Here is a 44,817-nt window from a genome sequence, read left to right as displayed (position 1 = left end):
GAGCCGCTCGTTGTCCTTGATCGAGGCGCGCAGCGCCTCGACGATCCGCTCCGGCGGGGTAGTCATGCTGTCCTCTTCCTCAGACGCCTGCGGGGTCCACCGAGGTGCCCAGCGCCAGTTCGACCAGGTCCGTGATGTCCATGCCGTCGATCTCGGCCGCTCGGGCCTCCTCGGCGGCCTGCTCCTCGGCGGTGCCGCCGTCGGTGTCGCCGTCGGCCTCCGCCTCGGGCAGCAGCAGCGCCCGCATCCGCTCGGCCAGCGCGCCGGCCGTCGGGTAGTCGAAGACCGCCGTCGCGGGCAGCCGCAGACCGGAGGCCTGGTAGAGCCGGTTGCGCAGCTCCACGGCCGTCACCGAGTCGAACCCGAGCTTGCTGAACGGGAGTTCGGGGTCGACCTGCTCGGCCGAGGAGTGCCCGAGCACCCCGGCGATCTGGGCCCGGACCAGGTCGAGCGCGGCACGGCGGCGGTCGGCCCCGGAGAGCGCGGCCAGCCGTTCGGCCAGCCGGCCGCCGTCCTCCCCGGTACGGGACCGGGCGGCGCGCCGCGCGGCCGGCCGGACCAGCGCGCGCAGCAGGTGCGGCACCGGGGTCCGCCCGCGCAGCACCGCGAGGTCGAGCGCGGCCGGCACCACCAGTGGGGCGGGGACGGCCAGCGCCTCGTCGAACAGGGCGAGCCCGTCCCGCTCGGACAGCGGCACCGTGCCGCCCCGGCTCATCCGCTCCAGCTCGGCCTCGCCCAGGTGGCCGGTCATGCCGCTGGGCTGCGCCCACAGGCCCCAGGCCAGCGACTGCGCGGGCCGCCCGGCCGCCCGGCGGCGGGCCGCGAGCGAGTCCAGGTAGGCGTTGGCGGCGGCGTAGTTGCCCTGGCCGGGGCTGCTGAAGGTGGCGGCGGCGGAGGAGAACAGGACGAAGGCGGCCAGGTCCAGCTCCGCGGTCAGCTCGTCCAGGTGCGCGGCGGCGTCGAGCTTGGGCCGCAGCACCCGGGCGAGGGCCTCGGGCGTCAGGGTCTCGACCACGGCGTCGTCGAGGACGCCGGCGGTGTGGATGACGGCGGTGAGGGGGTGGTCGGTGGGGATGTCGGCGAGCAGCGCTGAGAGTTGGTGGCGGTCGGCGGTGTCGCAGGCGGTGACGGTGACGGTGGCGCCGAGGGCGGTGAGTTCGGTGGTGAGCTCGGCGGCGCCGGGGGCGTCGGGGCCGCTGCGGCTGGTGAGCAGCAGGTGGCGGGCGCCGTGGTCGGTGACGAGGTGGCGGGCGAGCAGGGCGCCGAGGGTGCCGGTGCCGCCGGTGACCAGCACCGTCCCGGCCGGGTCGAGCGGACGGAGGTCGGCGGTCGGGGTGGCCCGGACCAGCCGGGGGGCGAACAACTCGCCGCCACGGACGGCCAGTTGCGGCTCACCGCAGGCCAGCGCGGCGGGCAGGACGGCGGCCGCGTCGGCGGTGCCGTCGAGGTCGACCAGGACGAACCGGTCGGGGTGCTCCGCCTGCGCGGAGCGGAGCAGGCCCCAGAGCGGGGCGTGGACCAGGCCGGGCACCGGGTCGCCTGGGGCGGCGGCGACCGCGCCCCCGGTCAGCACGGCCAGCCGCGTCCCGGCGAACCGCTCGTCGGCGAGGAACTCCTGGAGCAGGCCGAGGACTTCACCGGTCACCCGGTGGGCGTCCGCCGGGGACCCGCCGTCGGCCGGCGGCGCGGGCAGGAGCAGGACCTCCGGTCCGCCGGCGGCCCCGGCCAGGGAGTCCAGGCGGTCGAGTCCGGCCAGGCCGTCCAGCCGGAGCCCGGGGACGGCCCGGTCGTCGCCGAGCACCGCCCAGCGCTCCGCCCGCCCGCCGTCGCCCGGCGCGACCCGGGCCCACTCGACCCGGAAGAGCGCGTCCCGCTGCCCGCGCCGGGCTGCCCGCAGCTGACCGGCGGAGATCGTCCGGACGGCCAGCGAGGCCACCGAGGCGACGGGGGCGCCGGTCTCGTCGAACAGGGCCAGCGACACCGAGTCCGGCCCGGTGGGGGAGACCGTCACCCGCAGCGCCGTGGCGCCGGTGCCGTGCAGGCGGACGCCGCTCCAGGCGAACGGCAGGCCGTTGCCCTCGGCCGCGCCCTCCCGGCGGGCCAGCCCCATGCCGTGCAGGGCGGCGTCCATCAGCGCGGGGTGCAGGCCGAAGCGGTCCGCGTCGGCGTGCGCCTGCCGCGGCAGCCGGACCTCGGTGTGCACCTGCTCGCCGAGCCGCCAGGCCCGGGTCAGGCCCCGGAACACCGGGCCGTAGCCGTAACCGGCCTGCTCCAGGCGGTCGTAGAAGCCGTCCAGGTCGACGGAGGCGGCGCCGGCCGGCGGCCAGGGCCCGCTCTCGGCGGGGGCCTGGGCGTCGTCGGCGGCGAGCAGACCGCCGGCGTGCCGGGTCCACGGCTCGCCGTGCGGGGCGTCCTGGGGGCGGCCGTAGACGGCCACCGGCCGCAGGCCGGACTCGTCGGCCGCGCCGACCACGGCCTGCAGGACGACGGCGCCGCGCTCGGGGAGGATCAGCGGGACCTCGATGGCCAGGTCCTCGACCAGGCCGCAGCCGACCTCGTCACCGGCGCGGACGGCCAGCTCCACGAAGGCCGTACCGGGCAGCAGGACGGTGCCGGAGACGGCGTGGTCGGCCAGCCACGGGTGACCGCGCAGCGACAGCAGGCCGGTGAGCACCACCCCGTCGCCCTCGGCCAGCGGCAGGGCCGCGCCGAGCAGCGGGTGGTCGGTGGCGCCGAGGCCGGCCGCGGTGACGTCCCCGGTGCCGGAGGAGGGCTCCAGCCAGTAGCGCTCGTGCTGGAAGGGGTAGGTGGGCAGGTCGACCGGGCGGGCGCCGGCCGAGCGGCCGGAGAGGTCCACCGCCACGCCGCGCACCCAGAGTTCGGCGGCGGAGGCCAGGAAGCGGGCGAGCCCGCCCTGGTCGCGGCGGAGCGTGCCGCAGGCGACGGTGGGGGCGGTCGCCTCGTCCAGGGTCTCCTGGAGTCCGGGGGTGAGGACGGGGTGGGGGCTGATCTCGACGAAGGTGGTGAAGCCCTCGGCGAGCAGGGCGCGGACGGCGGCCTCCAGCTGCACCGGGTGGCGCAGGTTGCGGTACCAGTACGCGGCGTCGAAGGCGGCGGTGTCGGTCCAGCGGCTGTCCAGGGTGGACCAGAACGGGACCTTCGGGGGCCGGGGGCGCAGGTCGGCCAGGGCGGTGAGCAGGTCGTCCTGGATCCGCTCGACGTGGGCGGAGTGGGAGGCGTAGTCGACGGGGATGCGGCGGGCGCGGATGCCGTCGGTGGTGAGGCGTTCGACGAGTTCGTCGAGGGCGTCGGCGTCTCCGGCGACGACGGTGGAGCTGGGGCCGTTGACGGCGGCGATCGAGATGCGGTCGTGCCAGGGGGTGAGGTCGATGTCCTCGGCCGGGAGGGCGATGGAGACCATGCCGCCGTTTCCGGCGATGGCGGTGATGGCCTGGGAGCGGAGGGCGACCGTGCGGGCGCCGTCCTGGAGGGTGAGGGCGCCGGCGACGGTGGCGGCGGCGATCTCGCCCTGGGAGTGGCCGATGACGGCGTCGGGGTGGACGCCGTACGCCTGCCAGAGCGCGGCGAGGGAGACCATGACGGCCCACAGGGCGGGCTGGACGACGTCGACCCGGTCGTAGCCGGGGGCGCCCTCGGCGCCGCGCAGGACGTCGATGAGGTTCCAGTCGGTGAACTCGGCGAGGGCGTCGGCACATTCGGTGATGCGATCGGCGAACACCGGCTCGCTGTCGAGGAGTTCGACGGCCATCCCGACCCACTGCGAGCCCTGGCCGGGGAACACGAAGACCGTGCGCCCGGTGACGTCCGCCGTACCCGAGGCGAAGTCCCCGAGGGCGTCGTGGAGTTCGGCGGTGGTGGCGCCGACCACCGCCGCGCGGTGGGCGAAGTCGGAGCGGGACGAGGCCAGCGAGGAGGCGAGGTCGGCGGGGACGAGCGCCGGGTCGGCGGCGAGCAGCTCGCGCAGCCGCGCGCCCTGGTCCCGGAGCGCGGCCGGGCTCTTGGCGGAGAACGCCAGCGGAACCGGGCCGGTCGGCGCGCTCGACGGCTCAGGAGCCTCGTCCGACGGGGCCTCGACCGGTGGGGCCTGCTCCAGTACGACGTGGGCGTTGGTGCCGCTGACGCCGAAGGAGGAGACGCCGGCCCGGCGCGGGCGGCCGGTCTCCGGCCAGGCGCGCGCCTCGGTGAGCAGGTCGACCGACCCGGCCGTCCAGTCCACGTGCGGGGTCGGCTGGTCCACGTGCAGGGTGCGGGGCAGCACGCCGTGCTGCATGGCCAGCACCGTCTTGATCACCCCGGCCACGCCCGCGGCGCACTGGGTGTGGCCGATGTTGGACTTCACCGAGCCCAGCAGCAGCGGGAGTTCGCGCTCCTGGCCGTAGGTGGCCAGCAGTGCCTGGGCCTCGATCGGGTCGCCGAGGGTGGTGCCGGTGCCGTGCGCCTCCACCACGTCGACCTCGGCCGCCGCCAGCCGGGCGTCGGCCAGCGCGTGCCGGATCACCCGCTGCTGGGAGGGGCCGTTGGGGGCGGTCAGGCCGTTGCTGGCGCCGTCCTGGTTGACGGCGCTGCCGCGGATCACGCCGAGCACCCGGTGCCCGTTGCGGCGCGCGTCGGAGAGCCGCTCCAGCATCAGCATGCCGACGCCCTCGCTCCACGCGGTGCCGTCGGCGGCGCCCGCGAAGGCCTTGCAGCGGCCGTCCGGGGCCAGCCCCTTCTGCTGGCTGAACAGCACGAACATGCCGGGGTTGGACATCACCGTCACGCCGCCGGCCAGCGCGGTGGTGCACTCGCCCTGGCGCAGCGAGCGGGCGGCCCAGTGCAGCGCGACCAGCGAGGAGGAGCAGGCGGTGTCGACCGAGACCGCCGGGCCCTCCAGGCCGAAGTGGTAGGCGATCCGGCCGGAGGTGACGCTGGAGGTGGTGCCGGTGCCCAGGTACAGGTCCACGCCCTCCGGGATGTCCGAACCGGTGCCGTACAGCTGCGAGGTGGTGCCGACGAAGACGCCGGTCCGGCCGCCGGCCAGCGACTGCGGGTCGATGCCCGCGCGTTCCACGGCCTCCCAGGAGGTCTCCAGCAGCAGCCGCTGCTGCGGGTCCATCGCCAGCGCCTCGTTCGGGCTGATGCCGAAGAAGCCCGCGTCGAAGCCGGCCGCGCCGTCCAGGAAGCCGCCGTGGCGGGTGTAGCTGGTGCCGGCGGCGCCCGGATCGGGGTCGTACACCGAGTCGAGGTCCCAGCCGCGGTCGGTCGGGAACTCGGAGATCGCGTCGGCCTCGTCGACCAGGAGCCGCCACAGCCCCTCGGGGCTGCGCACGCCGCCGGGGAAGCGGCAGGCCATGCCGATGATCGCGATCGGCTCGTGGCGCTCGTCCTCGAGCTCCTTGAGCCGCCGGTGGGCCTTACGGGTATCGGCCACCGCCCGCTTGAGGTACTCGCGAAGCTGGTCTTCGTTGGCCATCTCAGATCACTTTCCTGCGGCGGAGTGGTGGCTGCCGGGGCGTCCGGCTCCGGGGCGGGCGCGGCCGCGTCCGGGCGTGTCCGGGGGGCCGCCGGGCCGTGCCCCGGAGGGGGGCCGGCCCGGCGGCGCGGGGGGTTCCTGGATCAGTCCAGGGAGTCGACGAGGGCGAAGAGCTCGTCGTCGGAGGCGGCGTCGAGGTCGCTGTCGTCCCCGGCCAGGCCGGCCGCGGAGGCGGCCGGGCCGTCCAGGCGGTCGAGCAGGGCCCGCAGGCGCGGCGACAGGCCGTCGAGCGCGTGGCCGTCCGCCAGCCGCCGCTCCAGGGCGGCCTCCAGCCGGTCCAGCTCGGCGAGGACGGGCTCCTCCCGCGGTGCTCCCTCCCGGGGCAGCCGCCCGTCGAGGAAGCCGGCCAGCGCGGCCGGGGTCGGGTAGTCGAACACCAGGGTGGCCGGCAGCCGCAGCCCGGTCGCCTCGTGCAGCCGGCTGCGCAGCTCCACGGCGGTCAGCGAGTCGAAGCCGATCTCCTTGAACGCCCGGGTGGCCTGTACGGACTCCGCCGAGGCGTGTCCGAGCACGTCGGCCACCTGGGTGCGCACCAGGTCGAGCAGGGCCCGGGTCCGGTGCTCCCCGGTGAGGCCGGCGATCCGGCGGGCCGGGTCCTGGCCGGCGCCGGTCTCGGCGGCCCGCCGACCGGTGGCGCGGACCAGGCCGCGCAGCATCGGCGGCACCTCGCCGCCCCGGAAGGCGGCCGGGTTCAGCCGGACCGCGACGGCCAGCGGGTCGGCGCCGGTCCGGGCGGCGTCGAACAGCTCCAGGCCCTGCTCCGCCTGGAGCGGCGCCATCCCGCCGCGGGCCAGCCGGCCGAGGTCGGCCCTGCCGAGCCCGCCCGCCATGCCGGCGTGCGCCGGGTCGTCGAGCAGCCACGGGCCCCAGGCGATCGCGGTGCCCGGCAGGCCGTCGGCGCGGCGGCTGCGGGCGAGCGCGTCGAGGAAGGTGTTGGCGGCGGCGTAGCCGGCCTGTCCGGCGGCGCCGAGCACCCCGGCGACGGAGGAGAACAGGACGAAGGCGTCCAGGTCCCGGCCGGCCGTCAGCTCGTGCAGGTTGACCGCGCCGTCCACCTTGGGGCGCAGGACGGTGGCGACCCGCTCGGGGGTGAGCGCGTCGAGCACGCCGTCGTCGAGCACCCCGGCGGTGTGCACCACGGCGGTGACGTCGTGCTCGGAGAGCAGCGCCGCCAGGGCCGTCCGGTCGGCCGCGTCGCAGGCGGCGAGGGTGACCTCGGCGCCGAGCGCGGTGAGTGCGGCGGTGAGCTCGTCCGCGCCCTCGGCCCGGGGGCCGCTGCGGCTGGTGAGCAGCAGGCGGCGGACGCCGTGCGCGGTGACCAGGTGGTGGGCGACCAGCCGGCCGAGCGCACCGGTGGCTCCGGTGACCAGGACCGTGCCGTCCGGGCGCAGGGCCGGGGCGGTGGCGTCGCCGGTCGCGTCGGCGTCGGCGCCGGCGCCGGCCCGGGCCAGCCGGGGCGCGGAGACCGTGCCCCGGCGGACGACCAGCTGGGGCTCGTCGGTGGCCAGCGCGGCGGGCAGGACGGCGGCGGAGGCCTCGTCCCCGTCCAGGTCGACCAGGACGAACCGGCCGGGGTGCTCGGCCTGGGCCGAGCGGACCAGGCCCCAGAGCGGGGCGTGCGCGAGGTCCCGGAGGTCGGCCCCGGCCGCGTGCCGGGTGACGAACACCAGCCGGGAGTCGGCGAACCGCTGGTCGGCGAGCCACTCCTGGAGGAGGGTCAGCGCCCGGCCGGTGGCGGCGTGCACCCGCTCGGCGAGCGGGCCCTCCCCCTCGGCCGTCCAGGGCACCAGGACGGTGTGCGGGGCGGCCGCGTCGAAGGCGGCCAGGTCCGGCCGGCCCGGCAGGCCGAAGGCCGGTTCGCCGAGTACCGCCCAGTCGGCCGTGGCCGGGGCCGCCGGGAGCCGCAGCTCGGCCGGCTCGACCCGGTAGAGCGCGTCCCGGCCGCCCGTGCCGGCCCCGGTGATCGCCTCCGGCGAGACCGGACGCATCACCAGGGACTCCACCGAGGCGACCGGCGCACCGGTGGCGTCGGCGATGGCGAAGGCCACCCCGCCGGTGCGGGCCGGGGTGAGCCGGGCCCGGACGGCGGCGGCGCCGGAGGCGTACAGCTCGACGCCCGTCCAGGCGAAGGGCAGCCGGCCGTGCGGGGCCTCGTCGGTGGAGATCCGCTCCAGCAGGGTGGAGGCGGCCATCGCCTGGAGCACCGCGTCGAACATGCCGGGGTGGATGCCGAACCGGGCGGCCGCCGTACGGCCCTCCTCGGGCAGCGCGACCTCGGCGAAGACCTCGTCCCCGCGCCGCCAGAGCGCCGTCAGGCCGGCGAACAGCGGCCCGTAGGCGAAGCCGGTCTCGGTGGCCCGCCGGTAGAAGCCGGTCAGGTCGACCTGCTCCGCGCCGGCCGGCGGCCAGGCCCGGAGGTCGAAGTCCGGGGCGCCGGCGCCGGTGCCGAGCACCGCGTCGGCGTGGTGGGTCCACTCGCCCTCGGGGGCGTCCTCCGGCCGCGAGTGCACGGCCAGCGGGCGCCGGCCCGCGGCGTCGGCCGGGCCGACCCGCAGCTGGAGCAGCACGCTGCCGGTGCGCGGCAGGACCAGCGGCGCGAGGTGGGTGATCTCCTCGACCCGGTCGCAGCCCACCTGCCCGGCGGCGTGCAGGGCCAGCTCGGCGTAGGCGACGCCGGGGACGACGGTGCGGCCCATCACCCCGTGCTCGGCGATCCACGGGTGGGTCCGCTCGGAGAGCGAACCGGTGAACAGGAAGCCCGTGCCGTCGGCCAGTTCGGCCATCGCGCCGAGCATCGGGTGCTCCGGCGAGCCGAGTCCGGCCCCGGCCAGGCCGACCGGTCCCCCGTCGTCCTCCAGCCAGTAGCGCTCGCGCTGGAAGGCGTACGTGGGCAGCTCGGTCCGGCGGGCGCCGGGCAGCAGCCGCGACCAGTCGACCGCGGCGCCGCGCAGCCGCAGCGCGGCCAGCGCCTCGACCAGGGACTGCTCCTCCGGCCGGTCCCGGCGCTGGGCGGCGATCAGCGCGAACCCGGAGCCGGGCAGGCTCTCCCGGCCGGCCGCGGTGAGCACCGCGTCCGGGCCCAGCTCCAGGAAGGTGGTGACGCCCCGCTCGGCGAGCGCGAGCAGCGTGTCGTGGAAGCGGACGGCCTCGCGGACGTGCCGCACCCAGTACTCGGGGTCGGTGGCCTCGGCCGGCAGCGGGATCCGCGGCTGGTGGTAGGTCAGCGACTCGGCGACGGCGCGGAACTCCGCCAGCATCGGGTCCATCAGCGGGGAGTGGAAGGCGTGGCTGACCCGCAGCCGCCGGGTGCTGCGCCCGCGCTCGGCGAGCGCGGCGGCGACGGCGAGCACCGGCTCCTCCGGTCCGGCGATCACCACGGCCTCGGGGCCGTTGACCGCGGCCAGTGAGACCTGCCCGGTGAGCAGCGGCCGGACCTCCTCCTCGGTGGCGCGGACCGCCACCATCGCACCGCCGGAGGGCAGTCGCTCCATCAGCCGGCCGCGGGCGGCGACCAGCGCGGCCGCGTCGGCCAGCGACAGCACCCCGGCGACGTGGGCCGCGGCCAGTTCGCCGACCGAGTGGCCGGTGACGAAGTCCGGCCGCGCGCCGAAGGATTCGACCAGGCGGTAGAGGGCGACCTCGACGGCGAACAGGGCGGGCTGGGTCCAGCCGGTCCGGTCGAGCAGCTCGCCCTGCTGGAACACCACCTCGCGCAGCGGCCGCTCCAGGTGCCGGTCCAGCTCGGCGCAGACGGCGTCGAAGGCGTTCGCGAACTCCGGGTAGGTGTCGTACAACTCCCGGCCCATGCCGGGGCGTTGGGCGCCCTGGCCGGTGAAGAGGAAGGCGGTCTTCCCGGTCGCGGCGGTGCCGCGCGGGCCGCGGCCGGCGGCCAGGGCCGCCAGGCCGTCCAGCAGGCCCTCGCGGTCCCGGGCGACCACCGCGCCGCGGTGCGGCAGCGCCGCCCGGGCGGCGGTCAGCGAGTGGGCGAGGTCCGGCAGGACGGCCTCCGGGCGCTCGGCCAGGAAGGCGGCCAGCCGCTCGGCCTGGGCGGAAAGCGCCTGCTCGGAGCGGGCCGAGAGGAGGAACGGCAGGGCGCCGTGCCCGGTCGGCGCGGCCGGCGGGGGCTGCTCCTCGGGGGCCTGCTCGACGATGACGTGGGCGTTGGTGCCGCTGATCCCGAAGGAGGAGACGCCGGCCCGGCGCGGGCGGCCGGTCTCCGGCCACTCCCGCTCCTCGGTGAGCAGCTCGACCGATCCGGCCGTCCAGTCGACGTGCGGGGTGGGCTCGTCCACGTGCAGGGTGCGGGGGAGCACCCCGTGGTGCATCGCCAGCACCATCTTGATGATGCCGCCGACCCCGGCCGCGGCCTGCGAGTGCCCGATGTTGGACTTCAACGAGCCCAGCTGGAGCGGCAGTTCGCGGCCCTGGCCGTAGGTGGCGAGCAGGGCGTTGGCCTCGATCGGGTCGCCGAGCCGGGTGCCGGTGCCGTGCGCCTCGACGGCGTCGACCTCGGCCGGAGCCAGGCCGGCGGCGGCCAGCGCCTCGCGGATCACCCGCTCCTGGGCCGGGCCGTTGGGCGCGGTGAGGCCGTTGGAGGCGCCGTCCTGGTTGATCGCGGTGGCCCGGACGACCGCCAGCACCGGGTGCCCGTTGCGGCGGGCGTCCGACAGGCGCTCGACCAGCAGCACGCCCACGCCCTCGGCGAAGCCCGTACCGTCGGCGGAGGCGGCGAAGGCCTTGCAGCGGCCGTCCGCCGACATGCCGCCCTGGCGGTCGAACTCGGCGAACAGGCCGGGCGTCGACATCACGGCCACACCGCCGGCCAGCGCCAGGTCGCACTCGCCGCGGCGCAGCGCGGCCGCCGCCAGGTGCAGCGCCACCAGCGAGGAGGAGCAGGCGGTGTCCACGGTGATCGCCGGGCCCTCGAGCCCGAAGGTGTACGCCACCCGGCCGGAGATCACGCTGGCCGCGCTGCCGTTGCCCAGGTAGCCCTCGACCTCGCCGGGGACGCGGCGCAGCCGCGAGGCGTAGTCCTGGCCGCTGGTGCCGGTGAACACGCCGACCCGGGTGCCGTGCACCGAGGCCGGGTCGATGCCCGCCCGCTCGAAGGCCTCCCAGGAGGTCTCCAGCAGCAGCCGCTGCTGCGGGTCCATGGCGAGCGCCTCGCGCGGGCTGATCCCGAAGAAGGCGGCGTCGAACTCGGCCGCGTCGTGCAGGAACCCGCCCTGGCCGCCGGGCTCCCAGCCGCGGTCGGCCGGGAAGCCGGTCAGCGCGTCGCCGCCGGCCCGCAGCAGCCGCCACAGGTCCTCGGGCGAGCCGACCCCGCCGGGGTAGCGGCAGCCCATCGCGACGATCGCGATGGTGTCGTGGTCGCCGTCCCGGGCCGTCGCGCCGGTGGCCGCGGCCGGTCCCGCGGTCGCCGGGGCCTGCTCGTCGAGCAGCCGGGCGCGCAGGTGGCGGCCGAGCGCGGTCGGGCTCGGGTGGTCGAAGACCAGGGTGGCGGGCAGGCGCAGCCCGGTCGCGGTGCCGAGCCGGTTGCGCAGCTCCACCGCCGTCAGCGAGTCGAAGCCGAGGTCCTTGAACGCGCGGTCCGCGTCGATCGCCTCCGCCGAGCCGTGCCCGAGCACCGAGGCCGCGTGGCCGCGGACCAGGTCCAGCAGCAGCTCCGTACGGTCCGCCTCGGGGAGGGCGGCCAGCCTGCGGGTCAGCGCCGAGCCGCTCGGCCCGGACACCGCCTCGGCCTTGCGCCGGGCCGGGGCCCGGAGCAGGCCGCGCAGCAGCGCCGGGACGGGGCCCCGGCCGCGCCGGGCGGACAGGTCGAGGCCGGCGGGCAGCAGCAGCGGCTCGTCCAGCAGGGCGGCCGCGTCGTACAGGGCCATGCCGAGCTCCGAGCCGAGCGGGGTCATGCCGCCCTCGCTCATCCGCTCGACGTCCCGGGCGTCCAGGTGCCCGGTCATGCTGCTGCGCTGCTCCCACAGGCCCCAGGCGAGCGCGGAGCCGGCCAGGCCGCGGGCCCGGCGGTGCTGGGCGAGGGCGTCCAGGAAGGTGTTGGCGGCGGCGTAGCCGCCCTGGCCCGCGCCGCCGAGCACACCGGCGGCGGAGGAGAACAGGACGAAGCAGGCCAGGTCCCGGTCGAGCGTCAGCTCGTGCAGGTTGAGCGCGCCGTCGACCTTGGGCCGCAGCACCGCGTCGATCCGCTCCGGGGTGAGCGAGCCGATCACGCCGTCGTCGAGCACCCCGGCGGTGTGCACCACGCCGGTGAGCGGGTGCGCGGCGGGGATGTCCGCGAGGACGGCGGCCAGCCGGTCGCGGTCGGCGGCGTCGCAGGCGGCGACGGTCACGGTGGCGCCGAGGGCGGTGAGTTCGGCGGTGAGCTCGGCGGCGCCGGGGGCGTCGGCGCCGGTCCGGCTGGTGAGCAGCAGGTGGCGGACGCCGTGCTCGGTGACCAGGTGGCGGGCGAGCAGGGAGCCGAGGGTGCCGGTGCCGCCGGTGATCAGCAGGGTGCCGTCCGGGTCGGGGGCGGGCGGCACGGTCAGCACGACCTTGCCGGTGTGCCGGGCCTGGCTGACGTACCGGAAGGCGTCGACCGAGCGGCGGACGTCCCAGGTGGTGATCGGCAGCGGCCGCAGCACGCCGGCCTCGAACAGGTCGACCAGCTCGGCGAGCATCGCGGCGATCCGCTCCGGGCCGGCCTCGAACAGCTCGAAGGCGCGGTAGGCGACGCCGGGGTGCCGGGCGGCGACCTCCTCGGCGTCCCGGATGTCGGTCTTGCCCATCTCGACGAACCGGCCGCCGCGGGGCAGCAGGCCGAGCGAGGTCTCGACGAACTCCCCGGCCAGCGCGTTGAGCACGACGTCCACGCCGCGCCCGCCGGTGGCCGCCAGGAACTCGCGGCCGAAGTCCAGCGTGCGGGAGCCGGCCAGGTGGGCGTCGTCCAGGCCGAGCGGCCGCAGCGCGTCCCACTTGCCCTGGCTGGCGGTGCCGTACACCTCGGCGCCCAGGTGGCGGGCGAGCTGGACGGCGGCCATGCCCACGCCGCCGGCGGCGGCGTGCACCAGGACGGACTCGCCGGGGCGCAGCCCGGCCAGGTCCTTCAGCGCGTAGTAGGCGGTGAGGAAGACGATCGGGGTGGACGCGGCCTCGGTGTAGTCCCAGCCGCGGGGGATCCGGACCAGCAGCCGGTGGTCGGTGACGGCGGTGGTGCCGAAGGAGCCGGCGAACATGCCCATCACCCGGTCGCCGGGGGCGAGTGCGGTGACGTCCCCGGCGACCTCCAGGACGACGCCGGCGCCCTCGTTGCCGAGCAGGCCGGCCTGGCCGGGGTACATGCCGAGCGCGTTGAGCACGTCGCGGAAGTTGAGGCCGCCGGCCCGCAGGGCGACCCGGACGTGGCCGGGGGCGAGCGGCTCCAGGGTGTCCGGACAGGCGGCCAGGACGAGGTTGTCCAGGGTGCCGCGCCCGGTGGTGTCCAGCCGCCAGGGCTCGCCGGCGGGCGGGGTGAGCGCGCCGGAGGTGGCCGCGCGGGCCAGCCGGGCGGCCAGCACCGTCCCCTCGCGCAGGGCGAGTTGGGGCTCTCCGGTGGCGAGGGCGGCGGGCAGCGCGGCGGCCGAGGCGGCGGTGCCGTCCAGGTCGACCAGGACGATCCGGTCCGGGTTCTCGGACTGCGCGGAGCGGACCAGGCCCCAGAGCGGGGCGCAGGCCAGGGCGGTGACGGCCTCGCCGGGGTGGGCGGCGACCGCGCCGCTGGTGGCCAGGACCAGCCGGGACCCCGCGAAGCGGTCCTCGGCCAGCCAGGCCTGGAGCAGCTCCAGCACCCGGTGGGTGACGGCGCGGGCCTGCTCGGCGGTGCCGCCGTCGGCCGGCGCGTCGACCGGCACCAGGACGGTGGCCGGCACCTCGGCGGGCAGCGCGTCCAGGCCGTCGGTCCGGTACGGCTCGACGGTGTCCTCGGGCAGCGGGACGGCGGTCCAGTCGATCCGGAACAGCGAGTCGGGGGTGGCGGGCCGGGCGGCCGTGCCGGCGGCGCCGATCGGGCGCAGCACGAAGGAGTCGGCGGTGGCCACCGGGGCGCCGGACCGGTCGGCGACCAGCAGCGAGACGCTGTCCCGGCCGGTGCGGCTGAGCCGCACGCGCAGCTCGGCCGCGCCGGAGGCGTGCAGGGTCACCCCGCTCCAGGCGAACGGCAGCAGGTTCAGGCCCTCGCCGCCGTCCACGGCGCAGCCCAGCGCGTGCAGGGCGGCGTCCAGCAGCGCCGGGTGCAGCCCGAAGCGCTCGGCCCGGGAGCGCTGCTCCTCGGGCAGCCGGACCTCGGCGTAGATGTCGTCGCCGTCCAGCCAGGCGGCCCGCAGACCGCGGAAGGCCGGGCCGTAGCCGAGACCGCCCGCGGCCAGCCGCTCGTAGTAGCCGTCCAGGTCGACGGCGGTGGCGCCGGCCGGCGGCCAGGCCGTCAGGTCCTCGGCGGCGGCCGGTGCGGCGGCCTGGGCGAGCCAGCCGCTGGCGTGCCGGACCCAGGGCGCGTCCAGCGGCGCGTCCTCCCGGAGGGAGTGGACGGTGACCTCGCGCCGGCCGCTCTCGTCGGCCGGGCCGACCCGCACCTGGAGGGCGATCCCGCCGGTCTCCGGGAGCACCAGCGGGCTCTCCAGGGCGAGTTCGTCGACCCGGTCGCAGCCGGCCTGGTCGCCCGCGTGGACGAGCAGGTCGAGGAAGGCGGTGCCCGGCAGCAGGACCGAGCCGAGCACGGCGTGGTCGGCCAGCCAGGGGTGGGTGCGCAGCGAGAGCCGGCCGGTGAGCAGCAGGCCGTCGTCGTCGGCGAGGGTGAGCGAGGCGCCGAGCAGCGGGTGGTCGGCGGAGCCGAGGCCGAGGTCGACGGCGTCCCCGTTGGAGGCGGTGGCCTCCAGCCAGTACCGCTCGTGCTGGAAGGGGTAGGTGGGCAGGTCGGTCCGCCGCGCGCCGGGGAAGACGGCCGGCCAGTCGACCGTGCGCCCCCGGACGTGCAGGGCGGCGAGCGCCGAACGGAACCGGGCGGGGCCGCCGTGGTCGCGGCGCAGGGTGCCGGCCGCGACGGCGGTGGCCTCGGCGGCGTCCAGGGTGTCCTGCACGGCGGAGGCGAGCACCGGGTGCGGGCTGACCTCGACGAAGAAGGCGTGGCCGTCGGCGGCGAGGGCGCGGACGGCCTCCTCCAGCCGGACGGTCCGGCGCAGGTTGCGGTACCAGTACGCGGCGTCCAGTCGGACGGTGTCCAGCCAGGCGTCGTCCACGGTCGAGTAGAACGGCACCTCGGAGGTCCGGGGGGCGACGGGGGCGAGCAGGGTGAGCAGCTCGTCCTGGATCCGCTCGACGTGGGCGGAGTGCGAGGCGTAGTCGACGGGGACGCGGCGGGCGTGGACGCCCCGGGCGTCGAGGGCGGCCCGGAGCTCGTCCAGGGCGTCGGCGTCACCGGCCACGACCGTGGAGGAGGGGCCGTTGACGGCGGCGACGGAGATCCGGTCCTGCCAGCGGGTGAGGTCGATCTCCCCGGCGGGCTGGGCGACGGAGACCATGCCGCCGTTTCCGGCGATGGCGGTGATGGCCTGGGAGCGCAGGGCCACGACCCGGGCGCCGTCCTGGAGGGAGAGCGCGCCGGCGACGGTGGCGGCGGCGATCTCGCCCTGGGAGTGGCCGATGACGGCGTCGGGGTGGACGCCGTACGCCTGCCAGAGCGCGGCGAGGGAGACCATGACGGCCCACAGGGCGGGCTGGACGACGTCGACCCGGTCGTAGCCGGGGGCGCCCTCGGTGCCGCGCAGGACGTCGATGAGCTTCCAGTCGGTGAACTCGGCGAGGGCGTCGGCGCATTCGGTGATCCGGGCGGCGAACACCGGCTCGCTGTCGAGGAGTTCGACGGCCATCCCGGCCCACTGCGAGCCCTGGCCGGGGAAGACGAAGACGGTCTTGCCGGTCACGTCGGCCGTGCCGGAGACCAGTCGGGCGGGCTCCTCGCCGGCCGCGAACGCCTCCAGGGCGGCGGCGAGTTCGGCGCCGTCCGCGGCGACCACGGCCGCGCGGTGGGCGAACTGTGTGCGGGAGACGGCGAGGGAGAGGCCGAGGTCGGCCGAGGCGGCCTCGGTGTCCAGGTGGTCGCGCAGGCGGCGGGCCTGGTCGCGCAGCGCCTGGTCGGTCTTGGCGGAGAGGAGGAACGGCAGGGCGCCGTGCCCGGTCGGTGCGGCCGGCGGGGGCTGCTCCTCGGGGGCCTGTTCGAGGATGACGTGGGCGTTGGTGCCGCTGACGCCGAAGGAGGAGACGCCGGCCCGGCGCGGGCGGCCGGTCTCCGGCCACTCCCGGGCCTCGGTGAGCAGGTCGACCGACCCGGCCGTCCAGTCCACCTGCGAGGAGGGCGCGTCCACGTGCAGGGTCCGCGGCAGCAGACCGTGCCGCATGGCCAGCACCATCTTCATCACGCCGGCCACGCCGGCGGCGGCCTGGGTGTGGCCGATGTTGGACTTCACCGAGCCGAGCAGCAGCGGCCGTTCGCGGTCCTGCCCGTAGGTGGCCAGCAGGGCCTGGGCCTCGATCGGGTCGCCGAGCCGGGTGCCGGTGCCGTGCGCCTCGACGGCGTCCACGTCGGTGGTGGAGAGCCGGGCGTTCTCCAGGGCCTGGCGGACGACCCGCTGCTGGGAGGGGCCGTTGGGGGCGGTCAGACCGCTGGACGCGCCGTCCTGGTTGACGGCGCTGCCGCGGACCACCGCGAGCACCGGGTGCCCGTTGCGGCGGGCGTCGGAGAGCCGCTCCAGCAGCAGCATGCCGGCGCCCTCGCCCCAGCCGGTGCCGTCCGCGGCCTCGGCGAACGCCTTGCAGCGCCCGTCCGAGGCGAGCCCGCGCTGCTTGGAGAACTCCACGAAGGACAGCGGGGTCGACATCACCGTGACCCCGCCCGCCAGGGCGAGCGAGCACTCGCCCTGGCGGAGCGCCTGGACGGCGAGGTGGAGGGAGACCAGCGAGGCGGAGCAGGCGGTGTCCACGGTGACCGCCGGGCCCTCGAGACCGAAGGTGTAGGAGATGCGGCCGGAGACCACGCTGGCGCCGATGCCGGTCGCCAGGTACCCCTCGGCCGCCTCCGGGGCCCTGGTCACCAGCGCCGCGTAGTCCTGCCCGTTGGTGCCGGCGAAGACGCCGGTCCGGCTGCCGCGCAGCGACCGCGGGTCGATGCCGGCCCGCTCGAAGGCCTCCCAGGAGGTCTCCAGCAGCAGCCGCTGCTGCGGGTCCATGACCAGTGCCTCGCGCGGGCTGATCCCGAAGAACCCCGCGTCGAACCGCGAGGCCCCGTACAGGAACGCGCCCTCGCGGACGTACGAGGCGCCGGTGCCGTCGGCGTTGCCGCCGAGCAGCCGGTCGGTGTCCCAGCCGCGGTCGGCGGGGAACCCGCCGACCGCGTCACGGCCGTCGGCGAGCAGCCGCCACAGCTCCTCGGGTGTCCCGACGTCGCCGGGGAAGCGGCAGCTCATCGCGACGATCGCGATCGGCTCGTGCTCCGCGGCCTCCAGCTCGCGGACCCGCTGACGCGTCCGCCGCAGGTCTGCGGTCACCTTCTTGAGGTAATCGACGACCTTGTCATCCGTCGGCATTGCACACCTTCCAGGCAGCGGTTGTCCGCTCAGAGGCCGAATTCCGCATCTATCAGGGAGAGCACCTCATCCACCGATGCGGCTTGCAGTTCGAGGTCCGCCTCGACAGTGGCAGCCGCACCCGGGGCCGGGACACCCCTGACCGCCACCCCTGCACCCCTGAACTCGCGCCACTTGGCCAGCAGGGTCTCCAGCCTGACGGTGACCCGGCGGCCGTCCTCGTCGTCCAGCCCGGCGTCCGTGAGCGCCGCCTCCAGCGCGTCCAGCCCGGCGAACACGTCCGGTTCCCCGGCGGTGTCCTCCACCGGGGCCAGCCGGCCCGCCAGCAGGGCGGCCAGCGCCACCGGGTCCGGGTGGTCGAAGAGCAGCGTGGCGGGCAGTGGGAGGCCGGTGGCGCCGCCGAGACGGTTGCGCAGCTCGACCGCCGTCAGCGAGTCGAACCCCAGCTCCAGGAACCCCTTCCGGGGCTCCACCGCCTCCGGCCCGCGGTGCCCGAGCACCTCCGCGGTGAGCCGGCGGACCAGCTCCAGCAGGACGCGTTCGCGCTCCGCCCCGGAGACGCCGGCCAGCCTGGCCGCCAGCGCGTTCCCGTCCTCGGCCGCGGCGGCCGGGCCGTCCCGCTCCGGGGCCAGTGCCCGGACGGCCGGGAGCTCGGCGAGCAGCCGGCTGGGCCTGGCCGCGACGAACCCCGGCGCGAACCGGGACCAGTCCACGTCCACCACGGCGACCGCGGTGTCGCCCTGGGCCAGCGCGGCGTCCAGGGCGGCCAGCCCCGACTCCGGCGCCAGCGGGGTCACCCCGGTGCGCCGGGCGCGCTCCAGCACCTCGCCCCCGGCGGCCATGCCGCCCTCGTCCCACGGCCCCCAGGCCACCGAGGTGGCGGGCAGGCCGAGGGCCGCGCGCCGCTCGGCCAGGGCGTCCAGGTAGGCGTTGGCGGCGGCGTAGTTGGCCTGCCCGGGGGCGCCGAGCGTGCCGCTGAAGGAGGAGAACAGCACGAAGGCCGCCGGCTCCAGGTCCAGGGTCAGCTCGTGCAGGTGGCGGGCCGAGGCGGCCTTGGCCCGCAGGACGGTCGCCAGCCGCTCCGGGGTCAGCGCGTCGATCACGCCGTCGTCGAGCACCCCGGCGGCGTGCACCACCGCGGTGAGCGGGTGCTCGGCCGGGATGTCCGCGAGGAGCGCGGCGAGCCGGTCGCGGTCGGCGGCGTCGCAGGCCGTGACGGTCACGGTGGCGCCGAGGGCGCGGAGTTCGGCGGTCAGGTCGGCCGCGCCCGGGGCCCCGGGCCCGCTGCGGCTGGTGAGCAGCAGGTGGCGGACGCCGTGCTCGGCGACCAGGTGGCGGGCCAGCCGGGCGCCGAGCGCGCCGGTGCCGCCGGTGATCAGCACCGTGCCCTCCGGGTCCCACCCGGGCGCGTCGCCGCGCCGGGCCGACGGCGCGGGCAGCAGCCGCCGCCCGTACAGGCCGTCGGGCCGCACCGCGACCTGGTCCTCGCCGGACCCGCCCGCCAGCAGCGCGGCCAGCCGGTCCCCGGCCGGGCCGTCGAACTCCTCCGGCAGGTCCACCAGGCCGCCCCAGCGGTCGGGGTGCTCCAGCGCGGCGGCCCGTCCCAGGCCCCACAGCGCGGCCTGCGCCGGGCTCGCGACCTGCCCGCCGACCGTCACGCCGGCCCGGGTCGCGCACCAGAGCGGGGCGTCCGGGGCGAGGTCGCCGAGGGCCTGGAGCAGCGCCACGGCGCCGGAGGTGACGGTGTGCTCGTCGGCGCCGTCCGCGAGGGCCAGCAGCGAGAGCACCCCGGTCGGGGCCGTGCCGTCCAGGGCCTGCCGGAGCGGGCCCGCCAGGGTGCTCCGGTCGAGGCCGTCCGGGCCGACCGTCACCCGCAGCAGGTCCGCGCCGTGCCGTTCCAGCGCCGCCAGGGCGCCCTCGACGGCCGCCGGGGCGCCCCCGGCGGGCAGCACGGCCAGCCAGCTGCCCATCGGGCGGTCGGCCCGCGGCAGGACGGCCGCCGGCTCCGGGAGCCGCTGCCAACCCGCCCGGTAGCGCCAGGAGTCGAGCCGGGAGCCGTCCCGCTTGCGGTGGCGCCAGGAGGACAGCGCGGGCAGCACCTCGCCCAGCGAGCGCTGCTCCTCCTCGGCCAGCCGGAGGCTCGCGCCGAGCGCGGCCAGGTCCTGCTGCTCGACGGCCGCCCAGAAGGCGGTGTCCACCGGGTCGGCCGCCGGCGCGGGGCCGTCCAGCCAGAACCGCTCGCGCTGGAAGGCGTAGGTGGGCAGCTCCACACGGCGGGACGCGGCGGCTCCGGCCGCGGTGAAGAAGGCCGGCCAGTCCACCTCCGCGCCGAGCGTGTGCAGCGCGCCGACCGCCCGGACCAGGGCCGCGGCCTCCGGCCGGTCCCGGCGCAGCGCGGGCAGCAGGGCGAAGCCGCTCTCGGGCGCCGCCACGGCCAGGCAGTCCTGGCCCATCGCGGTCAGCACGCCGTCCGGGCCCAGCTCCAGGTACCGGCTCACCCCGTCGGCGGCCAGCCGCCGGAACACGTCGTCGAAGCGGACGGCGGCACGGATCTGGCCGACCCAGTACTCCGCCGTGCACAGCTCCTCGGCGGCCACCGGGCGGCCGGTGCCGGAGACCACCGGGATCCGCGGCTCGTGGTACGTCAGCGCCGCCGCGACCTCGCGGAACTCCGCCAGCATCGGGTCCATCAGCGGGGAGTGGAAGGCGTGGCTGACCCGCAGCCGCCGGGTGCGGTGCCCGGCGTCGGCGAGCTCCCCGGCGATCCGCAGGACGGCCTCCTCCGGGCCCGCCAGCACGGTGGCGCGCGGGCCGTTGACGGCGGCCACGGCCACCTCGCCGCCGAGCAGCGGCAGCACCTCGGCCTCGGCGGCCTCCACGGCCACCATCGCGCCGCCGGCGGGCAGTCGCTCCATCAGCCGGCCGCGGGCGGCGACCAGCGTGGCCGCGTCGGCCAGCGACAGCACCCCGGCCGCGTGCGCGGCGGCCAGCTCGCCGACGGAGTGCCCGGCCAGGAAGTGCGGCCGGACGCCCCAGGATTCGACCAGGCGGTAGAGGGCGACCTCGACGGCGAACAGGGCGGGCTGGGTCCAGCCCGTACGGTCCAGGAGTTCGCCGCCCTCGGCGATCACCTCGCGCAGCGGGCGCTCCAGGTGCCGGTCCAGCTCGGCGCAGACCTCGTCGAACGCCGCCGCGAACACCGGGTACGCCGCGTACAACTCGCTGCCCATGCCCACGCGTTGGGCGCCCTGGCCGGTGAAGAGGAAGGCCGTGCGGCCGGGGGAGGCCGTGCCGCGCACCAGCTCGGGCGCCGCTCCGCCGGCCGCGAGCGCCTCCAGTCCGGCCCGCAGGCCGTCCGGGTCGGCGGCCACCAGGGCCGCGCGGTGGGCGAACTGTGTGCGGGAGACGGCGAGGGAGAGGCCGAGGTCGGCCGAGGCTGCCTCGGTGTCCAGGTGGTCGCGCAGGCGGCGGGCCTGGTCGCGCAGGGCCTGGTCGGTCTTGGCGGAGAGGAGGAAGGGGAGCGCGCCCGGTGTGGGAGCCGCCTCGGCGGGCACCTCGTCGGCGGGCTGCTCCTCGGGGGCGTGTTCGAGGATGACGTGGGCGTTGGTGCCGCTGACGCCGAAGGAGGAGACGCCGGCCCGGCGCGGGCGGCCGGTCTCCGGCCACTCCCGCTCCTCGGTGAGCAGCTCCACCGCGCCCGCCGTCCAGTCCACCTGCGAGGACGGCGCGTCCACGTGCAGGGTGCGCGGGACGGTGCCCCGGCGCATCGCCTCGACCATCTTGATCACGCCGCCGACCCCGGCCGCGGCCTGGGTGTGGCCGATATTGGACTTCAACGAGCCGAGCAGCAGCGGCCGTTCACGGTCCTGGCCGTAGGTGGCCAGCAGTGCCTGCGCCTCGATCGGGTCGCCCAGCTTCGTGCCCGTGCCGTGCGCCTCCACCACGTCGACCTCGGTGGCGGCCAGCCCGGCCCGGTCGAGGGCCTGGCGGATCACCCGCTCCTGGGAGGGGCCGTTGGGCGCGGTCAGCCCGTTGGAGGCGCCGTCCTGGTTGACGGCGCTGCCGCGCAGCACCGCCAGCACCGGGTGGCCGTTGCGCCGGGCGTCGGAGAGCCGCTCCAGCAGCAGCATGCCGACGCCCTCACCCCAGCCGGTGCCGTCCGCCGCCTCGGCGAACGCCTTGCAGCGCCCGTCCGGCGCCAGCCCGCGCTGGCGGCTGAACTCGATGAACGAACCCGGCGTCGACATCACCGCGACGCCGCCGGCCAGGGCCAGCGAGCACTCGCCGGAGCGCAGCGCCTGGCCCGCCAGGTGCAGCGCCACCAGCGAGGAGGAGCAGGCCGTGTCCACGGACACCGCCGGGCCCTCCAGGCCGAGGGTGTAGGCGATCCGGCCGGAGGCGACGCTGGCCGAACTGCCGTTGCCCAGATAGCCCTCCACCTCCTCCGGGACGGTGCTGAAGCGGGCCGCGTAGTCGTGGTACGAGATGCCGGTGAAGACGCCCGTCCGGCTGCCCCGCGCCGACACCGGGTCCACGCCCGCGTGCTCGAAGGCCTCCCAGGAGGTCTCCAGCAGCAGCCGCTGCTGCGGGTCCGTCGCCAGCGCCTCGCGCGGGTTGATCCCGAAGAACGCCGCGTCGAACCCGGCCGCGTCGTACAGGAAGCCGCCCTCGGAGGCGTAGCAGGTGCCGGGCTGCTCGGGGTCGTCGCTGAACAGCGCGGTGGTGTCCCAGCCGCGGTCCTGCGGGAAGCCGCCGACGGCGTCCCGGCCCTGGGCGACCAGCTGCCACAGCTCCTCGGGCGAGCCGACCCCGCCGGGGTAGCGGCAGCTCATCCCGATGATCGCGATCGGCTCCCCGGCGTCCACCGGGCCGGCGGTGGGGGCGGCCGCCGAGCCGTCCTCGCCGAGCAGTTCGCCGAGCAGCCGGGCGGCCACCGCCTCCGGGGTCGGGTGGTCGAACAGCAGGGTGCTCGGCAGCCGCACCCCGGTCGACCGGGCGAGCCGGTCGCGCAGCTCCACCGCCGTCAGCGAGTCGAAGCCCTGCTCCTGGAACGGGCGGACCACCTCGATCCCGTCGGCCGTGGGGTGGCCCAGGACCTCCGCCGCCAGGCCGCTCACCAGCTCCACCAGGGAACGGGAGCGCTCGGCGACCGGCAGGCCGGCGAGGGCGGAGCGCAGCGCCGAGGCGGCGTCGTCGGCGGGCGCGGGCCGCTCCTCGGCGCGCTCCAGCTCCCGCACCTCGGCCAGCGCGCCCAGCAGCGGGCTCGGCCGGACGGCGGTGAAACCGGGGTGGAAGCGCGACCAGTCGACCTCGGTGACGGTCACGGCCGTGTCGTCCAGGTCCAGCGCCTGCCGCAGGGCCGCGACCGCGAGGTCCGGCGCCAGCGCGCCGAGGCCCATCCGCCGCAGCGGTCCCTCCTGACCGGCCGACATGCCCTCCCCGGCCCACGGGCCCCAGGCCACCGAGGTGGCCGTCAGGCCGCGCGCCCGGCGCTGCTCGGCCAGCGCGTCCAGGAACGCGTTCGCCGCGCCGTACGCGGCCTGGCCGCCGCCGCCCCAGACCCCGGCGACGGAGGACATCAGCACGAAGGCGTCCAGCTCCTGCCCGTCCAGCAGCTCGTCCAGGTGCGCCGCTCCGGTCACCTTGGCGGCGCCGAACGCGGCCAGCGCGTCCGCGTCGAGCTCGCGCAGCGGCCCCATCGCCCCCGAGCCGGCCGCGTGCACCACGGCGCTCAGCGGGCCGAGCCCGTCCAGCAGCCCGGCCAGCGCCGCGCGGTCCGCGACGTCGCAGGCCGCCACCGTGACCCGGGCGCCCAGCGCCGACAGCTCGGCCTCCAGCGCGGCGGCCCCGGCGGCCGCACCGCCCCGACGGCCGGTCAGCACCACGTGCTCCGCGCCGTTCGCGGCCAGCCAGCGCCCGATCCGGGCCCCCAGCGCGCCGGTACCGCCGGTCACCAGCACGGTGCCGCGCGGCCGCCACTCGCGGCCCGCCGCGCCACCGGCCGCCCGGACCAGGCGGCGCGCGTACAGCCCGTCCGCCCGGACGGCGGCCTGGTCCTCGCCGGACCCGCCCGCCAGTACCGCGGCCAGCCGGTCGGCCGCCTTGCCGTCCACCGTCTCCGGCAGATCGACCAGGCCGCCCCAGCGCACCGGGCACTCCAGCGCCGCCACCCGGCCCAGGCCCCACAGCTGCGCCTGCGCGGGGCTGACCCGGTCGCCCGTCCCGGCCGCCACCGCGCCCCGGGTCGCGCACCACAGCGGCGCGTCCAGCCCGGCCTCGTCCAGGGCGTTCAGCAGCAGCACGGTGTCGGGCAGCGCGGCCGGCACCCCGGGCCGCGCCTCCCGCTCGTCCAGGGCCAGCAGGGAGAGCACGCCGTCCGGCTGCCGCTCCTTGGCGGCGGCCCGCAGCCGGGCGGCCAGCCCGGCACGGTCCTCGCCCTCGGCCGCCGCGACGGTCAGCACCCGCGCGCCGCGGGCCCGCAGCGCGGACAGCGCGCCGCCGGTGCCCTCCTCCGTCCAGCCGGCCGGCAGGACGGCCAGCCAGTCGCCGGAGAGCCCGGGCGGGGCGGCCGGGTCGGCGAGCCGCTGCCACTCGACCCGGTAGCGCCAGGAGTCCAGCAGCGAACGGTCCTGGCGCTCGCGCCGCCAGGAGGAGAGCGCGGGCAGCAGGTCGCCCAGCGAGCGCTGCTCCTCCTCGGCCAGCCGGAGGCTCGAACCGAGGGCGGCCAGGTCCTGCTGCTCGACGGCGGCCCAGAAGGAGGCGTCCGCCGGGTCGGCGGCGCCCGCGACGGGCGCGGCGTCCAGCCAGAAGCGGCGGCGCTGGAAGGCGTAGGTGGGCAGGTCGACCCGGCGCGCGCCGGAACCGGCGAAGAACGCCGCCCAGTCGGCCCGCACCCCGCGCCCGTGCAGCGCCGCCACGGCGGACACGGCGGTCCGCACCTCGGCCCGGTCGCGCCGCAGCACCGGCACGAAGGCCTCGTCGCCGTCGTCGCCGTGGTCCCGGCCCATGGCGGTGAGCACGGCGTCGGGGCCGAGCTCCAGGAAGGTGGTGACGCCCTTCGCCCGGAGCGTCTCCACGGCGTCGTGGAAGCGGACGGTGTGGCGGGCGTGGCGGATCCAGTAGTCGGGGTCGGTGAGTTGCTCGGTGGTGGCGGGTTCGCCGGTGAGGGTGGAGACGATCGGGATGGCGGGGGCGTGGTAGGTCAGCTCGGCGAGGACGTTGCGGAACTCGTCGAGCATCGGTTCCATGAGCGGGGAGTGGAAGGCGTGGCTCACCCGCAGCTCGCGGGCCTTGTCGAACTGTGCGGCGACGGACCGGACTTCGGTGGCGTCACCGGCGATGACCAGGGAGCGGGGGCCGTTGACGGCGGCGATCGAGACCCGCTCGGTGAGCAGCGGCAGGACCTCCTCCTCGGTGGCCCGGAGCGCCACCATGGCGCCGCCGGAGGGGAGGTGCTCCATCAGACGGGCACGGGCGGTGATGAGCCGGGCGGCGTCCGGGAGGGACAGCACCCCGGCCACGTGGAAGGCCGCGACCTCGCCGATCGAGTGGCCGGCCAGGAAGTGCGGCCGGACGCCCCAGGATTCGACCAGGCGGTAGAGCGCCACCTCGACGGCGAACAGCGCGGGCTGGGTCCAGCCCGTACGGTCCAGGAGTTCGCCGCCCTCGGCGATCACCTCGCGCAGCGGGCGCTCCAGGTGGCGGTCCAGCTCGGCGCAGACCTCGTCGAACGCCGCCGCGAACGCCGGGAACGCGGCGTACAACTCGCTTCCCATGCCAGTGCGTTGAGCGCCCTGGCCGGTGAACAGGAACGCGGTCTTGCCGGTCGTCGTCGCGGTGATCCCGTCGCCCTCGGCCACCGCGGCCAGTCCGGCGGTGAGTTCGGCGCGGTCCGCGGCGACCACGGCGGCCCGGTGGGCGAACCGCGCACGGCCGGTGGCCAGCGAGTAGGCCAGGTCGGTGAGGCCCAGCTCGGGGTCCGCGTCCAGCCGGGCGCGCAGCCGGGCGGCCTGCTCCCGCAGCGCGGGGACGGTCTTCGCCGACAGCAGGTGCGGGGCGAGCGCGGGCGCCGCACCGGCCCGCGCCTCGGCCTCCGGGTCGGCCGGGGCCTCCGGCGCCTGCTCGACGATGACGTGGGCGTTGGTGCCGCTGACGCCGAAGGAGGAGACCCCGGCCCGGCGCGGGCGGCCGGTCTCCGGCCAGTCCCGGGCCTCGGTGACCAGCTCGACCGACCCGGCCGTCCAGTCCACCTCGGGCGTCGGCTCGTCCACGTGCAGGGTGCGCGGGACGGTGCCCCGGCGCATCGCCTCGACCATCTTGATGATGCCGCCGACCCCGGCGGCGGCCTGGGTGTGGCCGATGTTGGACTTCAACGAGCCCAGCAGCAGCGGCCGTTCGCGGTCCTGGCCGTAGGCGGCCAGCAGCGCCTGGGCCTCGATCGGGTCGCCGAGGGTGGTGCCGGTGCCGTGCGCCTCCACCACGTCCACCTCGCCGGCCGCCAGCCCGGCGCTCTCCAGCGCCTGCCGGATCACCCGCTGCTGGGCGGGACCGTTCGGCGCGGTCAGCCCGCTGCTCGCACCGTCCTGGTTGATGCCCGAGCCGCGGACCAGCGCCAGCACCGGGTGCCCGTTGCGCCGGGCGTCGGAGAGCCGCTCCAGCAGCAGCATGCCGACGCCCTCGCCCCACGCCGTGCCGTCCGCGGCGGCGGCGAAGGACTTGCAGCGGCCGTCCGGCGCCAGCCCGCGCTGGCGGCTGAACTCCACGAACCCGGCCGGGGTCGAGAGCACCGTGACGCCGCCGGCCAGGGCCAGCGAGCACTCGCCCGAGCGCAGGGCCTGGCTTGCCAGGTGCAGCGCCACCAGCGAGGAGGAGCAGGCGGTGTCCACGGTGACGGCCGGGCCCTCCAGGCCCAGCGCGTACGCCACCCGGCCGGAGGCCACGCTGCCGGCGCTGCCGTTGCCCAGGTAGCCCTCCACCTCCTCGGGAACGGACTGGAAGCGGGCCGCGTAGTCGGCGGTGGCGATACCGGCGAACACCCCGACCCGGCTGCCGCGCACCGAGGTCGGCGCGATCCCGGCCCGCTCGAAGGCCTCCCAGGAGGTCTCCAGCAGCAGCCGCTGCTGCGGGTCCATGGCCAGCGCCTCGCGCGGGCTGATCCCGAAGAACGCCGGGTCGAACTCGTCGGCCCGGTGCAGGAAGCCGCCCTCGCGGACGTAGCTGGTGCCCGGCGTCTGCGGGTCGGGGTCGTACAGCGCCTCGACGTCCCAGCCCCGGTTGACCGGGAAGCCGGAGATCGCGTCCACACCCCCGTCGACCAGCTGCCAGAGCTCCTCGGGCGAGGTCACCTCGCCGGGGTAGCGGCAGGCCATGCCGACGATCGCGATCGGCTCGCGGCCGGCGTCCACCAGCTGCCGGTTCTCCCGGCGCAGCCGCTGGATCTCCTTGAGGGAATCCCGGAGTGCCGCGACGACTTCCTGGGGTGCTGCGTTCATCACAAATCTCCGTACATCAAGCTCAGGTCGGGTCCAGGGGGCGGTGATCCGCGCCGCCTTCTCGCGGCGGCGCGGATCACCGGGGCCGCCTAGGAGTTGTCGCGGGCCAGGCGGAGCAGCTCGGCCAGATCCATGTCGTCGATCAGCTCGTCGCCGACCGCCTCGGCGGTGCCGGTCGCCCCGGCGCCGTCGCCCGCGGCCGGGCCGACGCCCGGCAGCTCGGGGTCCAGCGCCGTGCGCAGCTGCTTGGCGAGGGCGGCGGGGGTCGGGTAGTCGAAGATCAGCGTGCTGCTCAGGCGCAGACCGGTGGCGTCGGTGAGCAGCTTGCGCAGCTCGACCGCGGTCAGGGAGTCGAAGCCCTGCTCGAGGAAGCCGCACTCGGGGTCGAGGCCGCTGAGCGGGGCCTCGCCGAGCACCCCGGCGACGCACTCCTCGACCAGCTCCAGCAGCAGCTCGTCGCGCTCCGGCTCGGTGAGTCCGGCGAGCCGCTCCCGCAGCCCGGCGGACCGGTCCGGCCGCTCACCGGCGCCCGGCGCGTCGGGGTCCCGCGCGTCGGCCGGCCGCGGCGCGGGGGCGTCCGTCCTGGCGGCGCGCCGCCAGGCGGCGAGCAGCGGCAGCGCGGCCCGCAGTTCGGACGGGAGGTCCCCGCCGTCGCCCTCCAGCCGCAGGACGGCGGCCAGCGAGGCCTCGTCCTGCTGCTCGACGGCCGCCCAGAAGGAGGCGTCCAGCGGGTCGGCCGTCCCGGCCGCGGCCTTCGGCTGGACGACGTCCAGCCAGTACCGCCCGCGCTGGAAGGCGTAGGTCGGCAGGTCGACCCTGTGGCCGTCCGCGTGGAACGCCGTCCAGTCCACCGGCACGCCGCGCAGGTGCAGCGCGGCCAGCGCGGACGCCAGGGCGAACTCCTCGGAGCGGTCCCGGCGTTGCGCGGCGACCAGGGCCGCCCGGCCGCCGGCCGCCGTGCCGTCCAGGAACTCCTGGCCCATGGCGGTGAGCACACCGTCGGGGCCGAGCTCCAGGAAGGTGGTGACGCCCTTCGCCCGGAGCGTCTCCACGGCGTCGTGGAAGCGGACGGTGTGGCGGGCGTGGCGGATCCAGTAGTCGGGGTCGGTGAGTTGCTCGGTGGTGGCGGGTCGGCCGGTGAGGGTGGAGACGATCGGGATGGCGGGGGCGTGGTAGGTGAGGTGGGCGAGGACGTTGCGGAACTCGTCGAGCATCGGTTCCATGAGCGGGGAGTGGAAGGCGTGGCTGACGCGCAGTTCGCGGGCCTTGTCGAACTGTGCGGCGACGGCGCGGACTTCGGTGGCGTCACCGGCGATGACCAGGGAGCGGGGGCCGTTGACGGCGGCGATCGAGACCCGCTCGGTGAGCAGCGGCAGGACCTCGTCCTCGGTGGCCCGGAGCGCCACCATGGCGCCGCCGGTGGGGAGGTGGTCCATCAGACGGGCACGGGCGGTGATGAGCCGGGCGGCGTCCGGCAGGGACAGCACGCCGGCCACGTGGAAGGCCGCGACCTCTCCGATCGAGTGCCCGGCCAGGAAGTGCGGGCGCACGCCCCAGGATTCGACCAGGCGGTAGAGGGCGACCTCGACGGCGAACAGGGCGGGCTGGGTCCAGCCCGTACGGTCCAGCGGTTCGCCGCCCTCGGCGATCACCTCGCGCAGCGGGCGCTCCAGGTGGCGGTCCAGCTCGGCGCAGACCTCGTCGAACGCCGCCGCGAACGCCGGGTACGCCGCGTACAACTCACGCCCCATGCCTGCGCGTTGGGCACCCTGGCCGGTGAACAGGAAGGCCGTCCGGCCGGAGGCCGCCACCGCCCTCAGCACCCCGGGCGCCTGCGGCGTCCCGGCGGCCAGGGCCCGCAGCCCGGCCAGCAGGCCGTCCCGGTCCGCGGCGACCACGGCACCCCGGTGCGGGAACTGCGAGCGCGTGGTGGCCAGGGAGAGCCCGAGGTCGGCCGGGTGCAGCTCCGGCCGCTCCTCGACCAGCTCCAGCAGTCGCCCGGCCTGGCCGCGCAGCGCCTCCTCGGACCGGCCGGAGAGCACCAACGGCCGTACGGCCGAGCCCTCGTGGCTCCGCTCGGGGGCCGTCGGCGCCGGGTCGCCCTGCTCCAGGACGAGGTGGGCGTTGGTGCCGCTGATGCCGAAGGAGGAGACGCCGGCCCGGCGCGGGCGGCCGGTCTCCGGCCAGTCCCGCGTCGCGGTGGCCAGCTCGACCGCTCCGGCCGTCCAGTCCACGTGCGGCGAGGGCTCGTCGACGTGCAGGGTGCCCGGCAGGACGCCGTTGCGCATCGCGAGCACCGTCTTGATCACCCCGGCGACGCCCGCCGCGGCCTGGGTGTGGCCGAGGTTGGACTTCACCGAGCCGAGCAGCAGCGGCCGTTCGCGGTCCTGGCCGTAGGTGGCCAGCAGTGCCTGGGCCTCGATCGGGTCGCCCAGCTTCGTGCCCGTGCCGTGCGCCTCCACCACGTCGACCTCGCCCGCGGCGAGACCGGCGGCGGCCAGCGCCTGGCGGATCACCCGCTCCTGCGCGGTGCCGTTCGGGGCGGTGAGCCCGTTGGAGGCGCCGTCCTGGTTGACGGCGCTGCCGCGCAGCACCGCCAGCACGGGGTGCCCGTTGCGGCGGGCGTCCGACAGCCGCTCGACCAGCAGCATGCCGATGCCCTCGGAGAACCCGGTGCCGTCGGCGCCGGCCGCGAAGGCCTTGCAGCGGCCGTCCTCGGCGAGGCCGCGCTGGCGGGCGAACTCGATCAGCAGCTTCGGCGTGGACATCACGGTCACGCCGCCGGCCAGCGCCAGGTCGCACTCGCCGCGCCGCAGGGCGGCCGCCGCGAAGTGCAGCGCCACCAGCGAGGAGGAGCAGGCGGTGTCCACGGTGACGGCCGGGCCCTCCAGGCCCAGCGCGTACGCCACCCGGCCGGTGGCCACGCTGGCCGCGCTGCCGTTGCCGAGGTAGCCGTCGACCTCCTCGGGCACGTCCTGAACCCAGGTCGCGTAGTCGTGGTAGACCATGCCCGCGTACACGCCGGTCCGGCTGCCGCGCAGGCCGAGCGGGTCGATCCCGGCCCGCTCGAAGGCCTCCCAGGAGGTCTCCAGCAGCAGGCGCTGCTGCGGGTCCATCGCCAGCGCCTCACGGCGGTTGATCCCGAAGAACGCCGGGTCGAACCCGGCCACGTCGGTCAGGAAGCCGCCGGTCCGGGTGTAGGTGCGGCCCGGGGTGCCCGGCTCGGGGTGGTAGATGCCCTCCAGGTCCCAGCCGCGGTCGGCCGGGAACTCCGAGAGCACCGAACCGCCCTCGGCGAGCACCTCCCACAGCGCCTCCGGGGTGGCGATCCCCCCGGGGAAGCGGCAGCTCATCGCGACGATCGCGATCGGCTCGTCGGGGTCGGCCGTGACCGCCACCGCCGCCGGGGCCGGGGCGGAGTCGTCCGCGTCCGCGCCGAGCAGCTCCTCGACCAGGTGCGCGGCGAGCGCGCGCGGCGTCGGGTGGTTGAACACCAGGGTCGCCGGAAGGCGCAGCCCGGTCGCGGAGTTGAGCCGGTTGCGCAGCTCCACCGCGGTCAGCGAGTCGAAGCCCAGCTCCTTGAGCGCCTTCTCCTCCTCCACGGCGTCGCCCGAGTCGTGCCCGAGCACCGCGGCGACGTGGCCGCGGACCAGGTCCAGCACGGTCCGCCGGCGGTCCTCGCCGGAGAGCCCGGCCAGGCGCCCGGCCAGACCGCCCGCCGGAGCGGCGTCCGGGGCACCGGCCGTGCGCCGGCCCGGGCCACCGGAGGCCAGGCCGCGCAGCAGCGCGGGGACGGTGGCCGCCCGGCCGCGCAGGTGGGCCCGGTCCAGCTGGATCGGCACCAGCACCGCCTCGCCCGAGGCCACGGCCGCGTCGAACAGGGCCAGTCCGGTCTCGGCGCTCATCGGCACCGCGCCGCCCCGCACGATCCGCTCCAGGTCGGCGTCGACGAGGCGCCCGGCCATGCCGGACCGCTCCTGCCACAGGCCCCAGGCCATCGAGACGGCCGGCCGGCCCTGGGCGCGGCGGCGCTGCGCCAGGGCGTCCAGGAAGCAGTTGGCAGCGGCGTAGTTGGCCTGCCCGGGGTTGCCGAGCACACCGGCCGCGGCCGAGAAGAGGACGAACCCGCCGACGTCGCCCGCCAGTTCGTGCAGGTTGAGCGCGCCGGTGACCTTGGGTGCGAGCACCCGGTCGAACTGCTCGGGGGAGAGGGAGAGGACGGTTCCGTCGTCCACCACGCCCGCGGTGTGCACCACGGCGGTGAGCGGGCGCTCGGCGGGGACGGCGGCGAGCAGCTCGGCGAGCTGCCGGCGGTCGGCGACGTCGCAGGCGGCCAGGGTGACCTCGGCGCCCGCCGCGCGCAGCTCGGCGAGGAGTTCGGCGGCGCCCTCGGCCGCCGGGCCGCGCCGGCTGGTCAGCAGCAGGTGCCGGGCGCCGTGGGCGGCGACCAGGTGGCGGGCGGTCAGCTCGCCCAGGCCGCCGATCGCGCCGGTGACCAGGACGGTCCCGGAGACGTCCAGCGGGACCTGCGCACCAGCACCCGCCTTCCCGGTGGCGGTCGGCGCCTTGGCCAGGCGCGGGGCGAGCAGGGCGCCCCGCCGGACGGCCAGCTGCGGCTCGGTGTCCACCGGCAGTGCGGCCAGCGGCAGTTCACCGCCGTCGTGGTCGACCAGGACCAGCCGGTCCGGGTTCTCCGACTGCGCGGAGCGGACCAGGCCCCACACGGCGGCCAGGACCGGATCGGGCGCACCCTCCCCGGTGGCGACCGCGCCGCGGGTCAGCACGGCCAGCCGGGCCTCGGCGAACCGCGGGTCCACCAGCCACTCCTGGACGAGGCGCAGCACCCGTACGGTCGTCGCGCCGACCGCGGCGGCCAGCTCGTCCGTCGCCTCGGACCCCTGGTGCGGGGCGAGTTCCACCGCGACCACGTCGGGCACGGCCGCGCCGGCGTCCACCGCTGAGCCCAGCTCGGCCAGGGCGGCCAGGCAGTCCGTGCTGCCGGCGCCGTCCGTGCGGTCGGTGCCGTCCGTGCGGTCGGCGCGGTCGGCGCTGTCGGTGCGGTCGGTGCCGAGGAGCGTCCAGGAGCGGGCGGCCGGGTCGCCGGCCGGCACCGGCAGCCACTCGATCCGCAGCAGCGACTCGCGCACGGCCCGGTCGGCGGTGCGCAGCCGCTCGGCGGAGACGGGCCGCAGCAGCAGCGAGTCCACCGAGGCGACGGGCGCGCCGCCGAGGTCCGCGACGGTCAGCGACAGGGTCTCCGGAGCCGTCCGGGCCAGCCGGACGCGCAGCGCGGTCGCGCCGCTCGCGTGCAGCCGGATCCCGCCCCAGGAGAAGGCGAGCCTGCCCTGCTCGGCGTCCGGCACCAGGCCCATCGCGTGCAGGGCGGCGTCCAGCAGCGCCGGGTGCAGCCCGTAGCGGGCGGCCGCGGCCTGCTCGGTGGCGGGCAGGGCGACCTCGGCGTAGACCTGGTCGCCGTGCTGCCAGGCGGCTCGCAGGCCCTGGAAGGCCGGGCCGTAGTCCACCCCGGCGTCGGCGAGCCGCTGGTAGGCGTCGGTGACGTCCAGCGGGGTCGCGCCGGCCGGCGGCCAGGCGGTGAGGTCCGCGGCGGACTCGTCGGCTGCCGTGTCGGCCGCCGCGTCGGTGGTCGCGTCGGTGGCCGCGGAGAGCGTGCCCGAGGCGTGCCGGGTCCACGGCTCGTCCTCGGCGGCGTCGGCCGGGCGGGAGTCGATCCGCAGCGGACGGAGGCCGTCCTGCTCCGCGCCGACCAGGACCTGGAGCCGGACCCCGCCGCGCTCGGGCAGGACCAGCGGGGCTTCCAGGGTGAGTTCGTCGAGGCGGCCGTAGCCGACCTCGTCGCCGGCCCGGACGGCCAGCTCCAGGAACGCCGTTCCGGGCAGCAGGGTCGCGCCCATCACGGTGTGGTCGGCCAGCCACGGCGTGCTGTGCCGGGAGAGCAGCCCGGTCAGCAGGTGGCCGTGGCCGTCCGCGAGCGGCACGGCCGCGCCGAGCAGGGGGTGCTCGGGGGCGGTGAGGCCCGCCGTGGTGACGGCGGCCGCACCGGCCACGGTGTCCAGCCAGTAGCGGTTGCGCTGGAAGGGGTAGGTGGGGAGGTCGGTGCGGTGGCCGGCGGTGAGGAGCGGGGTGAAGTCGGCGGGGGCGCCGTGGACGTGGGCTTCGGCGAGGGAGGTGAGGAAGCGGCGGGTGCCGCCGTGGTCGCGGCGCAGGGTGCCGAGGGTGTGGGCGGTGGTGTGGTGGAGGGTGTCCTGGATGGCGCCGGTGAGGACGGGGTGGGGGCTGACCTCGATGAAGAGGTCGTGGCCCTGTTCGGCCAACTGGCGGGTGGCGTCGGCGAGTCGGACGGTCTGGCGGAGGTTGCGGTACCAGTAGGCGGCGTCCATCGTCGTGGTGTCCAGCCAGCGGCTGTCGACGGTGGACCAGAACGGGATGTCGGCGCCGTGCGGGGTGACGGGGGCGAGCAGGTCGAGCAACTCGGTCTGCAGGGCCTCGACATGGGCCGAGTGCGAGGCGTAGTCCACGGTGACCCGGCGGGCACGGATGCCGTCCGCCGTGAAGCGCTCGACGAGTTCGTCGAGGGCGTCGGCGTCTCCGGCGACGACCGCCGAGGAGGGGCCGTTGACGGCGGCGACGGAGATCCGGTTCTGCCAGGGGGTGAGGTCGATGTCCTCGGCCGGGAGGGCGACGGAGACCATGCCGCCGTTTCCGGCGATGGCGGTGATGGCCTGGGAGCGCAGGGCGACGACCCGGGCGCCGTCCCGGAGGGTGAGGGCGCCGGCGACGGTGGCGGCGGCGATCTCGCCCTGGGAGTGGCCGATGACGGCGTCGGGCTGGACGCCGTGGGCCTGCCAGAGCGCGGCGAGGGAGACCATGACGGCCCAGAGGGCGGGCTGGACGACGTCGACCCGGTCGTAGCCGGGGGCGCCCTCGGCGCCGCGCAGGACGTCGATCAGGTTCCAGTCGGTGAACTCGGCGAGGGCGTCGGCGCATTCGGTGATCCGCGCGGCGAACACCGGCTCGGTGTCGAGGAGTTCGACGGCCATCCCGACCCACTGTGAGCCCTGGCCGGGGAACACGAACACCGTGCGTCCGGTGGTGGAGGCGGTGCCCTCGACCACGGCGGCGCTCTCGGTGCCCTCGGAGAGCGCCCGGAGGCCTTCGGTCAGCTCGGTGCGGTCCGAACCGAGCACCACCGCACGGTGGTTGAACAGCGAGCGGGTCGTCGCGAGCGAGTGGGCGAGGTCGATCGGGGCGGCCTCGGACTCCTGGAGCAGCGCGGCCTGGGCGCGCAGGGCGTCCGCCGACTTCGCGGACAGCAGCAGCGGCAGCACGCCGTGCGCGGCGGGCTCGCCGGCCGGGGCCTCCGGGGAGGGCTGTTCGAGGATGACGTGGGCGTTGGTGCCGCTGACGCCGAAGGAGGAGACGCCGGCCCGGCGCGGACGGCCGGTCTCCGGCCACTCCCGCTCCTCGGTCAGCAGCTCCACCGCGCCCGCCGACCAGTCGACGTGCGGCGTCGGCTCGTCCACGTGCAGGGTCCGGGGCAGCACCCCGTGCCGCATCGCCAGCACCATCTTGATGATGCCCGCCGCGCCCGCCGCGCTCTGGGTGTGGCCGAGGTTGGACTTCACCGAGCCGAGCTGGAGCGGCAGTTCGCGGTCCTGGCCGTAGGCGGCGAGGAGGGCGTTGGCCTCGATCGGGTCGCCGAGCCGGGTGCCGGTGCCGTGCGCCTCCACGGCGTCCACGTCGGCGGCGGTGAGACCGGCGGTGGCCAGAGCCTGGCGGATGACGCGTTCCTGGGCGGGGCCGTTGGGGGCGGTGAGCCCGTTGGAGGCGCCGTCCTGGTTGATCGCGGTGGCCCGGACGACCGCCAGCACCGGGTGCCCGTTGCGGCGGGCGTCCGACAGTCGCTCGACCAGCAGCACGCCCACGCCCTCGGCCATGCCGAAGCCGTCGGCGGCCGCCGCGAAGGCCTTGCAGCGCCCGTCCTCGGCGAGGCCGCGCTGGCGGCTGAACGCCACCAGCCCCTCGGGGGTGGCCATCACGGCGGCACCGGCCGCGAGCGCCATCGAGCACTCGCCGGCGCGCAGCGCCTGGACGGCGAGGTGGAGCGCCACCAGGGAGGAGGAGCAGGCGGTGTCGATGGTCACGGCCGGCCCTTCCAGGCCGAGCGCGTAGGAGATCCGGCCGGAGACCACGCTGGCCGCGTTGCCGGTGACCAGGTAGCCCTCGTTGCCGGGCGGGGCGGCGGCCAGCAGGGTGCCGTAGTCCTGGCCGTGGGTGCCGACGAACACGCCGACCTGCCCGCCCCGGACGGACACCGGGTCGACGCCGGCCCGCTCGAAGGCCTCCCAGGAGGTCTCCAGCAGCAGCCGCTGCTGCGGGTCCATGGCGTGCGCCTCGCGCGGGCTGATCCCGAAGAACGCCGCGTCGAACTCGGCGACGTCGTACAGGAATCCGCCCTCGCGGGTGTACGAGGTGCCGACCCGGTCGGGGTCGGGGTCGTAGAGCCCGTCGAGGTCCCAGCCGCGGTCGGTCGGCAGGGCGCCGACCGCGTCGCGCCCGGCGAGGACCAGCTCCCACAGGTCCTCCGGGGTGCGCACCCCGCCCGGGAAGCGGCAGCCCATGCCGACGATCGCGATCGGGTCGTCGTCCCGGGCCGCCGCGGTGGTGGCAGCGGCCGGTGCGGCGGCGGGGAGCCGGTCGCCGAGCACCTGCTCGCGCAGGTGGCCGGCCAGGGCCTTCGGGGTCGGGTAGTTGAAGATCAGCGTGGCGGGCAGGCGCAGGCCCGTCGAGCCGTGCAGGCGGTTGCGGAGCTCGACCGCGGTGAGGGAGTCGAAGCCCAGCTCCTTGAAGGTCCGTTCGGGGTCCACCGCCGTGCCGGCCGGGTACCCGAGCACCGTGCCGGCGGTGGCGCGGACGAGGTCCAGCAGCTCCCGGTCGCACTCGGGCCCGGTCAGCCCGGCCAGCCGCTGGGCGAGGGCCGAGCCGCCGGCCCGGTCGGTCGGCCGCCGACGGCCCGAGCGGGTGCGGACCAGGCCGCGCAGCAGCGGGTGGACGGTGTCGGACTGGGCGCGCACGGCGGCCAGGTCGAGCCGGATCGGCATCAGCGCCGGTTCACCGGCCGCGCGGGCGGCGTCCAGCAGGGCGAGCCCCTCCTCGGCGGAGAGCGCCGCGGTGCCGACGCCGGCCATCCGGCGCAGGTCGGTGCCGGTGAGCCGGCCGCCCATGCCGTTGCGCTCCGCCCACAGGCCCCAGGCCAGCGAGACGGCCGGGCGGCCCTCGGCTCGCAGGTGCCGGGCGTAGGCGTCGAGGAAGGCGTTGGCGGCGGCGTAGTTGGCCTGCCCGCCGGCGCCGAACACGGCGGCGGCGGAGGAGTAGAGCACGAAGGCGGCCAGGTCCGCGTCGCGGGTGAGCTCGGCCAGGTTGAGCGCGCCGGAGAGCTTGGGCGCGAGCACCCGGTCGAACTGCCCGTCGGTGAGCGTCTCGATCACGCCGTCGTCGACGATCCCGGCGGTGTGCACCACGGCGGTGAGCGGGTGCTCGGCGGGGATGCCGGCCAGCAGCTCGGCGAGGGCGGAGCGGTCGGCGACGTCGCAGGCGGCCAGGGTGACCTCGGCGCCCGTCGCGCGCAGCTCGGCGAGGAGTTCGGCGGCGCCCTCGGCGGCCTCGCCGCGGCGGCTGGTCAGCAGCAGGTGCCGGACGCCGTGGGCGGCGACCAGGTGGCGGGCGGCGAGCACGCCGAGGCCGCCGGTGGCCCCGGTGACCAGGGCCGTCCCGTTCGGGTCGAGCGCCGGGGCGCCCTGCTCGGCGGGCCGGACCCGGGTGAGCCGCGCGGCCCGTACCGAGCCGTCGTGCAGCAGCAGTTGCGGCTCGTCGCCGGCCAGGGCGGCGGGCAGGGCGCGGTAGGAGGCGTCCTGCCCGTCCAGGTCGACCAGGACGATCCGGTCCGGGTGCTCGGACTGCGCCGAGCGGACCAGGCCCCAGAGCGGGGCGGTCACCAGGTCCGGCAGGCCGTCGCCCGGGCCGTCCCCGGCCACCGCGCCCCGGGTCAGCACGACCAGGCGGCTCTCGGCGAAGCGCTCCTCGGCGAGCCACTGCTGGAGCAGGCCCAGCAGCGCGTGGGTGGCCGCCCGCACGGCGGGGACCAACTCCGGTGCGGCGCCCGGTGCGAGGGGCAGCAGGACGGTGTCGGGGGCGGCGCCGTCGGCGGCGGCGAGGGCGGCCAGGTCGGGGTACGCGTCCACCGTGCTGCCCGCCGCGGTGAGCCCGGCGGCCAGGCCGAGGGCGTCCTCGCCGACCAGGGCGTAGCGGCCGGTGACCGGGGCGGCCCCGGGCAGGTCCGTCCAGTCGACGCGGAACAGCGAGTCGCCGTCGGGCCCGGCGTGGACCGCGCGCAGCTGGTCGGAGGAGACCGGCCGGACGGCCAGGCCCTCCACCGAGACCACCGGCACGCCGTGCTCGTCGGAGGCCTCCAGGGCGACCGAGTCCAGACCGGCCGGGGAGAGCCGGACCCGCAGGGCGGTCGCGCCGGCGGCGTGCAGCGAGACCCCGCTCCAGGCGAACGCCAGATGGCCCTCGGCGGACTCCTCGCGGTGCCGGACGGCGCCGAGGTCCATGGCGTGCAGGGCGGCGTCCAGCAGCGCGGGGTGCAGCCCGTAGCGGGCCGACCGGTCGGCGACCTCCTCGCTCAGCACGACCTCGCTGAACACCTCCTCGCCGCGCCGCCAGGCCGCGCGGACCCCCTGGAACGCCGGTCCGTACCCGGCGGGCAGCCGCTCGTACAGGTCCTCGACCGGCAGCGGTTCGGCGCCGGCCGGCGGCCACTGGGTGAGGTCCGCGGGGGCGGCGGGAGCGGCGGGGGAGAGGGTGCCCGCGGCGTGCCGGGTCCACGGCCGGGAGGCCGCGGCGTCCTGCGGCCGCGAGTGCAGGCCGACCGGCCGGGCGCCGGTGGCGTCGGCCTCGCCGACCACCACCTGGACCTGGACGGCGCCCTGCTCGGGCAGCACCAGCGGGGCTTCCAGGGTGAGTTCGTCGAGGCGGCCGCAGCCGACCTCGTCGCCGGCCCGGACGGCCAGGTCCACCATGGCGGTCCCGGGCAGCAGGGTGGTGCCCATGACGGTGTGGTCGGCCAGCCACGGGTGGGTGGTGCGCGAGATCAGGCCGGTCAGCAGGTGGCCGTGCCCGTCGGCGAGCGGGACGGCCGCGCCGAGCATCGGGTGGTCGGCCGCGGCCAGACCGACGGCGGTCACGTCCGAGGCGCCGGGGGCCGCCTCCAGCCAGTAGCGGTTGCGCTGGAAGGGGTAGGTGGGGAGGTCGGCGCGGTGGCCGTCGGTGAGGAGCGGGGTGAAGTCGGCGGGGGCGCCGTGGACGTGGGCTTCGGCGAGGGAGGTGAGGAAGCGGCGGGTGCCGCCGTGGTCGCGGCGCAGGGTGCCGAGGGTGTGGGCGGTGGTGTGGTGGAGGGTGTCCTGGATGGCGCCGGTGAGGACGGGGTGGGGGCTGACCTCGATGAAGAGGTCGTGGCCCTGGTCGGCCAACTGGCGGGTGGCGTCGGCGAGTCGGACGGTCTGGCGGAGGTTGCGGTACCAGTAGGCGGCGTCCATCGTCGTGGTGTCCAGCCAGCGGCTGTCGACGGTGGACCAGAACGGGATGTCGGCGCCGCGCGGGGTGACGGGGGCGAGCAGGTCGAGCAACTCGGCTTGCAGGGCCTCGACATGGGCCGAGTGCGAGGCGTAGTCGACGTTGATCCGGCGGGCCTGGGTGCCGTCGTCGGCGCACCGCCGCAGCAGCTCGTCCAGGGCGTCGGCGTCCCCGGCGACGACGGCGGAGGAGGGGCCGTTGACGGCCGCGACGGAGACGCGGTCGGCCCACGGCGCGATGGTGGCGAGCGCGTCCTCGGCGGACTGGGAGAGCGACACCATGCCGCCGTTTCCGGCGATGGCGGTGATGGCCTGGGAGCGCAGGGCGACGACGCGTGCGCCGTCCTGGAGGGAGAGCGCGCCGGCGACGGTGGCGGCGGCGATCTCGCCCTGGGAGTGGCCGATGACGGCGTCGGGCTGGACGCCGTGGGCCTGCCAGAGGGCGGCGAGGGAGACCATGACGGCCCAGAGGGCGGGCTGGACGACGTCGACCCGGTCGTAGCCGGGGGCGCCCTCGGCGCCGCGCAGGACGTCGATCAGGTTCCAGTCGGTGAACTCGGCCAGGGCGTCGGCGCATTCGGTGATCCGCTCGGCGAACACCGGCTCGGTGTCGAGGAGTTCGACGGCCATCCCGACCCACTGCGAACCCTGCCCGGGGAACACGAAGACGGTCCCGCCGGTGGCGTCCGCCGTACCGGTCAGCACGGTGGCGCTCTCGGTGCCCTCGGCGAGCGCCCGGAGGCCTTCGGTCAGCTCGGTGCGGTCCGAACCCAGCACCACCGCACGGTGGTTGAACAGTGAGCGGGTCGTCGCCAGCGAGTGGGCGAGGTCAAGCGGGGCGGCCTCGGAGTCCTGGAGCAGCGCGGCCTGGGCGCGCAGGGCGTCCGCCGACTTCGCGGACAGCAGCAGCGGCAGCACGCCGTGCGCGGCGGGCTCGCCCGCCGGGACTTCTTCCGCGTCCGGCTGTTCGATGATGACGTGGGCGTTGGTGCCGCTGACGCCGAAGGAGGAGACGCCGGCCCGGCGGGGACGGCCGGTCTCCGGCCACTCCCGGTCCTCGGTCAGCAGCTCCACCGCGCCCGCCGTCCAGTCCACGTGCGGCGTCGGCGCGTCCACGTGCAGGGTCCGCGGCAGCACCCCGTGCCGCATCGCCAGCACCATCTTGATGATGCCGCCGACCCCGGCGGCCGCCTGGGCGTGCCCGATGTTCGACTTCAACGAGCCGAGCAGCAGCGGAAGTTCACGGTCCTGGCCGTAGGTGGCGAGGAGGGCGTTGGCCTCGATCGGGTCGCCCAGCCGGGTGCCGGTGCCGTGCGCCTCCACCGCGTCGACCTCGGCCGGGGCCAGGCCCGCGGCGGCCAGCGCCTCGCGGATCACCCGCTCCTGCGCCGGGCCGCTCGGGGCGGTCAGCCCGTTGGACGCGCCGTCCTGGTTCACGGCCGTGCCGCGGACCAGGGCCAGCACCGGGTGCCCGTTGCGGCGGGCGTCCGACAGCCGCTCGACCAGCAGCACACCCGCACCCTCGGCCCAGCCGGTGCCGTCGGCGGAGGCGGCGAAGGACTTGCAGCGCCCGTCCTCGGCGAGGCCGCGCTGCCGGCTGAACTCGACGAACACCTCGGGCGTCGCCATCAGCGCCACGCCGCCCGCCAGGGCCAGGTCGCACTCCCCGCGCCGCAGGGCCGCGACCGCCAGGTGCAGGGCCACCAGGGAGGAGGAGCAGGCGGTGTCCACGGTGATCGCCGGGCCCTCGAAGCCGAAGGTGTACGACACCCGGCCGGAGGCGACGCTGCCCGCAGTGCCGGTGCCGAGGTACCCCTCCACCTCCTCGGGCACCCGGGGCAGCCGGCTGGCGTAGTCGTGGAACATCACTCCGGTGAACACGCCGGTCCGGCTGCCGCGCAGGGCCTCCGGGTCGATCCCGGCCCGTTCCATGGCCTCCCAGGAGGTCTCCAGCAGCAGCCGCTGCTGCGGGTCCATGGCGAGGGCCTCGCGCGGGCTGATGCCGAAGAAGTCCGGGTCGAAGTCGGCGCTGTCGTAGAGGAATCCGCCCTCCCGGACCGAGGAGCTGCCGACCGAGCCGGGGGCGCCGCCGAACAGGGCGTCGGTGTCCCAGCCACGGTCCGTCGGGAACTCCGAGACGGCGTCCCGGCCCTCGGCGACCAGCTGCCACAGGGCCTCGGGGGTGATCGCCCCGCCCGGGTAGCGGCAGCTCATCGCGACGATCGCGATCGGGTCCTCGTCCGCCGCCACCGCCGGACGGGCGGGGGCGGCCGGGGCCGGTGCCTCGTCGAGGAGTTCGGCGAGCAGGAAGCCGGCCAGCCGGGCCGGGGTGGGGTGGTCGAAGACCACGGTCGCCGGGAGGCGCAGGCCGAGCGCGGTCCGCAGCCGGTTGCGCAGCCGGACGGCCGAGGCGGAGTCCACCCCGAGGTCCTTGAAGGCCCGCTCGGGCGCGATCGTCCGCGGCAGGCCCCGGCCGAGCACGCCGGCCGCCTCGGCCCGCACCAGGCCGAGCAGCGTCTGCCGGGCCTCCGCCCGGGGCAGCGCGCGCAGCCGGGCGGCGAACACGGTGTCCGCCGCGCCGTCGGCGGCGGCCGGGTCGCGGAAGAGGACGCCGGTGGTGTCCCGGGTGGCGACCACGGGGGTGTCGGCGCCGCCCAGCGCGGAGTCCAGCAGCGCGCCCAGCTCGGCGTCGGACACGGCGCCCGGGTCGGTGGTGTCCCAGGCCAGCGACACGGTGTGCCGGCCGGTGGCGCGGCGGTGCTGGGCCAGCGCGTCCAGGAACGCGGCGCAGCCGCCGTGGTCGCCGTCGTCCGCGCCCCGCAGGGCACCGGTGGAGGAGACCAGCAGGAAGGCCGTCAGGTCGAGCCCGGCGGTGAGCTCGTGCAGGGCCACCGCGCCGTCGACGCCGGTCCGCACCCAGCGGTCGGCCTGCCCGCCGGCGGCCAGCCCGGGGGAGCCGGCCGCGTGCACCACCGCGGTGAGCGGGTGCTCGGCCGGGACGCCCGCGAGCAGCTCGGCGACGGACGCGCGGTCGGCGGCGTCGCAGGCGGCCAGGGTGACCTCCGCGCCGGACTCGCTCAACTCCACGGCCAGCGCGGCCGAGTCGGGGGTGGTGGAGGCCAGCACCAGGTGCCGGACGCCGTGCTCGGCGACCAGCCGCCGGGCGATCGCGGCCGCGGCCGTCCCGCCGGCGCCGGTGACCAGCACGGTGCCGTCGAGGCGGCGGCCGGACGCGGCGGCGGTGACCGGCACCAGGCGGGGCGCCCGCAGCACCCCGCCGCGGACGGCGAACTGCGGCTCGCCGGTGGCCAGGGCGGCCGGCAGGGCGGCCACGGAGGCGGCCTCGCCGTCCAGGTCGGCCACGGTGAAGCGGCCGGGGTGCGCGGTCTGCGCGGCGCGCAGCAGCCCCCAGAGCGGAGCCTGCGCCAGCCCCGGGACCTCCTCGCCCGGGTGCACGGCCAGCGCGCCCCGGGTCAGCACCACCAGGCGGGTCTCCCGCAGCCGGTCGTCGGCGAGCCAGCGGGTCAGCAGCTCGGCGGCCTCGCGGGCGGTCCGCCGGGCCGCGTCCGCGACCGGCTCCGCGCCGGCGGCGGGCCAGGGCAGGTAGACGACCTCGGGCGCACCGGCCGCGGTGAGCTCCGCCAGGTCGGCGTAGCGGTCGACCGCCAGGCCGTCCGGTCCGTCCAGTCCGTCCGGTCCGTTCAGCCGGGCGGCTCCGTCCGACGGGCTCCCCAGCAGCGCGGCGCGCAGCGGCTCCACGGGCCCGGCGGGCAGCGGCACCCAGTCCATCCGGTACAGCGACTCCTGCCGGACGCCCCGGGCGCCGAGCAGGGTGCCGGGCTGGTCGAACAGCCGGTGCCGGGTGACCTTGCCCGAGGCGGTGCGCGGCACGGCGGCGATCGCCCGGACCTCCTGCGGCACCTTGAACCAGGACAGCTGCTCGGCGCAGGCGGCGAAGACCAGCTCGGCGTCGACGCCCTCCGGCGCGGTGACCACGAACGCGACCGGCACCTCGCCGAGCACCTCGTCCGGCCGGCCCGCCACGGCGACGTCCAGCACACCGGGCACCGTGCGGACGACGTCCTCGATCTCGCCCGGGTGGATGTTCTCCCCGCCCCGGATGATCAGCTCCTTGCGCCGCCCGCTGATCGTCAGCTGGCCGCCGGCCGCCCGGACCGCCAGGTCGCCGGTCCGGTACCAACCGTCCCGCAGCGCCTCGGCGGTGGCCTCCGGCCGGTTGTGGTAGCCCTGCATCAGGCTCGGCCCGCGCACCCACACCTCGCCCTCCGTCCCGGGGTCGGTGTCGATCCCGGTCTCCGGGTCGACCACCCGCACCTCCAGGCCGGGGACCGGCAGGCCGCACGAACCGGAGACCCGCTCGGCGCCCGGCGCCTCGGTCGCGATCGCGCCGCAGGTCTCGGTGGAGCCGTAGCTGTTGAGCAGCGGGATGCCGAACGCGTCCTCGAAGTCCCGGGCCAGCGAGGCCGAGGTGACCGCGCCGGTCGACAGGCAGACCCGCAGCCGCGGCATGTCCAGCCGGCCGGCGTCGGCCTCCCGCAGCAGGTGGTGGTAGAGGGCGGGCACCCCGGCGAGGAAGGTGTACGCGTCGCCGCGCAGCTCGGCCAGCACCTCGTCCGCGGAGAAGCCCGGCATGATGTGCGCGGTCGCGCCGGTCGCGGTGACGCCGACCACGCAGACGATGTGCGCCAGGCTGTGGAACAGCGGCAGCGGCCAGAGCACCAGGTCGTCGCGGGAGAGCCCGAGCAGCGGCGCGTAGCAGGACGCCACCGACCACAGGCAGCTGCGCTGGGTCGACAGCACGCCCTTGGGAGCGCCGGTGGAGCCCGAGGTGTAGAGCATGAAGGCGGTCTCGTCCAGGCCGAGGTCGTCGCGCGGCGGCACGGGGGGCTCGACGGTGGCCAGCGCCTCGAACGACGGCAGGTCCCGCGCCGCCTGCGGCCCCTGCGGCCTCTGCGGCGCCTGCGCCGTCGGACCGGAGACGACCACCAGCAGCCCGGGCCGGTCGGCCCGCAGCCGCAGCACCTGGTCCAGGTGGCGGGTGTCGGTGACGACCACGGCGGCGCCGCTGTCGTCCAGGATGTGGGCCAGCTCCTCGTCGCTGGAGTGCGGGTTGACCGGGACGGCGACACCGGCGGCCCGGACGGCGGCCAGGTAGGCCTCCACCACCTCGACGCCGGCGTCCAGGTGGATCGCCACCCGCCCGCCGCGGCCCAGGCCCAGGGCCGCCAGGTGGCCGGCCAGCCGTCCGGTCCGGAGCTCCAGCTCGGCGTAGCCCACGGACCGGCGGCCGTCCCGGAAGGCCGGCTTGTCGCGCAGCGACGCGGCCTGGGAGCGCAGCAGTTCGGGCAGCGGCCTGATCAGCTCGGTACGCGGCATGTCAACGGCTCCTTGGGCACGCGGAAACAGCACGGGAGGCTGGGGGCTCCCGGAGAACAGAGAGGGGTGACGCATCATTCGGTATCCCGTGGCAGTCTCGTCCAGCCGTCCGCGGGGGCCGCACCCCTACGGTTCCCCTACGGGCCCTTGTCCCGGCCGGCTCCGCCGCGGGAGAAGGGGGGTGGTGGTGAGGGGTTGTCCGGCCGTCCGGCCTGCACCAGGCTCGGAGTGGGGAGGACCCGCCGGCGGGGCGAGGACCCCGTCCAGAAGGGACCACCGGAACACCATGACGCTCACCGACGGCGCGGCCGACAGCTGGATCCGCCGCTTCCACCCGGCCCCGGACGCCCGCGTCCGCCTGGTCTGCCTGCCCCACGCGGGAGGGTCGGCGAGCTACTGGTACCCGATGTCCGCCGCCACGGCGGCCGGGATCGAGGTCCTCGCGGTCCAGTACCCGGGGCGGCAGGACCGGCGCCACGAACCCTGCGTCGAGACCGTCGAGGCGCTGGCCGAGCAGGTCACCGAGGCGCTGCTGCCCCACCGCGACCTGCCGCTCGCCCTGTTCGGCCACAGCATGGGCGCGGTCGTCGGCTTCGAGGTCGCCCGGCGCCTGGAGGACCTCGGCACCCCGCCGGTCGCCCTGTTCGCCTCCGGCCGCCGCGCACCCTCCCGGCACCGGGACGAGGACGTCCACCTCCGGGGCGTCGACGGCATCGTCGCGGAACTCCGCAAGCTGGACGGCACCGACCCGCGGGCCCTGCAGGACCCGGAGCTGCTGCGGATGATCCTCCCCGCGGTCCGCGCCGACTACAAGGCCGTCGAGACCTACCGCTACCGGCCGGGGCCGCCGCTCTCCTGCCCGGTCGACGCCCTGGTCGGCGACAGCGACGAGAAGGCGACCGTCGACGAGGCCGGGTCCTGGCGCGACCACACCACCGGCGGCTCCGCCCTGCACGTCTTCCCCGGCGGCCACTTCTACCTGGCCCACCACCAGGGCGAGATCGTCCGCATCGTCACCGACCGCCTGCTGCCGCCGGTCTCCTGAACCCGGCGGGCCGCGGCGCGGCCGGCCCCGGCCGGGCTGCGCCGCCGACCGGCCTCCGCTCGCGGCCTGACCGGTCGGTCAATACGCGCTGGTGGGACGG

At 77.0% G+C, this 44,817-nt stretch carries 4 protein-coding genes and 2 pseudogenes; 1 reads left to right on the top strand and 5 read right to left on the bottom strand.

Annotation, left to right across the window (positions count from 1 at the left end):
- From ACWDCZ_RS23985 to ACWDCZ_RS23965, 5 genes and pseudogenes are all read right to left on the bottom strand, one after another.
- Window positions 1–66 (bottom strand): polyketide synthase docking domain-containing protein (locus ACWDCZ_RS23985; protein WP_449816912.1); only part of this gene is annotated, 66 nt, incomplete at its 3' end.
- 13 nt (window positions 67–79) lie between these two features.
- Complete coding sequence (locus ACWDCZ_RS23980; RefSeq protein ID WP_449816911.1) at window positions 80–5,431, bottom strand: type I polyketide synthase; 5,352 nt, start codon at window positions 5,429–5,431, stop codon at window positions 80–82.
- A 185-nt stretch (window positions 5,432–5,616) separates the two neighbouring features.
- A pseudogene (locus tag ACWDCZ_RS23975) lies at window positions 5,617–17,133 on the bottom strand (SDR family NAD(P)-dependent oxidoreductase); the annotation flags it as partial.
- A 29-nt stretch (window positions 17,134–17,162) separates the two neighbouring features.
- Complete coding sequence (locus ACWDCZ_RS23970) at window positions 17,163–26,627, bottom strand: type I polyketide synthase (RefSeq protein WP_449816910.1); 9,465 nt, start codon at window positions 26,625–26,627, stop codon at window positions 17,163–17,165.
- A gap of 235 nt (window positions 26,628–26,862) precedes the next feature.
- Window positions 26,863–43,672: pseudogene (locus ACWDCZ_RS23965) on the bottom strand (SDR family NAD(P)-dependent oxidoreductase); the annotation flags it as partial.
- A 286-nt stretch (window positions 43,673–43,958) separates the two neighbouring features.
- Here ACWDCZ_RS23965 and ACWDCZ_RS23960 point away from each other — a divergent pair.
- The gene (locus ACWDCZ_RS23960) at window positions 43,959–44,717 is read left to right on the top strand and encodes a thioesterase II family protein (protein WP_049660158.1); all 759 of its coding nucleotides are present in this window, start codon (window positions 43,959–43,961) and stop codon (window positions 44,715–44,717) included.
- The last annotated feature ends 100 nt before the right edge of the window (window positions 44,718–44,817 follow it).

The sequence above is a fragment of the Kitasatospora sp. NPDC001225 genome (genome assembly GCF_053597855.1).
Note: the sequence above shows the minus strand (reverse complement) of the source record. Positions and strands in the feature narration are given on the sequence as shown.

Coding starts and splice junctions, on each gene's coding strand:
- ACWDCZ_RS23960 (WP_049660158.1), top strand. CDS start 43,959: ATGACGCTCACCGACGGCGCGGCCGACAGCTGGATCCGCCGCTTCCAC.